The 57,671-nt window shown below is 67.8% G+C and carries 1 protein-coding gene (running past one end of the window); it reads right to left on the bottom strand.

Translation table 11 applies throughout. The annotated features are described in order from the left end of the window. On the bottom strand, window positions 1-56,753 hold the 5' portion of the coding sequence (locus D1643_RS00675) for an SdrD B-like domain-containing protein (protein WP_160707647.1). The gene continues 10,393 nt to the left of window position 1, outside the view; 56,753 of the gene's 67,146 nt are visible here — the first part of the coding sequence; its start codon is at window positions 56,751-56,753; the stop codon falls past the left edge of the window. Window positions 56,754-57,671 lie beyond the last annotated feature (918 nt).

The following is a 57,671-nucleotide window of genomic DNA, read 5'->3' as shown; positions in this document are numbered from 1 at the left end:
AACCACACGGTGCCGCCCACGGTGGAGGTGCCGAAGTAGCCGTAGCCGGCCGAGAGCAGCTCCTCGTCGCGGCCCGTGGCCATGTCGAAGCCCACCGTCGTGGTGGTGCCGTCGCCGTTGGCGCGGGTCTGGATGACGCGGTAGTTGTCGTCCTGGGTGTAGGCGGTGGTGTTGCCCGCCAGCACGATCATGCCGTCCAGGGTGGAGTTGGAGGTGTTGGCCACGTTGGTCGCGGCGGCGTTCACCGGGTTGGCCGGATCACCGTCGCCCGCGTTGTAGGTATCCTCCATGAACGCCTGGCCGGTCAGGTTGCCCCAGAACAGCGGGTAGTCGGTGTTGGCGTAGGCGTTGTCGGCCACCGCGCCCGCAGCCGGGCGGTAGGCCACGTCGGTCGTGCCCACCAGCTGGGTGCCGATGACGTGCGCCGTCGAGTTCTGGCCCGCCTGGGTCTCCTCCGCCTTGGTGACGGGGAAGTTGAGGGCCGTCGCCTCCGTGCCGCCCTGCACCTCCACGGTGTAGCCGGCCAGGTACTCGGTGCCGTCCACGGCCACGTACACCGGCAGACGGTCGAACAGGTAGTAGCCGTCCATCGTGGAGCCGTCGGCCGCAGCCGCCTGGGTGAGCGTCGAGCACTCCACCGCCGCATCGCGGGCCGCCGGCGTGCCGGAGGCCTTGGCGATGGCCGAGAGCGTCGCCAGCGAGACGGAGCGGCCCACGCTGGCCTGGGCGGCGTCGCGGTTGGTGAAGTTCTCCACCTGGATCCACTCGCCCTTGGTGTGGGTGGCATCGCCCGCGGCAGGCTTGAAGTACCACTGCTTGAGGATGACCTTCTTGCCCACCAGGCCGCGCTCCTCGTAGGGCTTGCCGTCCACGGTGAACTTGTTGTTATTAGTAGTGTCGTACACGCCGTCGTAGTTGGTGTCGGCCCACACGTAGCCGCTGATGAAGTGGGTCGGGATCTCCATGATGCCCAGGTCGTTGCGGCTGCGGTCGGCGCCCTTGGCGCGGTCGTAGGCCAGCAGGGCGCTCGCGCCGTCGTGGCCGGCGTCCTCCGCGGTGAAGCGGTCCATGCCCGTGGGAGCGGGCAGGCGGCCGTAGCGGTCGGCCTCGTCCTGGTTCGGGTTGAACGAGTTGCCGGCGCTCACCACGTTGCTCGGCTGCGAGACCACCGACACCTTGGTCGGGTCGGCGTTCTCGTCGCTCGTCAGGTACGCGTCGTCGTCAGCCACGTTGAGCAGGACGGCGTACTCGTCGTCGGCCATGGCGTAGCCGGTGGTGTACACCAGGTCGGAGTCGTTGGTGTAGTCGGGAACGGTGCCGTCCACGCCCGGGTCGTCCACCTTGAGGTTGGCGGCCAGCAGGTTGCGGCTGCGGAACTTCTCGTCGGTCAGGCGCACCTTGTAGCCGTAGATGACCACGGCCTCGCGCGAGCCGGCGGGCCACTCCCCTGCCTCGTTGGGCGCCACCAGGTTGCCGGCGGCGTCCACGCGGCGCACATCGGAGCTCTTGAGCGTGTCGAAGGAGAAGCGGCCGTCGGCGTCGGTGAGCACGTTGGCGTAGCCGTAGCCGTCCAGGTCGTACACGTGGTGGCCGTCGGCGTCGAGCGCGAAGCCCTCGCCATCGACGTTCGCGCCGCCCTTCTCCCAGGCGCCCACGCCCGGAACCATGTCGTTGCGGGCAGACGCGTACTGGTCGCGGAACTGCGTCGGGGCCTCATCCGCCCACTGCGTGTCCCACTTCCAGTCGGCGCCGCCGTCGGCCACGTAGTAGTAGCGCTCAAGCGACACCTGCACGCCGGCGATACCGGGCTCATCAGCCGTCACGCCGGCCACGTCGTCGCGGTAGGTGTTCTGGACGCCGTCGTTGGACTTGTCCAGCCACACGGTGCCGGAGATGGTCTGGTACGGCGGGAGCACCTCGCCGATGTCGCCGCCATGGTACAGGCCGGACCCGTCGGGCACCTCCTTCATCCAGTCGTAGATCACATCATCGGAGGACATGTTGTTGGAGTCGTTCACGTCCTCGGTGGTGTTGCCCTTCTCGTCAGTCGTCTGAGACAGGATGATCTGGCCGTTGAGTTTGCGGTCGGTCGTGTCGCCCTGCTTCTGCGAGTTCTGCTGGCACACGATGTAGCCGCCGGCCACGCCGATGTTGCCGGCGCTCAGGTCGGCCACGTCGGAGTCGGTGGACACGAGCGCGTTGCCCGCGGCGTCGAGCGCGCGATGGCGGGTGAGCAGCCACGTGTCGGCGGCGCTGCCGGCCACGCCGTCCTCGGCCGGGTTGGCGCCGTCGGCGGCCTTCGGCCCGTCGAGGGCCGTGGTCTGGTTCATGGCCGGGATCTCCACGCGGTAGGCCGCCAGGTAGAACTCGTCGGCCTCGCCGGTGGTGGACTGCACCACGCACACGGTGGGCAGCTTGTCGAAGAGGTAGACGCCCTGCTCCTGGCCGCCGTTGGCCACGTTGGAGCCGTCGGAGGTCCACACCTTCACGATGCCGTTGCCGTGGTACTCAGAATCGGTCACGTAGGGATGGTGCACGCCGTCCGCATCGGTGAAGGCCGTGTAGCGGTCCTTGCCGAACAGGAGGTTGCGCAGCCACACGCCCTGCTTGAGCGTGCCGTGCGGATGGTCGGCGTCAACCGAGCCGGGCACGAGCGCGGCGTCCACCACGTCCTGCGAGCCGGTCACCAGGTCGGCGTGATCCGCGGCGAACTGCGCCCACTTCTCGGGCGAGACGTAGATCCACTGGGTCAGGCGCATCTCGTTGCCGGCGATGCCAGGCTCGGCGTCGTTGTCGGTGACCACCTTGCCGTCCACCGTCTTGGTGGCCTGGATGCCGTCGTAGTTGCGGTCGTCCCACACGCGGCCGGCGATGTTGGCCTTGAGCAGCTCCACCAGGCCGGCGTCGCCGCCCGCCATGACCTCGGTCGTGGGCCGCGGCAGGTCGTAGCGCTTGCCGTTGTAGAACGCCTCGGTGTTCTCCGACGAGCAGGCCTTGTTCATCTGGTACTGGCCGCGGGCGTCATCCGTGACGTCGTCGCCCAGCTCGGTGGCCACGATGACATAGCCGTCGACGCGCGGGCCGGCGGAGCCGTCGGCCTTGGTCTCGCCGTCGACCTCCTCGACGAGGTTGATGATGTTGCCCGTCTTGCGCACGGCGTCAGAATCGGTGGTGATGTCCTGGCCGGGCTTCTGGTCGGGCAGCAGGCCCTGATGCGGGAAGGTGATGGCGTAGTCGGGCTCGACCTCGTCCAGGATGACGCGGTAGGCCGCCATATAGAGCTTGTCGGAGGTCACCTGGGCCGCGCGGGTGCGCAGCGGGTCGGCCTCGCCGTCGATGGCGTCCACGGTCACGCCCTCGCCGATCACCGGCTCCGCGGGTTGCTCAGGCTCGCCGGGCTGCTCGCCCTCGTCGGCTGCGGTCGCGCCGCCGATCACCACGTCGCCCACGGGCAGGTTCACATGGGTGCGGCCCGCGAAGTACGGCTGGATGTCGCGCAGCTGGGACGTGGCGGCGTCGCCCTCGCCCTCGGCCAGCGTATCCACATACACATAGGGGGTCAGCTCGTCGAAGCCGTAGATGCCGTCGGCGTCGGTCACCGCGCCCTCGAAGTAGCCGGCGGCGTCCACCTTGACGCGGCTGTCGAGCGCCACGGTGTTGCCCGCGCCGTCGACGGTCACGCCCGCCGGCAGCTCGGATACGTTGGTGCGGTAGCTGAACGTCTTGGAGCGCACCCACACGCCGTCGGCGCTCGTGGTGCGGTCGATGTCGTTGGTGGCGGCATCGGCCGTCTCCTGGTAGCCGGCGGCCTTGAGGGCCTCCACCATATCGCGGCCGTCGGCGGCCTTCGTGCCCGCGGGCACGAAGAACCACTGGGCAATCTGGAGCGTCTCGCCGGCCACCGGCTTGTCGCCCGTCTTCTTCTCGCCCTCGGCCAGGGCGTCGTCGTCGGTGTAGAAGCCGTCGACGTTCTTGTCCTGGAACACGAAGCCGCTCACCTGGGCGGTGCCGTAGAAGCCGAAGCCGCCGTTGAGGTTGACCTCGTCGCGACCGAGCGTCCAGTCGAAGCTCAGGCCGCCGGAGGTCACCGTGGTGGAGGCCTGGCTGTTGTCCTCGGCCTTGCCGGCCAGCACGATCATGCCGTCCATCGTGTACTTGGTGTACGTGACGGCGTCGTCGCCCGTGCCCGCGGCGTAGGTGTCCTGGGCGGTGAGCTCGTGCCACTGCAGCGGGTAGTTGTTCGCGGTGTAGGGCGTGGTCGCGCCGCCGGCCAGCGCGCCGGCGCTCACCACGTCACGCCCGTTGTAGGCCTGGGAGTTCAGCACGTCGGCCGCCACGTCGGCAGGCGTGGCATCGTCAGCCGGCTGCTGGTAGAGCGTGGCCGGGATGCCCTGCAGGGCGTCCTCGGCGTTGCCGCCCCACAGCTCCACCGTGTAGCCGGCCAGGTACTCGGCGCCGGGCTTGGTGCCCTGGTGCGGCTCGGCGTAGCGGGTGGGCAGGTTGGCGAAGGTGTAGCGGCCGGCCTCGGCATCGGCGGAGCCATCGGCCGTGAGCACCCAGACGCCCCGGTGGGTGGCGTCCAGCGTGGAGCCGGGGATCACCTTCATGGCCGCGGCGCCGTCGGTCGGCGTGTCCACGCCGTTCTTCACGGCGGCGTCGGTGTAGGCGTCGTTGCCGAAGTTCACGTTCTGGTGCCACGTGCCGGAGGCGCCGTCGGCGCTCGGCACGTAGTACCACTGCTTGAGGATGACGCGCTTGCCGGCCAGGCCGGGCTCGTCCTCGTCGCGCAGGCCGTTGTAGTCGGTGCCGTCGAGCTGCGTCATGGCGCCGTCGGCATCCTGCCACAGAAGGCCGCTGATGGACTGCAGCTGCGGCTTGCGCAGGCCGCCGTCGTTGCCGTCGCGGTCGATGCCCCACGCCAGGTCGTAGGTGCGGGTGTCGCTCGTCACGTCGGCCACGCCGCCCGCGGCCTCGTCCTTGCGGTTGTTCGGGTTCTTGGAGTTCAGGCCGGTGAAGCCGTTGGACTTGGGCGAGCACTTGCCGTCAGAGAGCTGCAGCAGCACGTCGTACTCATCGGCGCCCATGAGGTAGCCGTCGGCGTACACCAGGTCGGAGTCGGCGTCGCGGTCGGTGCCCTCCTTGAGCTTGGCGGTGCCGTAGTAGCGGTTCCACCAATCCAGGTCGGTCACGCGCGCCTTGTAGGCGTACACCACCAGCTTGCGGTCGGCGCCCGAGCCCACCCACTCCTGGCTCATCAGGTTGGGGAAGGTGTAGGTGCCGTCGGCGTCGGTGGCCACGGTGCGCGGCACGTCCGCGTCCGCGGCGCTCGCCGAGCCGGCCGGGTTGTCATCGCCCAGCCCCACGGCCGGGTCCTTGTCGTAGGCCTCCCACTGCGCGGCGCTCGCCCACGTGGACTTGGCGCCGTCGGCGGCGTTCCACTCGTCGTCGCGCAGCCACTGCACGTCGGCCGGCAGCGTGAAGGTGCCGTCCGCGTTCAGCGTGGCCAGCGTGTAGTAGCGCTCGAGCGTCACGTCCAGGCCCGCGGCCAGGTCCTCGGACGCGTCGCGGATGCCGTCGTTGGAGTCGTCGAACCACAGCTGGCCGGTGATCTTCTGGATGGGGGCCTGGGTCTCGCCCACGTCACCGCCGCGCACGGTGGCCACGTCGGCGTTGCCGAACACGTCGGTGCCGCGCGCTGCCTTCGTCCAGTCGTAGACGCGGCCGCCCAGGGTGTCCATGGCCTGGCCGGCGGGCAGGCTCACGCAGCCGTCGGCGTTGGTGATGGCGCCGGCGGGCAGCACGCGCTCCTGAGCCAGGATGACCTGGCCGTCGTTGGCCCGCGTCTGGATGCCGCCCTCCTCGAAGCTGCCGCCGATGACCATGCCGCCGGCGATGCCCTTGGCCGTCACGTCGGCCGCGTCGGAGTCGAGCTCGCGGTCGGCGGTCTCATCGGTGTGGTAGCGGGTGAGCAGCCACTGGTTGTCGCTGCCGTCGGTGTTCTCCTTATGCTCCACGTCGGCCAGCTCCAGGCGGTAGGCCGCCAGATAGTGCTGGTCATCCTCGGACACGTAGGCCGTCGGCAGGTTGTCGAAGTAGTAGGTGCCGTCCTCGGCGGTGACCAGGGCCAGCACGCCGTCGACGCGCGTGGCGCCGGCGGTGGCCGCCGTGTGCAGCGTGCCCTTGGCGTCCACGACGTTGCCCTTGGCATCAGCGTAGACGTAGGCCAGCACAGTGCCCGTGGCGTTGCCCGCCGCGGCGTCCTTGGTGTTGCCGTCGTAGAGGACGGGCTCCACCGGGTCGCTCGCGACGCGGTTCACGTCGTCGCGGTTGGAGGTGTAGCGGTCAAGGCCGAACTGGGTGTTCTGCACCCACGTGCCGTCCTTCCAGTACCACTGGGTGATGAGGACGGCCTCGCCGGCGATGCCGGGCTCCTCCTCCACCGTAGTGGTGCCGTCGGGCGCCGCCACGGTCTGAGAGTCGCGGATGCCGTTGTAGGTGCGCGCATCAGCGCTGCCGAAGAACGCGTCGTTCCACAGCACGCCGGTGATGGAGCTGCGCGGCACGCGGAACAGGCCCACGTCGCCGCCGCGCTGGACGCCCATCGGGTCGGGCACGTCGTAGGTCACGGTGCCGGACGCGCCGGAGCCGTAGGCCAGCTCGTACTGGTGGCCGTCGCCCGCCTGGGCGTGGTCGGCGGTCAGCACGTAGCCGTCGGTGCGCCACTGGCTCTGGACGCCGTCGAAGAACTCCTCGCGGATCTCGATGGTGCCGTCCGGGTTGCGGATGGCGTCGGAGTCCAGGTCCTCGCGGCCCAGGGTGCCGTCGGTCACGGGGTTGCCCGCGCCGTCGGTGCCGTCGGGCTTGCTCGGTGCCGTCGCCGGCTTCTCGGTGCGGTTGACGGTCACGGTGCCATCGGCCGCCGGGGCCGACGCGGAGGCGGTCTCCACCTTGATGCCCACGGAGGGGCGCGTCAGCGAGAAGTCTGGCGCGATCTCGGTCAGCACCAGGCGGTAGGACGTGATATAGAGCTTGTCGGCAGTCACCTCGTGCTCGTTCTCGAGCGGGTCGGTGCCGGCCTTGGCGCCCGGCTGGCGGACGACGTTCTTGCCGCCCTCGGCCTCCACGTACACGAAGCTCGTCAGGCCGTCGAAGCCGTAGTGGCCCAGGTTGCCGTCGGCGCCGGAGGTGGCGCTGCGCACGAAGCCGGGCACCTGGATCCAGGCGCCGACCACCTTGCCGTCTGCCTCCACCTCGCGCAGCGGCGCACCGGCCACCACGCGCTCGCCAGAGGCAGGCTCGAAGGTGTCGTTCTCCTTGTCGGCGTCCTCCACGTAGTACCACTGCGTGAGCGTGACGATCTTGCCGTCGACGAGCGGCTCGCCGGCGATGGTGTTGCCGGAGCCGTCCACGGTGGCGCCGTCGAAGATGCCGTTGAAGTTGTCGTCCTGCCAGATGCGGCCGGAGACGCTCGTCGTGCCGAACAGGCCGAAGCCGGCGTTCATGGCCAGCTGGTCGAAGCCGACGGAGAAGTCGAAGTCCACGTCCACCGTGGCGTCGGCGTCGTCCGCCTTGGCCTTGCCGGTGGCCTGCACGCGGTACTGGTCCTGCGTGGCGCCGAAGCCGGTCATGGCGCCCTCGGCGGCGTTGGCCGTGGTGGGCACGGCCAGCACGATCTTGCCCTCCAGGCTGGCCTTGGCGAAGGCGTCGGTGGCGCCGGCGGCCGTGGCCTCAGCCTGGGTGGTGTGCTCGTTCCAGCGCACGGGGTAGTTGCCGGCCACGTAGGAGGCGTCGGCGTTCTGCGCGGCGCTGGCCACGTTGGAGTTGACGGGGTCGGTGGCCGGGTCGATGCTCCAGCTCTCCTCGCCGGCGGAGTTCACCTGCATGCGGGTGGCGGGCAGGCCGTTCATGGACTGCTCGGCGGTGGCGTCGTTGCCGAGCACCTCCACCGTGTAGCCGGCCAGGCGCTCCGTGGCGGCGCCGGTCACGCCGTCCGTGGTGGCGCGCGGCGTCACGTGGCGCGCCGGCAGGCCGGCGAACTCGTAGCGGCCGTCGGCGTCCGTCAGCAGCCACACGCCGCCCAGGGCCGCGTCGTAGGTGGCGCCGGGGATGACCGTGGCGTCGGCGTTGGCGCTCTTGTTGGCGCCCGCCTGGGTGTAGTAGTCGTTGCCGAAGCTCGTGTTCTGCTCCCACGCGCTGGTCTCGGCGTTCCACAGCCACTGCTTGAGGATGACCTTCTTGCCGGCGTAGCCGGGCTCGTCCTCGGTAGTGGTGACGATGGTGCCGGTGCCGTCGTCGGCGGTCACCTCGCGCTGGGTGGTGCCGTCGTAGTCGGTGTCGTTGAACACCACGCCGGCGATGGCGTTGCTCACCGGCTCGCGCAGGCCGGCGTCGTTGAAGGCGCGATCGACGCCGAGCGCCAGGTCGTAGACGAGGGTGCGCGTAGACGTGGTGCCGTCCGCGGCCACGTTGTGCCAGTCGAGGAAGCCCTCGTCCGTCACCTCGTTGGCGGTGGAGGCGTCGTTGCGCGTCACGCCCGAGGCCGGCGTGTAGGCGCCGGCGGCCGGGGCAGCCGCGTCAGGGCTGGCCGCCAGGGCGTAGCGGTCGGCGGTGTTCTGGTTGTAGTTGTTCGAGCTGGGCGCCTCCACGCGGTTGGTGGCCGGCGCGTTGTCCGCCTTCACCACGTTGAGCAGCACGTCGTACTCGCCCGGCGCCATGAGGTAGCCGTCGGCGTAGACGAGGTCGGAGTCCACCTGGTAGTTGGCGTCCTTCGCGCCCTGGCGGTACTTGGCCACGCCGAGGTTGCGCTCCCAGAACGTGGGGTCGATGACGCGCAGGCGATAGCCGTACAGGGTGATGGTGGCCGGGTCGCGCTCGATGCGGGTCACCGTCTCGACCTGGCCGTCCTCGCCCTCGATGGTCTCGGTCACCTCGCGCTCGGCGCCCGGCGTGTACTTCTGGCTCGGCAGGTCGCCGAAGCTGAAAGTGCCGTCGGCGCCGGTCTGGGCGGTGCGGCTCAGCGGGCCCTTCCTCAGGCCCGCGGTCGGGTCGGCGTCGTAGGCCGCCCAGTTGTCGGCCCAGTCGGCGTCGCGCTCCCACGTGGCGTCGGGAGCCACGGCGAAGCTGCCGTCGGCCTGCTGCTCGGCGGTGATGACGTAGCGCTCCAGCGCCACGGCCAGGCCCTCCACGGGCGTCTCGGCCGTGCCGCTCACGGTGCCGTCGTCGTAGAGGCCGTCGTTGCCGTTGCCGGCGTTGTCGCCGTCCATCCACATAAAGCCGCTGATGGCCTGGCGCGGCGCCTGGACCTGGCCCACGTCGCCGGCCTGGACGGGCACGGCTACCGCGGTGCCGTCCACGTCCACCGTGTCGGGGTCCATGATCCAGTCGTAGGTCTCGGCCTGCGGCCCCATGCCCTCGCCCGCAGGCAGGGTGATGTGGGCGTTCACGTTCTTGTCAGCCTGGGCGGCCTGGGCCAGGATGACCTGGCCGTCATGGCTGCGGGTGGTACGGTTGGCATCGGTGGCCGGGTCGGCCCCGGTGCCGTCGGAGGCGGCGCCCGCCGTGGTGTCGGCCACGCGGCTGGCGATGACCATGCCGCCGGCCGTGCCCGCGGTGCCGTCGGTCTTGACGGCGGCGGCCACGTCGGAGTCGGCGTCCACGGAATTCGAGCCGTTCACCACGGCGTTCACGGCCGGATGGCCCGCCGCGGCGCCGGTGTCATGGTAACGCGTGAGCGACCAGTCGTTGTCGGTGCCGTCCACGGCGTTGGAGCCGGGCTCGCGGTACAGGTCGGCCAGCTCGGTACGGTACGCGGCCAGGTAGTACTCGTCGTTCTCGGTCACGTACACGGTGGGCAGGCCGTCCACGGTCCACCGGCCGTCGGCATCGGTGGTCACCTTGAGGATGCCGGCCGACGCATCGGTGCCGTCCGGGTTGACGGACTGGTACGCGAGCGGCAGGCCCGTGGCGCGGTCGGTGGCGTAGGGCGCCACGGCCTCGCCGTCGGCCTTGCGGCGCAGGTTGGACGTGTAGGTGTCGCTGCCGAACTGCTCGTTGCGCACCCACTCGCCCTCACCGGACTGGGCGCCGGTGCTCTTCTGGTCGGGCACCCAGTACCACTGCGTCAGGTAGACGGTCTGGCCGGGGATGCCGGACTCGCCGTCGTCCTTGACGCCGTTGTAGCCGGTGGCGTAGTCGTAGGCGAAGGCGTCGGTGAAGCCGGTCTTGGCCGGGTCGTCCCACACGCGGCTGCCCGTGTCGTCCCACACGCTGCCGGTCAGGCTGCTCCGCGGGATCTTGATAAGGCCCACGTCGCCGCCGTGCTGCGCGAGCATCGGGCGCGGCACGTCGTAGCGCACGCCGTTGTACACCTGCTCGTACTGGTAGGTGCGGTAGTCGGTGGTCACGGCGTCGTCGCCCTCGCCCACCGTGTCGGAGTTGTGCATGGAGCCCTTGGCCGACACGATGACGTAGCCGTCGGTGCGCCACTTGCTCGGCTTGCCGGCGGCGTCCTCGCCCTTCTGGTTGCGGTCGTCGTTCTGGTAGGCGTCGTCGGTGTTCTTGTCGTACTCGTCGAAGGTGTGCTCGGCGTTCCACGAGTTGTCGAAGTACTCGGGGATCACCTGGATCACGCGGTCGCCGTCCTGGCGCACGCCGTCGGAGTCCGAGCCCTCGAGCGTCGAGCGGGGCACGACGATGCTGCTCAGGTTGCCGAGGTTCTTGTCGCCCACGTTGATGCCCACGTGCGCGGTGGTGAGCGAGTAGTCCGGCGCGGTGTCGGCCAGCGTCAGGCGGTAGGCCGCCATGAACAGCTGGTCGATGGAGGCGTCATCGGCCTCGTTGGCGTTGGCGGCCCCCTCGACGCCCGTCGTGTCATTGGGCTGGAGCACCTGGAAGCTGTTGGTGATGGCCGCGTCGGCATCATCCGGGTCGGCCGCGGTGGCCGCGCCCTTCACGTAGATGAAGCTCGGCAGCTGCTTGAAGGCGTAGGCGCCGGCGGCATCGGTGGTCACGTCCTTGCGGGCGAAGGTGGTGCGCTCGTCAAGGGCGCGCACCCACACGCCATGGGCCGGGTCGGTCTTCTCGTCCAGCACGAAGTGCGGGTCGGCGCTGGCCGCGTCGGCGCGCAGCGCGGCCAGAAGGTCGCTGCCGTTGTCGAGCAGCGTGCCGTTGGGCACGAAGAACCACTGGGTGATGGAGAGCGTCCCCTGCGGGATGAGCTCCTCGCCCTGGTTGAGGATGCCGTCGAAGTTCTGATCCTGCCACAGCTTGCCGGACACGGTGGTGTAGCCGTACTCGCCGAAGCCCGCGTTCATGCGGGTGTCGGACTGGGCGCGGCTGAAGTCGTACACCACGGTCTGGTCGCCATGGGCGGCCACCTCGGCGCCGGCGGCTTGGCCGGCCACAGCGGCGGCGCGGGTCTCGCGCACGTAGTACTGGGCCTGGGTGCCGCGGCTCGCGGCCAGGGACGCGTCGTTGCGCGTGCCGGAGGCGGCGTCGCGCGTGGCCTCGGCGCCCGCGGGGGCATCGGCGGCCAGCGGCTGGGCCAGGGCCTGGGCGGCCAGGATCAGCTTGCCGTCAAGGGTAGCCTTCTCGGTGTCCTCGCCGTCGGTCACCTGGACGGTCATCTCGTTCCAGCGAATCGGGTAGTTGCCGTCCTCGTAGTCGGAGAAGTTGAGCTTGTCGGCCTTGGCCTCAAGGGCGCTGATGGCCTTGGAGTTGTCGGCGTCGGCCGCGCCCTGCTGGAGCAGGGTGGCGGGCAGGCCGGCGATGGCCTCCGCATCGGCGCTCTCGGCCCCGCCGAGCACCTCCAGCGTGTAGCCGGCCAGGTACTCGGTGGCGGGATGCGCCACGTCCGCGCCCTCGGCGCGGCGGTCGAGCACGTAGCGGGCGGGCAGGCTGCCGAAGGCGTAACGGCCCGCCGTCGCGCCGGCAGCGTCTCCCTCGGTGAGCGTCCAGACGGCGCCGAGGGCGTCATCATGGGTAGCCTGGGGGATAGCGCTCGTCAGCGCGTGGGGCAGCGTGGCGTCGCCCACGGCCGTCGAGCCGATGGCCTGGGTGTAGTTGTCGGCGCCGAAGTCCTCGTTCAGCACCCACTGCCACTTATAGGTATCCGGGTCGGCCGCAGCCAGCTCGGCGGCGGTCAGCACGTGCGGCTTCTTCTCCGCATCCGCGCCCTCATCGTCGGCGTCGTCGGCCACGCGGCCCGTGCGGGTCGCCGGCACCTCGGGCACCTCCGGCTCCGCGGGCTCCACGGCCACGGGGGCCCAGAACCACTGCTTGAGGATGACGCGCTTGCCGGCCAGGCCCTGCTCGGCCGGGACGGGGTCGGCATCACCCGAGCCGTCGCCGTCGGCGTCGTCGGCAGCCGTGGCCGTGCCCGCGTCGGGCTCGTACAGGCCGTCGTAGTCGGCGTCGTTCCAGACGATGCCCTCCACAGACTCGAAGGCAGGCTCGCGGAAGCCGGCGTCGTTGCCGGCGCGGTCGGCGCCGCGGGCCAGGTCGTAGGTGGTCGTGGCCTCGAAGGCCGCGCCCGCCGCCGCGGCGGCGTTGGTGGTCAGCACGGCGGGCACCGCAGAGCCCGCGCCCGGGCGGGCGGTCGTGCCGTAGCGGCCGTCATCGCCGTAGCGGTCGCCGGTGTTCATGTTGGCGTTGTTGGCGTTGGCCACCACCGCGTCGTTGACCGTCGGGGATGATCCGGTGGCCACGTCGAGCAGCACCGTCACCTCCTCCGGCGTGCCGTCCTCGGCGCGGGCCATCAGGTAGCCGTCCTCGTGGATCAGGTCGGAGTCGGCCGCCCAGTCCTCAGACGCCAGCGCGTAGCTGTCACCCTGCAGGTACTTGGCCGTGCCCCAGTAGCGGTTCCACCAGTCGGAATCGGTCACGCGCACCTTGTAGCCGAAGACCACGCGCTTGCGCTCGGTGGCGGCGGGCTCGTCGGCCTTGGCAGCCGGGCCCTCGCCCTCCGCGTCGGGAGCAGCGGCCACGGGCACGTCCAGCCAGCCCTGGGTCTTCAGGTTGTCGAAGCGATAGGCACCGTTCTCGTCGGTCACCGTGTTGTGGGTGGCCGCCGCGGGCTGCTCGGGCTCGTCGCCCGCGTCGCCCTCGCCCTCGCCCTCACGGGTGGCCGGCGCATCCGGGTCGTCCGCGTCGTCAGGCGCGGGCGCCGGCGCCGGGGTGGCGCCGTAGTGGTTGTCGCCCAGCAGGCCCACGGTCGGGTCGGCCTGGTAGGCGCCGTCGTTCACCGCCCACGTCGGGTCGTAGGTCCACGTGGCCTGCGGGTCGCCGACCACCTGGTAGTAGCGCTCGAGCGTCAGCTGGACGCCGGGCAGCAGCTCCTCGCCCTCGGCCAGGCCGGTCCAGGCGCCGTCGGCGCCCTTGGTGCCGCGCATGCCGTCGTTGTCGGCGTCGTTCCACACCACGCCGGTGATGGACTGCGTGGGCGGCTTGACCTCGCCGGCGTCACCGCCGTGGATCACCTGGAGCGGCTCGCCGTCCTCATCCAGCACCACGTCGCCGTTCTCGTCGACGGTCTGGCGGTAGGTGAGCCAGTCGTAGGTCACGTACTCCTCGCGGCTCACCAGCAGGTCGGCGTCGGCGCCCTGGGCGGGAGCCGCCACGTTCAGCACGTCGGAGACGGGGATGGTCACCTTGGAGGCCTGCAGGTCGATGGCGGTGGTGCTCGGATCCACGTTGGAGCAGCTCGTGTCGTTGCTCGCGCCGGCCACGATGATGTGGCCGCTGTGGGCGCGCACGCCGTCCTTCTCGGCACCGGCCAGGGTGGTTACCGTGTCCTGCGCGGTGAAGGCCACGCCGCCGCCCGCGCCGGGCTTGACGGCGCTGGCGTCAGCGCCGCCGTTGGCGTCGGAGTCGGCATCGGCGCTCTCGCCCTCGTGGTAGCGGGTGAGCAGCCACTGCTCGTCGTCGGAGGCGCTGGCCGCGTCGCCGCGCGTGTCCTCCTGGTTGAACTCGCCCAGCTCCACGCGGTAGGACGCCAGGTAGTGCACGCCGCCCGCAGACGTATAGGCAGCCGGCAGCTCGTCGAAGGCGTAGGTGCCCACGGTGCTGTCGTCGTAGGTGACGTCGATGATGGGGTTGCCCTCGTTGTCGAGCACCGGGTTGCCGTTGGCGTCCACGCGCGGGGTCTCAATGGTCTTCACGCCGTCGGACTTGACGGCGATGACGCCGTCCTTGCCCTCCACCTGCCACGAGCCGGTGGAACGCGGGCCCATCAGGGTCTCCTGGCGCATGGTGTCCTGGGTGCCGTCGTCCTTGAAGATGGGGTTGCCCATCTCGTCCACGGCAGGCACCATCTCGCGCTTCCAGGCGCCGGTGGCCTTGTCGGTGCCGAAGGTGAGGCTGCGCACCCACAGGCCGGAGCCGTCGGTCGCCAGCTCCCAGTCGGCGGTAGTGTGCTTGTCGGTCACGCCCGCGGCGGCCAGGGCGGCCGCCTGCTCGTCGGCGGTCATCGCGTTCCAGTCACGGGTGGTGAAGTGGAAGTCGTCGCCGTCGGCGAAGGGCACGTAGTACCACTGGGTCAGGTAGAGCACCTGGTCGGCCAGGCCGGGCTCGGCCTCAGCCACGACGGTGGTGCCATCGTCGGCCAGGACGGCCTCGTCACGCACGCCGTTGTAGGCGCGCTCGCGCAGGGCCGCGTCGTCGACCCCGTCCACGGCACCGTGGTAGGAGTCGTCCCAGATGAAGCCGTTGATGGTGGAGCGCGGCACCTCGGTCAGGCCGGCATCCCAGTTGTAGAGGCGCGCGGCGTCGCCCAGGTTGTAGATGGTGGCGCCGGCCGCGTTGTCGGACACGGGCAGGCCGTTGAGCATCTTGCCGGAGCCGTAGTCCTCCTCGGCCTCGTACTCGGCCTTCTCGGCCAGGTAGAAGCGCCAGCGCGCCTTGTAGTCGGTGTACTCGTTGTTGAGCGCGGTGTACAGGTCGTTGGCCACGTCGTAGTCGGCCTTGGCCTTCAGGTAGCGAACGCGCATCTCCTTGTAGATGTCCTCGTAGCCCACGAAGTCGGGGGTCTCCAGCTCCATGGTGATGCCGCCGCCGGTCACGAAGAACTTGTAGCCGGCCGGACGCTCATCGGCAGAGGCGTAGGCCATCTGGTAGATCTCCCACGCGTCCTTGGTCACGCTCTTGGCGTCCTTGCCGAGCACGATGTTGTACTCACGGCACGGCTGGCCGTACTGGCCCGCCGCCGCGTCGGCAGAGGCGTTGGTGGACGGCGTGGGCGAGACGAGCTTGCCGTCGGCGTCGTAGTAGCTGAAGCCGAGCACCTCGTACCACTCGCTCAGGAACTTCTGCCAGTCGGCGTTCCAGCCCGCAAGGGCGTCAGCCTCGGCCTGGGCCTTCTGCTCGGCCGTGGCCGTCGAGGTGGTCACGCCTTCGGGCAGGAACTTGTCCCACGTGTAGCCGGCCGGGTCGAGCGACTCGGGCGTGGGCGGATCTTTCGGATCGGGGTTGGCGTTGAGGACGGTCTGGTAGTCGCGCACGTCGGCGTACAGATCGTCGAGCGCCTTCTCCACCGCCGCGGTGTCGGCGTAGCGCTCCGTCGGGTAGGCCGCGTTCGACCCGCTCGGATCGTAGATGGTCAGGTTGATCGGCGCGCCCGCGTACTTGAGGGAGCCGGCGGCGGGCTGCTGCGCCACCACCGAGCCCACGGCGGCGCTTGCCACGCCGTCGGGCAGCGTCGTGCGCACGGTGATGCGGCCGACGTGCAGGCCGAGATCCTCCAGGGCGGCCTTGGCGGCGGCGTAGCTCTTCCCCGTCACGCCCGGCGTGGGGATGTCCGGACGCTTGGTCTCCACGAGGGCGCCGGTGTTCTCGTCATACACCTTGATCTCGCGGTCGTCACGCGACGATCCCATGAGCTCGGGCAGCGAGGGCTTGAGCGCCTCGATGTCGCGCTTGACCTTGTGGCTCACGGCGTTGGTCTCCACCTCGGCGTCGCCGACGCCGCTGATGCGGACGGTGTGCGTGATGGTCTTGACCACCGTCAGCTCGTAGGTGATCTGCACCGTTACCGACTCGCCCGGGTTCAGGTGGATGCCCGACCACTGGGCCGTCAGGTTGCCCTCGGCGTCGGGCACGCTCGGGTTGAACGTGGCGCCGGCGTAGTCGCACGACGGCGTGCCGGCCACCACGGTCACGTCATCGCCCGTCGGGTACGGGTCGATCATCGTGATGTCCTGGGCCGTATCGGTCTCGTTGACGTAGGTGGTCTTGTAGGTGACGCGCTGGCCCGTGGCGCCCTCGGTCATCTCGGTGAAGGGCGTCGGGTCGGACGTCTGCTGGCCGATGCTCGACAGCACGATGAACTGGTTGCCGTCGGCGTCGGCGAACGTGCCGGCCTCAGCCTGCGAGCCGCGCTCGTTCAGGTAGTAGGTGAGCACGGTCTCGCCCGCGGCGTTGGTGCCGTCCTCGGCCTGGTCGTCGCCGGCCTGGCGCAGCACGGCGGTCTCCACCGGCTTGGTCATGAGGTCGGAATCCGAGTCGATGGCGTTGCCCAGGGCGATGCCGTTCTCGTCCTTGATGAGGGCGTCACGCACGGTGACGGCGTAGTCCTCGTCCAGGCTCATCAGGTCGTCCTGGTCGATGCGCAGGCGGTAGCCCGCCAGGCGCTTGGTCTTGTAGTCCTCCTCCAAGTCGCGGGTGTCACGCGGGTCGACCACGAACGTGCTCACGTCGCGGAACAGGTAGGTGCCAGCCGCGGCCGCGTCGCCCGTCCACGCCTCGCGCAGATCGTCGCCGGGCAGCAGGAACCACTCGTACTCGTCGCTGGCCGTGACCTTGTCCTCCATGACGGGGATCTTGCCGTAGTACGGCGGGTCGTCCTTGGTGGCCGGGTCGAGCTTGATGTTACCCTCTTCGTCCTTCTCCCAGACAGGCTGGCCCTTCTCGTCCACCTTCTGGACAGACTCGACCGTGAACTCCTTGGGCGCGTAGTACCACGTCTCCATCTTCACGCGCACGCCGCCGTTCTTCGGGCCCTGGCCGATGCCCTCCTCGTGGGGCTGCTGGATGCCGTCGTAGTTCTCGTCGTTCCACACGTTGTCGCCCAGGTAGCCCTTGGTGCCGTCGACGTAGCCCAGGGCCAGCTTGCTCTGGCGCTGGTAGCCCATCCACTGGTTGAGGTAGTCCTCGTAGATGGCCACGCCGTTCTCGTCGAGCGGGATCTCCGCCTCGATGGGATAGGTGCGGGCCGAGCCGGACACGTAGCGCAGGTCGTTGTCGCCCACGAGCGCCGCGGTGCCGTCGTAGTAGACGCCCTTCTGCGGGTACTCGAGCGGGTCATGGCTCCACGTGTTGAGCGTGGGCTTGATGAGGCGGTTCTGCACCGTGTCGGAGGTCTTGATGACGTACTGCGTGCCGGCCTTCAGGCGGAACCGGAAGAAGCCGGTCTCGTCGGTGACGATGGAGGCCAGGTTGCCGTCGGCGTCCGTGGCGATGCGCGAGTCGATGGTGCCCGTGTCCTGATGGTACTCGTACACGTTGACGCGGATGCCCTCGAGGCGCTTCTCCTCCACGGCCGTGGCGCCCTGCATCTGGGCAAGGCCCTCGCCGTCGCCGGTGTTGACGGAGTCGAGCAGCGAGTTGATCTCAGTCACGTCCTCCAAGTCGCCCGTAGCCAGGATGTCGTCGCGGAAGGTGACGCCCTCGAAGGTGATGCCCTGGGCCACGCCCAGCTTCATCGAGGTCATGGCCTGGTCGTAGGCGCGGTGGATGGACTCGTCGTAGTTCGGGGAGCCGTAGTGCTCCTTGTCGTACTCGACTGCGTTCACGCGCACGCTGCCCGTGGTGATGATGAGCGCCGCGTCGATGCCCTTGGCGGCGTCCTTCTCCACGCGCTCGATGGTGAGCTCCGTGTCGTTGGCGTTGACGTACACCGACTGGTCGCCGATGGTCTTGGCCGTGGGCGAGAAGTTGTAGAACTCCTCCGGGAACGTGTAGCGCAGGCGGTAGTTGCCCGGCTCCAGGTTGGAGAAGATGAAGTGGCCGGTGTTGCCGTAGTAGTCGGTCTGGGTGTAGGCCACGCACGGCGCGCCGGAGTCGGCGTTGATGTAGTTGCCCCACGCGTCGCGCTGCGGCTCGCCGGAGCGGGCGTCGCAGACAACCCAGCGGTTCTGGTAGTTGGTGCCCTGGTTGTTGACGAGCTTGACCACCTCGCCGTCGCGGTTGACCGGGTGGCCGTACTCGTTGAGCAGCTCCACCTTCACGCCGTTGATGCCGGGATCCTCCACCTGGCCGTCGTAGTCCAGATCGGTGAAGCGCGTGACCTCCTTGCCGTCCTTGACGGTGACGGAGTTGTCGAAGGGCGTGCTCGTCACGTTGCCGGCGTCGTCCATGACGCGGGTCTCGCCGCGGATGAGGCGGCGGCCGTTGGCGCTCTCCTGGTAGGCGCTGCCCACCACGTGGCCGTCGGCGTCGAGGACGGGCTTTCCGTCCTTGTCGGTCTGGAAGCCGGCCACGTCGTCCTCGGGCGTCTGCGACCAGTCGGCGTCGAGCCACACGTAGTCGCCGATGTAGCCGCGGCCGTCAGGCGCGTCGACGAAGGCGCCCGCCTCGGGGCTCTCCTCCTTGTACACCGACTCCTTGCTCACGATGTCGGTCTGGTTGACGCGCGGCACGAAGGTGTTGGTCTGCTGCACGGCCAGCATCTCCATGGCGCGGCGCTTGGCGTCCTCGGTGGCCTCCTTGTCGGAGAGGATGTCGTTGGGCTTCTTCTCCTTGTCGCCCAGGTACTTGGGCAGGTTGAGCGGGGCGGTCAGGTCCACCATCAGGCGCACGTAGCCGCGCGGCGGCACGATGACGCTCTGGACGGCCTGCACCCACACGGCGCGCAGCCCGTAGGTGAGCTCCGTCTCGCGCTCGGGATGGCTGTCCACGTACTCCTTGAGCTCGGAGAGCGGGATGAGGCCGCAGGCGCGCTTCTTCTCATCGGCGCTCATGATCTCCTGGTACTGGCCGTCCACGATGCCGGACTCGCCCAGGCGCATGGCCTCGATGGTCTCGTAGACCGTGTCCTCGCGCTTCTCGAAGTCGGTCATATCCCACTTGGGAGTGCCGTCGGGCAGCGTCGCGTTCAGGTCGAAGCCGGGCTTCATCTGCTCCTCGGGCGTGGGGAACTTAGGCCCGTAGGTGTACTTCTCGGTCTTGTCGTAGAGCCACATGAGGTCGTCGGGCACGCCCGCCTGGAGCACGCCGTTCTCGTCCTCGGTGTAGGGGCCCACCCAGATCTCGATCTGGTTGCCGTCCTCGAGCACCTGGCCGTCGGCCGGCAGGCCGTAGGCGGTGCTGGCGGAGAAGCGCTTCACCTGGATGGAGTCGAGGTCGGTCACCACGCCGTTCCACTTGGAGCCGCGCGAGGACGCGTCGCCGCCGTTGGAGGCGAGGATCTTGTTGTCGCCCGCGTAGGGCAGGATGTCGTAGAAGACGATGTCCTTGAAGTTCTGGGCCTTCTTCTCGTCGCCGTCGTTGTTGAGGATGTTGGCGTGATAGGTGTAGCTGGAGCCCTCGGGCACGGCCGCCAGGTCGGTGAGGGCCTCGATGGCGCTCGTCACCGTCTTGGTGATGTTGAGCGTGCCCTGCGCCTCGAACTCGAGGGCCTTGAGCTGCATCATGATCATCGACTGGCTGCGCTGGCCGTCCATGTTCACGTCGCGGGTGTCGGACACCAGGCCGCGGGTGGAGCCGTCGTTGGAGGACGCGGACGGCGTGAAGGGCATGAAGTTGCCCGGCTTGTAGCCGTAGGCCGAGGTCATGAGCAGGTCCTCGGAGAGCAGGTCGTTGTTGGAGCTGTCGATGGGCATGAGCAGCTCCACCACCAGGCCCTGGCCGGGGCGCAGCACGCCGCGGTCGGTCTCGGTGAAGGTCTCGCCGTTCTCCTCGAAGGTGGTGCGCTGGCCGGTGAACTGCCAGCTCATGAACTTGCGCTCGGGCATGACGGGCTCGCCCGTGTTCGGGTCGAGGCTGCCGGCCTTGTCGCGCATGAGGAAGTCGCCGCCCACCGAGGTGTCGTTCAGGCGCGGCGTGGAGGAGGACTGGCTGGTAACGACCTTCTCCACATCGAGGAAGTCGGTCATGTCGGCCAGGTAGTAGGTCCAGATGGGCGTCTTGTCGTTGATGTTGGTGGCGTTGAGGCTACCGGAGGCCTGGCTCGTGTAATCCCAGTCGAAGTACGCGAACTGGGGCCTGGCGCTGGCCGCGTCCTTCTGCAGGTCCTCGTAGCTCACGTAGGTGAGCGGGCGCCCGGCCAGCTCGGCCTCGGCGTAGCCCTCCACGAAGGGCAGGATCTGCGAGATCTGCGGGTCGCCGCAGTTGTCGGGCTCGTAGCCCTCGAAGCCCAGGGCCGCCATCTGGTCGGCGCTCAGGTTGGACAGCACGATCTTGTAGCGCATCATGCGGGACGTGCGCTTGTCGATGGTGTTGTTGCCGCTGCGCCACTGGTAGAGCTTGCGGTCGCCGGTGAAATAGCCCTGGGTGATGGTCAACGCCAGCACCGGGCTCTCAGGCGTGCGGATGAAGCCGGCGCGGCTGCGCTCGGTCTCCACGTGCTTGGTGTCGTCATAGCGGGGCACGGCGCTCACGAAGTGGTTCGCGTGCACCTCGCTGCTGTCGGCCGGGCGCCCGGTGTCCTCGTCCACCGGATCGCGGCCGCCCAGGCCCACCACCAGCTTGCTCATCACCGAGGACGAGAAGCGGATCAGGGGGGCGCCGTTGGTGATGCCCTCGTGGATGCCCACGGTGGTATCGGGGTAGTAGTTGCCCGCGGCGTCCAGCGTGTCCAGCAGGCCCAGGTTGTTGAGGCGATACGCCCAGCCCGCGTTGAGGCGCAGCGGGTCGAAGTCGTCGGCCTCCTGCTTGCCCGTCGGATCCACCACGTTGCCGGCCGAGTCCTCGAGGGAGTCGTCGGCATCGCCGAGCATGGCGTCCACGTCCAGGCGGAAGCCGTGGGGCACGGCCACCTTGGTGGCCAGGGTGTCATCGCGCACGTTGGCCACGTCGTTGCCCTCGCCGTCCTTGGTCACCGGCACGGCCTTGATGACCCAGCGGATCTGGCGCACCTGGCAGTTGGCGTACTGCTCGAGGAACGAGTCATCGATGGTGACGTTCTCCTTGTCGGCGATGGCGTAGCCGCTGCGGTTGCCGATGGGCACCCACGTCTGGGAGTCCGCCGTGTTGTAGTCCGAGCTGCCGAAGTCGTCGGTGTCGTCCTCGCCGTACCAGTAGTCGCGGTCAGCGTCGCTGCCGGGCAGGGCGAAGTTCTCGTACTCGTTGTAGACCGCGCCGTTCTGCTCCTCGAAGACGTTGCCGTCCTGGCTGCGGTCCATGGTGGCCACGCGGGCGAACATGAACAGGCGCAGCTGGCTCTCGGTCTCCGCCGCCTCGTTGGCCGGCTGGGCCTGCGGGGAGGTGGAGGGCACCGCGGTGCCGTCGGGCTTGCCGTTGGTGGTGTAGAGGGCGCCGGGAACCTCCCAGATGCCCGTGGACACCGACTCGAACAGCGACTGGAAGCGGCCGAGCGCATAGTCCTTGCTCTCGAAGTGGGCGTTGTTCACCGTCATGGCGTTGCCGCCCTGCATGGCGCCGGCGGTGGCCCAGAAGGGCACCTGCCAGTCCACGATGAAGCTGTTCACCGCGCCGCCGGTGTTGATGGCCTGGGTGAGGTAGAAGCTGTTGTCGCCCTTCAGCTGCACGTCCTGGCCGGTGTAGACGTTCATGTCGGAGTTGTACAGCAGGCTGCGCAGCTGCGCGGTATCGGCGCGCACGGACACCGACGGCTTGCGGATGCGGAACCAGCCGGAGGTGTCGGTCACGTACAGGTCGTCGTAGTCGCTGTCGCGGTCGTAGTTGATGTTGTTGCGCAGGTGGTCGGCCGCCTGCTCGCCCGCACGGTAGAAGCGGTTGACCGACTGGCCGTGGAACGAGGTGCCGATGAGGGTCTTGGCCTCCTCGTCGTCAGCCTTCGGCTTGTGCAGGACGTTGCCGCCGTCAGCGGGGCGGTGATCCCAGCCGTCCTTATCGGCCACCCAGTTGAGCTTGGTCTCATGGGCGGTGGCGTACACCTGGGAGTCGTCGCCCTCCCAGCTGCTGATGGTCTCCATCTGCTTCTTGTAGCTGACGAGCTTGCCGTCCTCGTAGAGGCCCTCGTCCATGGCGGAGTCCACATCCCCCAGGTTGTCCAGGCGCGTCTTCACCTTGAGGGTGAGCGAGTCGCCGTAGCCCAGGTAGCCGTCGGCATGGACGCCGCCGTAGAAGCCCTCGAGCAGGCTGTCGTAGTCGTTGAACTCGTCGTCGTCGGCGTCGTCGGGCGCGGCCAGCTCGAAGACGACCACCTCGCGGTCGTGCTCGTTGGGCTTGACGCTCGCGTAGGAGCCCACGCCCTGGTTGGCCTCGGTCGCGCCGGAGAGCGTATCGCTCACCAGGCCGCGGTACTCCACCGTGTCAGACGGGTCGTCGGCGTCGGCCTTGCCGTAGTGCGCGTTGTTCTTGCCGCCGCGGACGGCCGTGGACCCCGACTCCGCGAAGGTGTTGTCGCCGTAGTCGGACTGGTAGGTGATCTTCACCGTCCAGCCACGGTCGAGCAGCTGCTTGGGGGTGAGGCGCTCGGTCTTCATGACGCCCTCGCCCGCATCCACGTCGGCCGTGGTCTTGGGTACCTTGTTGCCGTCGGCGTCCACCTGAGGCGTGCCGTCGGCGTTCACCTCGAACACCTGGTGGCCCTCGGCGTCCACCACGTACTCGCCCTTGGCCAGATCGGCCGTGGTGGCATGGCGGTCGCGGTAGACGCGCTCCACGTAGAAGGCGTAGTCGGCCTCGTCCTCGTCGTAGTCGCCTATCCACTTGTAGGCGTTGTTGCTGTCGGCCAGCTCCTTGTCATCGGTGAGCATGGCGCCGTCGTAGAACGTCACCTGGCTGGGCAGGTGCAGGGCGTACACGAGCTTGGCGTGCTTCAGCGCGCCCTGGGCCTCCACGATGTCGGTGTACTCGCTCGCATCCAGGCGGTCGGCCGAGTTGAGGATGGTGGCCGAGAACCACGGGGTGTCGTTGTACTCCCAGGCGTCGTTCTCGTCGCTCGGCAGGAACAGCGTCTCATGCTCCACCCAGTTGTTGTCCATGCCGAAGCTGTCGAGCATGCCGGTGTCGTAGCCCAGGCTCAGCAGGTCGGGGTTGGCGAAGTTGTACTTGTAGTAGGGGTCGTTCTCCACCACCCACGCCAGGGTGTGGCCGTCCACCACGTAGCCCTTGAACGTGTAGGGGATGTCCTGGCCCGGGTTGTCCGGGTCGGGCATGGTGGCCACGTCGGGGTCGCGCAGCTCGGTCTCGAAGATGACCTTGCGCGTGGTGGTGAAGCGGATGTCTTGGACCGTCTGCTCCACGCGGTACTGGAAGCGCTCATACGGGTCCGGATCGGGCTCGGGCACCTCCTCCTTCACGCGGACGAGGTCGATCATCACGTACTCGTCGGCACCGTTGACGTTGAGCTGGATGTACAGGTCGTTGGCCTCGGGCTCCAGGTAGTCGCCGAGCTTCTCGGTCTTGGCCAGCGGCGTGTAGACGGACTCCTTCTCGTAGACGATGTTGTCGGCTTCGTCCTTCACCACGTTGCCGTTCTCGTCCTTCATCGGCGTGGTGGTGGTCTTCTCGGTGCGCGTGTAGAACTGCGCGCCCACGGCCGTGGTCTGGGCGATGGCATCGATGGTGTAGCTGTACTTGTAGCGCTGGTCGCGGTTGCGGTTGAACAGCGACACCTCTTCGTAGACGTCCTTGTCGTCGGCGTCCTTGCCCGTCTTGACGTAGAGCGTGTCGGCATCCGGGTCCATGAAGCCCTCGATGGTGGTGATGTCCACCGTGGCGGCATGGTAGTGATGCACCGTCTCCATGACGGGGATGTAGTTGCCGTTCTCGTCCACGACGGGCTTGTTGTCCCCGCCCAGCACCCACATCGGGTCGCCGTTCTCGTCCTTCTTCTGCTCCTCGGTCTCGGTGCGGGTGAAGAAGTCCACGCCGATGACGTCGTCATCCTGATTGGAGTTGTCCTTCACGCGGTAGCCGTAGTCGAGCAGCGGGTCGAGGCCCTTGTCGGACAGGCGGGCGCGCAGGTAGGCGTCCTCGCCGTTGATCGGCGTCTTGACGTAGAGGGCCGGAGCACCCGGGGTCGACCAGAACTGGAGGTCGGCCAGGGTGGTGATCTCCTCCTCCTTGTACTCCTTAGTCGCCTCATCCAGCGTGTAGAACGTGGCGCCGGCGGCCTCGTAGGTGCCGGTGGCCTGGGGCTTGTACTCGAAGTAGCTGTAGGGGTCGATGACCTCCTTCTCCTTCTCGGGCAGCTTCTCCAGCGTGGCGGCCACGTAGGCGTCGCCCTGGCCCACGTAGAGCTTCTCGCCCTGGGCGATGGCCTGGGACAGCGCCGACTCGAGCGCCGCCTCCGTGCGCGGGATGGGGGTGAACACCTCCTCGCGGCTGTAGCGGGTCTCGTCCGAGGTGACGTCGAGGGCCTTGGACTCCTCGATGTACTCGTACTCCACGGGATCCGTACCGGCAATCGGGCGCTTCACGTAGCGCGTGCCCGTGTAGTCCACGGTGGCGGGGTCGTAGCGGTAGCTGCGGGTGTAGAACGTGGTGCCCACGGCGGAGGTGCCACCGCCGTTGATGTAGAACGTCACGCCCACCACCGGCTTGGTCACGCCGTCGAGGGTGTACTCGAGCGAGCCGTCCGTCTTGTTGCGCGACAGGACGACCTTCGTGTAGGGGTCGGAGGGAGTCGGGCGCACGTAGACGGAGGTGCGCAGGTTGTCGGGCACCGTGCTGTCGTAGACGTAGTGGCCCAGATCAGCGCTGGGAACCGGCTCGTAGGTGGCGGGCATCGTGCCGTAGACGATGCGGCGCGTGCGGCGGTACGTCTCGGTGATGAGATGCTTGTCGCCCTTGGTCTCGTCGGCGCGGTCGCAGTCGCCCAGCCACAGCTTGGCGTTGGTCTGATCCACCTCGCCGGTGAGCTGCGAGAGGGTGAAGGTCTTCTGCAGCGACCACTTCACCTCGTTGTTCTCGTACTCCTTGAGCGTGAGGGACACGGTGGAGCCGTCGCCGGCGGTCACGCGCTTGGCGGTGCGCAGCGTGTTGCCCGCCGAGTCCTTCTCGATCATGGTCACGATGGTGGTGCCGTCCGGGCCCACCACGCGCTGCACGTGGATGAGCTCGTTGCCGTCGGTATCCTTCATCACGCGGTCGGTGACGGTGCTGTCGCCCACCTCGGTGCTGACGGGCGCCGAGATGACCGAGCCGTCGGTCTTCAGGATGGAGTCCTTGCCGGCGCCGTTGCCCGTGGCGTTGGTGCCGGGCTTGTTGCCCACGTTGCCGCTGGCGCCCGCGATGTCGCTCGGGCGGTCCTTCGGGTTGGCCTCCACCTCGTAGTCCACGTTGAGCGTGGGCACCTTGGTGCGCAGCTTCACCGTGGAGTAGACGCCCTCGTCCTCGTGCGTGGCGGCCACGCCGTCAGGGTTGTCTCCGTCGATGGTCAGGCGGCTCACGAAGGCCTCGTCGTGGCTCGTGGCGTCATCGCCCGCGCGGTTGAGCGCGGCCGTGGTGGCCGAGCTCAGGCCGTAGTTGTTGTTGTCGTACTCATAGTCGCCCACCAGCAGGCCCTTGCCGTTTGACACCTGCGCGTCCGCGGCGATGGGCTCGCCGTCCGGTCCCACGGTGACGTTGCCTCCGTAGAGCGGGCGCGCGGCCGGGCCGGAGGCACCCAGGGCGTTGGGAATGCGCGTGGTGCCCGTGCCCTCCACGTAGGTGCCGTTGAAGCCGGCCAGGTAGTTGTTGGGCACACGCTCGTTGGTGCGCACGCCGCAGTTGATGTACTTGGCCGGGATGAAGCCGGTCGGATGCGGCGTGGCCTCGTACTTGCTGCCATCAGCGCTCTGGGCCACGTAGGTGTAGTAGGTAGACTCCGTGGCGTCCAGGCGCTTGTCCTCCTCGTACCAGCCGGTGGTGCGGTAGAGGTTGGTGTAGGTGGTGGAGTTGATGGTGGTCCAGTTGCTGTGGTCGGCGCGGTACTTGAGCCACTTCAGCTTCTGGTCACGGTGCAGCTGGGCCTCGGCGCCCACGGTGAACGGGTTGAAGGCCGTGCTGCTCACCAGCGACGTGGTTCCGCCGCCGTTTTGGGCCTGGATGACGCGGTCGGCCGTGGTGCCGTTGACCACGGTGATGTCCTCGTCGGTGAGGAACTGGAAGCCGTCCACCTTGGACGTGACGAAGGCGCGGATGTTCTCGTAGCCCTTCGCGGTGACGGAGGGCTCCATGCCCATCTTCGGCTCGTCGTAGGTCATGACGTTGATCTTGAAGGTGTCCAGGCCGCCGGAGACGATCTGGGTCACCAGGTCGCGGTCGGAGTTGTAGCCGTCAGCCGTGGGCTCGAAGCGGATGACGTAGCGGTACTCGGTGGCACCGGTGTCGGTGGTCACCGGCTCGTAGCTGTAGCTGGCGTTCCAGTTGGCCTTCTTGTAGGCGGCGTCGAAGTTGTCGTTGACGCTGGCCAGGGTCTGGTAGCCCGTCGGGTCGGACGGGTCGGCCGCCTGGGCGGTGAGGTTGTCGTAGTTCGTGGCGTCGGCGCCCGTCACGGAGGACAGGTCCCAGTCCTCCACGCGCAGGTCCTTGCAGCCCTGCGGGCGGTCGGCCGAGGCCTCCTTGTCGCCCTCGGGCAGGTAGGGCAGCCCCGTGGCCTTGGAATAGGGGGCCACGCCGTAGGGCAGCACGATGGTCACCACGGGCAGGGTGAACGCGCCCTTCTGGCCGCCGTCGACAGCGTAGTTGTTGCGGTAGCGCGAATCGAACACGGTGCCGTTATAGGCGTAGGGATAGGTGTTGTTCACGCGCTCCCACTGGTAGGGCTGCTCGTTGAGCCAGTAGCGGTTCTCCACGTGCACGTTCACCTGGCGGCGATCCGCCTCGGTGTCCACGTAGTAGGCCTCGTTGACGGCCGCGACGGCGTCGGAGGTCTGGCCCACCTGCTCCTCGTAGGGGCTCACGGTGCTCCACACGCGCACCATCGGCTTGCGCATGACGGCGTGCGTGCCCGTCTGGGCATACAGGGTGACGGGGTCGCCCAGCGTGCCGTCGGCGTTCTTGGCGCGCTTGAGGCCGTCGTCGTAGTTGACCTGGTCGCTGCTGGTGACGCGCAGGCCCATCTTGGCCAGGGCCGCCTTCTGCGCGTTGTCGCCCGCCACCGTCGCATCGGTGATGGCGGCGTTGTTGAGCACGGTGAAGCCGTTCACGGCCGGCATGGTGGGCGAGCCGTAGAACTGCGCGTAGAGCGGCGCATGCGCGCCGGCCAGGCTGCCGTGCATGAGCGTCCAGGTGTAGTCCATGCCGAAGGGCTGGACGTTCTGGTTGCGGGTGCGCACCGCCGCACCGCCCTCGTAGGCGTCCACGTCGTAGACCTGGTAGTAGGCGGAGCTGTTGAAGGGCTCCTTGTCGGGCGTGGTGGCATCACCCGTGGTGGCGGCGTCCACGCCGCCCGTGTTGGCCTCATCGTCCCACGGGGCGGTGAGCAGGCGGTCGTACCACGCCTCGGCCTCGTTGTTGCCGAAGATGTGGCTGCGCAGGTTCACGCGCAGCTTGTAGCCGCCCTCCACGTAGCAGTCGGTCAGGGACGAGGGATCGGGGTCGGCGGCGTTGGCGGCGGTGCCGTCCACGCTGCGGCCGAACCACTTGCCCAGGTCCTGCTTCACGGTGATCTTGAGCACCCAGGGCTGCGAGCTCTGGGTGTAGGCAGCGCCCGTCATCTGCGCGGGGTCGGCCACGATCTTGCCGTCGACCTTCTTGTCACCCGCGCTGCCGGCGGCCGCGCCGCTCACGGAGGTGTAGGTAGAGCGGTCGATGGCGTCGGACAGGTCGGTCTCGGCCGTCATCACGTTGCCCGTGCGGTACTCCGCCGGGTCCTGGATGGCGCTCGGGGCGTCATAGCCCTGGTAGTCCCCGTAGGGGGTCTGGACGATCTCCACGTCCACCAGGTCGGCGGGGATGGCCTCGTAGGTCTCGTTCACGTAGGGCGCGCCGTCGTTGACGGCGTCGCCGCGGCCGTTGGACACGCCGTTGACCTTCTTGAGCAGCTCGGCGTCCAGCACCACGTGGCCGTCGGCGTCGAGCACCGGCTCCACGCCGCGCGGCATGATGTAGGTGAACTCCACGCCGTCGAGGTTGCGGTCGCCGTAGTTGTAGGCGGTCAGCTGGCTCGTGAACTCCTGGCCCAGCTCAAGGGCATCCTCGTACTGGCCGAACTCGATCTCGCGGTTGTCGTACTGATTCTTCATCAGGTTGTTCTGACCGTTGCCGCGGATCATCTTGTGGTAGTCGTTGAAGTTGGGGTCGGCGCCGGGCAGCGTGGCGGAGACGCCCGCGTTGGCCCCGGTGTAGAGCGTGGCCTCCTCGCTGTACTTGCGGGCCGCCTGGTAGTCATCGTCGGCGTTGGCGGTGCCCACGCCGTCGTCGTAGTCGCTCACCATCTCGCTCGTGGTGGCCAGCCACGCCTTCTGCATATGCAGGCGCGTCTGCGACCAGATGAGCGGCGTGGCGGAAAGCGCCTGGGCACCGCTCACGTCATGGGCGGCCTCGCCCTCGCCTGCCGTCACCGTGCCGGTGGCAGCCGTGACCACGTTGAGGTCCTGGGTGGCCGTGGCGTTGCCGCCGTTGGAGAGCGTGGAGAGCGCGTCCGCGATGCGGCTCGCCGTGACGTAGCGGAAGTAGTCGCGGGTGTAGCCTGTGGAGGACTGCCCCGTCGTGACGTAGGTGTACTGGTTGGGCAGGCCGTTCACGGCATCGTTCACCGTGCCGGTGGTGGGCGTGCCGGTCAGGACGTAGCTGATCTTCTGGCGGTTGCTGGCCGTCAGCGCGTCGGCGTCCATGAAGATGTTGTTGTTGCCGCGGGTGCGGCTGTTGTAGTCGTCGCCCGTGGAGTTGTTGGCGCTGCCGGGGATGAACGAGTAAGACTTGGCGAACATCTCGTAGGTATCCACGTGCTTGGGCTTGTCGGCGGTGAAGGCCGACTCGTGGAGCAGCGCGTCCATGTCCATGAGCACGTTCTGCGTCTGGACGCGGTTGGCCGAGGCGTTGGACAGGTTGCCGGACAGCCCGAAGTTGGCGTTGCCCGCGCCGGGGAACATCTGGAAGTTGCCGGCGCCGTAGGTGGTGTTGTCGCAGTTGTGGTAGGCGGTGTAGTAGTACTCGCCCATACGCGGCAGGTACGCCGGCTCCAGGCCCTGGGTGTTGGGCGTGCCGTCGGCGTTGGTGGCCGTGGTGGTGGACTCGTCCAGGTTCTTATACACCTGGGGCAGGCCGGTCTCGGCCGCCCGCACGGGGAACGCCACGGAGAGCACGTCGCCCACCTCGAGCACGGTGGAGTCGTAGTCGGGGCGGTCCACCGGACGCAGGGCGCGGTTAGCGTCATCCAGCTTCGAGCCGGTGCTCATCTCGTTCTCGTCCACGAAGCGGCCGTTCTTGACGTCTCCGGAGAGGCGCTCGTCGGGGTCGGTGATGACCGCGCCGCCGTCGGCCCAGTCCGGGTCGGCCTCCCACTCGATCTTGAACAGCCCGAAGGTGGTGGTGTTGGACACGCCCTCGGCCCGCGGGTTGATGTCGTTGTACGTCTTGCCGGCGGTGGTGCGGTAGCCGGCGGTGCACTGGTCGGTGACGGAGGTGGGGCACGGGCCCGTCTCGTTGGAGACGTAGTTCATCGACCCGCCGTAGTCGGCGGCCTCGGTGGTGGTGCCCACCAGCGTGACCTTGGCGCGCAGGCCGCGCGTGCGCTCGGCCGTCACGTTCTTGCCGTAGCGGTCAGACCACGTGATGTTGCGGAAGGTGCCGTCGGCGTAACGGCTGTTGAGCACGCTCTCCAGGTAGGCCGCGTCGATGTCGCTGCCCTCGCCCACGCGGCCGGTCAGGCCGTAGGACTCGGGCGCGGCCTGCTTGAGGTAGTCGAGCGGGATGCGCTCGTAGAACACCGGGTTGTAGATCTCGCCCTCGCCGGCGCCGTCCTCCTGGGTGGTGGGGATCATCATCGTCTCGGGCTCGTCGTTGCCGATGTTGGTGCCGCCCTGGATGGTATCCAGGCCGTTGACGATGCTGATGTTGCGCACGCGCGCCTCGTCGGGGTGGTGGCTGACGGAGCCGTCCTTGCGGTAGCGGAAGCAGATGTTGTAGTTGCCCGGATCGAGCGTCAGGCTGAAGTTGGCCCAGTTGCCGTAGTGGCCGCCGTAATTGCCGTACTCGCCGATGTTCGCGCCGTTCTTGTACACGTAGAAGCGCAGCCAGTCGTAGCTCGCGCTCTCACTGTACACCCAATACTGCCACGAGATGGTGGTGCGCGTGTACACGGTGAAGTCCATGCGCATCTGCGCCCAGCTGCCATCGCCGTGATTGGTGCTGTGGAAGTAGCTGTCATTGCTGCCAGCCCAGGCGTTGCCGCAGTTGCCGTTGTCGTACATCGTGTACTTGATGCTGCTCGCCGACACCGCCAGCTTGGCGCTTGTCACGGAGTCCTTGTACCAGAACGTCTCGCCGGGGACGTAGCCTGTCTTCTGGGCGGCGTCCTCGTTATAGGTGGCCATGGCCTGGTCATGCGTCTGGAACACCTGGTTCTGGAACTGCGCGTTGGGGCTGCGACGGTACACGCGAATGGTGTCGGTGGTGTTCCACTCGTTCTGCTTGGTGCGCCACAGGCCGTGCTCCACCGCCGTCGTGTTGCCGGTGAAGTCGAGGGTGGTGTTCTCGTTGTGGAAGTGGTTGTACGCCACGTCCACGGTCACCTTGCCCTCGTACCAGTTGGCGATGTCCTTGAAGGAGGTCAGCAGGCTGCGCGTGTCGTTGAAGCGGCCCACGCCCTCCAGCACCACGTCGTCCAGCGTGAACGGCGCCACGCCGTCAGCGGTGGCGGGCACGTCGAAGTACGTCCAGCGCATGGCCGTGGCCTCGCGGAACAGGTTGATGTCGAAGGTGCCCTCGGTGCCGGCCACCTGGTGGGTGCGCCCGCGCATGAAGGCCTCAAGCGCCGCGTTGTCCTGATCCTCGGCGAACCAGGCGCCGAGCGTCTTGGTGGTGGTCACGGCGTCTTCGCCCTCGCCGGTGGTCACGTCCTTGGTGGCCAAGGTCACGCCGGCGGGGTACTCGTTCTGGGCGCGCTCCAGGTCGGCCTGGTCGGCGGCGGTCAGCGGCACGTAGTACTCCACGCGCACGTTGCGACGGCCCTCGGCCTTGCCCGGGCCCTTCACGGCCGGGTCGCCCTCCTTGACGGTGGGGTCGCCCGCGCCCGTGGCGCCAGCGGTGCTGGTGGTGTTGGCCAGGATGCCGTCCGGGTAGTCGATGTTGTGGCCGTACACCTCGAAGATGCGGCGGCCGTCAGGCGCCTGGGCCTCGGTGTCGTAGCTGTTGGTGAAGTTGACCGTCACCGTCACGTCGTTGGTGTGGAACGTCGGGTTCTTGAGGCCCGTCACCGTCAGCGTGCCAGGGTTGCCGTCCTGGTTGGCGATGGAGCGGCGGGTCTTGGACTCCTCGGTCCACGCGAAGTCGATGTCCACGTCCTGCAGGTGGTTGGCGGTCGGGGCGGCGTTCACGCGCTTGGCCGCGGTGCCCACGAGCTGGCCCTCGTCATCACGGTTGGCCGCAGTGGAGGCCACCAGGCCGCTCGCCGCGTCCACCGCAGCCGAGGCCAGCACGCCATGGGCGTCGGCGGCGTGGCTGTAGAAGCCCACCACCGAGTCCACGCGGGCGCCGTACTGCGGACGCTCCTCCAGGTTGGCCTGGATGTCGTTCTCGTGATAGTAGTCGACGCCGTCGATGCCCTCGTCGTGGAGGGTCTTGTACAGCGCGGCCTCCGTGCCGATGAGGCCGCCGCCCGGCGTCTTGTCGGCGACGGGGTTCTTGGTCTCCTCGCCCACGCGGTACTGCGCGTAGCCGTGCAGCGGCTGGGCCGTGGCCTCGAAGGTGGCGCGCACCTGCGCGGCGCTGTAGGACGGGCGGTCGGCGTCGTTGGTGAACGCGTCATTGCCCGTGGCGTTGTACTCGTCGGCGGCAGGGTCAGCCTGCAGCTCGTCGGTCATCTGGGTGATGACGCGCAGGTACACGCCCTCGCCCTTCTCCACCTGCTGGGCCTTGCTGCCCAGGGAGAACACGAGCGCGCGGTTCTCGTCGTAGTGCTCGGTGCCCTCGGGCGTGTCCACCACGTCGTAGGCCGCGTCATCGGCGGCCGTGGCGGCAGCGCGGGCAGCCGGCTCCTCGCCGCCGTCGCCCGCGTCGGGGTCGACGGGATCGGGCTCGGGCTCCGGCTCGGGCGCCACGGGCACGTGCTGCTTGTGCGATACCTTGGTCACATCAGTGCTCGGGGCCACGTCCTCCAGGGTCACCAGGCCGTTGCCGTCGAGCATCTTGGCGGTCACGCGGGCAGACTGCTCCCCCGGCGTGAACCACTCGCTGCCGTCAGCGGCGGTGTTGCCGTCGTCGTCCACGACGCCCTTGCTCACGGCGTCGGCCGGATCGCTCGTGAACGTGGTGCCCACGGTGTTGAGCACCTTGCCGTTCTCGTTCACCACTTCCCAGCCCACGATGCGCTGGCCGGGCTCCACGGTGAAGCGCGCGTCCACATGGCGCAGCGGCAGCTGCGAGAGGTCGTCGGCGCCCACGTACAGGGTGTACTCCAGGTAGTCGCCGGCGTACAGCGCGCCGTCGGGGATGTCGCTCACGGCGTTGGGCTTCTCGAAGCTGAACTCGTTCGTCACCGACGTGGTGTCCTGGGTGATGGCCGAGGACGTGGCCGGCACGGTGACGTCCGCCGTGCTGGCGTCGTAGGCGAACACGGTGTCCTTCTTCGCGCCGTCGCCGTAGGCGATGGGCACCACCTTGCGGCCGCGCACGTAGGACGTCTCCATGGTGCCCACCTTATGGGCCACGCGGTAGGCGGCGGTGTCGTCCACGTAGGCCGACATGCCCTCGGTGTTGGGATCCTTCGACTTGACGGTCACCGACAGGCGATGGCGCGCGTCAGTGCCCTGGTAGCCGTTGGCCATCTTGCCGAACGTCGGGGTGGACTCGTAGTCCCAGTTGCCGGCGTTCTCCTCCTTGTCGGCGCCCGTGAGCACGTTCTCGTTGTCGAGCGTGGTGCTGGCGGCCGTGGCGCTGGTGAACTCATCGGCCGGGCGGTCGACGAAGGTGCCGTCGTACTTGAAGGCGTAGTTGGTGTTGGTGGCGTCGTAGCCGTAGGAGGGGTGGTTCCAGTTGATGGCGTTGTCCGGCTTGACGTTGACCTCGCTGGCGCGCGTGAGCCACTGGCCCGAGTCGAGCATGGTGTTGGGGAAGCGGCGGTTGGCGTTCATGGCGGCGTAGTCCACCTTGAGCGAGGTCACCACGGCCCGCGCGTAGTCCTGGTTCTCCGGCGTGTCCAGCCCGTCGAAGCCGGCGATGGTGTTGGTCTCGGCGGCGTCGGAGGCCTTGAACAGCGGGAAGCTGATGGGCTCGCCCGCGTCGTTGGCCACGGCGCGGTTCTCATAGCGCGTCGCGTCCTTGCCGCTCACGGAGACGAGCTCGCCGTCGGCATCCACGGCCTCGGCGTCGCGGAAGTAGCTCTCGAAGTCGATGACGTAGTCGCCGTCGGCGGCGTTCACCGTGTAGGTGCCCTCGGAATCGGTCACCGAGTAGTCGCCGTCGGCCTCGGTCACGGGCGTGCCGTCGGCCTTGTAGACGATGTCGCCCCGCTTGTCCACGGCGTACGGCCCGCTCACCCGGCCCTCGGCCAGCAGCTCCTGCCAGGTGGTGGTCTTGGTCTGCTCCGTACCGTTCGCATCCATGTAGGTGAAGGTGAACTGGGTGGCGTTGAACCACTGGCCGTCGCAGGCCAGGCAGTTCACCTGGCAGCCGGCGGCCGCGTGGGAGTCCACGCCAGGATCATAGTCGACCGTGGCCGCGTCAGCGTTGGTGCAGGCCAGGGCCTCGATGTAGGCGTTGTCGCTGGAGGTGTAGGCCGAGCCGGCCACCGTCAGGTAGATCTGGCGGCCATCGGCGGCCTTCTGCTTGCCGTCGGTGCCCAGGTGGCGCTTGCCCGTGTACTTCTCATAGGCGCCCGTGGCCGCGTTCTTCACGTAGGGCGTGTACTGGTAGCCGATGCACACCTGGTCGGCATGGTCGGCGCAGTTGTGTCCGTCGTTGCCCACCAGGTAGGCCGGCACGTAGACGTTCTGCAGGCGGAAGGCCTTGCGCGCCTTCTGCGCGTCGGCGGTGCCCAGGTTCTCGTCGAAGGTGCTCGTGAGCGAGATGGTGCTCAGGTGCGCGGCGCGGCGCTTGTCGGTGGTGTTGCCCTCGTCGGCGCGGTTCTGGAAGCGCACCTCGTAGACGGCGCGGGTGGGCGCCAGGTTGGCGTCGGTGGTGTTGTCCGCGGCGCCGTCGCCGTAGTCGTAGACGTACTTCACGTCCGTGTTGAACGACTGGTAGTTGTTGTGGTCATCCGGGTTGTAGCCCCAGCTGCTCTGGTCGTTGAGCCACTCGTTGCGGTACAGCTCGTTCGTGCCCTTGAACCAGTTGTCGCCGGCCCCCGGTGTGGCGGCGCCGTTGTTCTCGGTCTGGATGCCGGCGCTGTAGCCGTAGGCCACCTTGTACCCCACCATCCAGGCGGTGTCGGATGACGTCTCGCGCGGCACCCACGTGTAGGAGGCGCTACCCAGGTTGTTGAACTCCAGGCGGCCGCTGGACGCCTGGCCCCAGTTGGCGATCTCGCCATGGGACAGGCCGCCGTTGGTGATGCGGTAGGAGTTGTTGTAGTAGGTGGACTTGTTAGGCGAGGCCACCTGCTTGGCCGGATCGTAGAAGTGGCTGTTGGTCACCGTGGCGCGGGTGAGCGCGTTGTCGATGTAGTTGGTGTAGCCGATGTTCTTGCTCTGGAGCTTGTTGGCCTGGCCCTTGTAGATGTAGGGACGGCCGAGCACCGCGTAGTCGGACACGTAGTTGCTGCCGTCAGCGGTCTTCGCCGCGCCGGCATCGCCGTCGTAGGCGCGCGCCGTCTCGGCCGTGGCATCGGCGTCGCCGCCGTAGGGCCCCAGGTCGAGCGTGTAGCTGGTCACGAACTCGCCGTTGGGCAGGTTGATGGTGAGCGGCGCATGGTCAGTGTTGCCCGAGGCCTCGGTGAGCGTGTTGGTGTCCTGGTCGAAGGCCGTGTACTCCGGGCAGCTGGCCCAGTTGACCGCGTCCATGAAGTCTGGCGTGTAGTCGTAGGGACGGTGGAAGTAGATCACCGCGTCGCCGTCCTTGTTGAGGCCCTTTGAGAACAGGTAGGCCAGGCCCGGGCTCTGGGCCGGGTCGCTCGTGGGGTTGAGGTTCTGGTCGACCATGGTCTCGGTGCCGTTGGCGTTCACCAAGTACAGGCCGTTCTGGCGGATGCGGATGGTACGGCTCTCGCCGTCCTTCTTCTCCCAGCCGTTGGGCCAGGCGGCGGTGTCCGTCGTCTCGGCCCACTTGGTGGTGCGCAGGGTGATGTACACCTTATCCAGGTTGCCCGTGCGCTCCTGGCCCGCCTGGTTGGTGACGGGGTTGAGGTGCGCCCAGACGCTCGAGTTGCTCTGGCTCGTGGAGCCCTTGAAGAACTTGAGCCCCGTGCCCACGAAGCCGAAGTACTCGATGTCGGTATCGGGGTACACGATGGGCAGCTCGTCGGTGATGCGGATGTTGTCGGAGGCCGAGTAGTAGTTGGCCCACGGACGGTAGTCGTGATCGGAGTAGCTCGTGGAGTTCCAGCCCGCCGGGTAGCGGTACAGCGAGAGGAAGTAGCCCTCGTCGCTGGCGAACACGCGTTGGTCGGAGTTGTTGCTCGTCACGTTGGTGTTGCCCTGCACGCCGAGCGAGCCGCTGTTGCGCGTGACGGACTTGCGCAGGTAGTTGCGGCTCTCGTAGGTGAGGAAGCGCACCGACGTGCGCAGGTGGCGCATCTTGCCCTCGTCGAAGCTGTAGAAGTGGGTGTGGTGGCCGTGCCAGCCGCAGCCCTGGTGGTACCAGCTCGTGTTGTGGCAGGCACCGTTGCGGTGGTAGTTGGCGTAGGACCACGTGCCGCGGCCGTACTCGTTGGAGCTCGTGTTGTTGGCGTCGGCGCCGTTGTAGCGCTTGTTGGGCGAGTCGTAGCGCTGCGCCGCCTGGTGGGCGTAGGCCGTGCCGGAGTACTCGCCGCCGATGGTCATGTCCATGTCGGTGACGGCGGTCACGGTGGCCGGGGCGTAGCTGCCGTCGGCGTTGTAGCTGCCGGCCTTGATGAAGCGACCCGTCACCTCGAAGGACATGGCGTTGGCCCAGGCCTTCGGGTCGGTCAGGCGGTCGGCGAACCACTGGCCGTAGTCGGGCCGTACGGCGTTGCCCGCCGCGTCGGTGGTGCCCTGGTTGATGGTGATGTCGTAGACGATGGAGGTCACCTGGTAGATGTCCATGCCCTCCGTGTAGTCGTTGAACGTGTCGCGGTAGGCGTCATCGGAGTTGATGCCGAAGGATGCCACGGGGTTGCCGCTCGCGTCGCGCTTGAGCAGGTTCAGGCGGAAGTAGTAGTTGCCGTCGCTGTCGCGCTGGACGGAGGTGCCCTTGGACCCGGCGCGGGTCAGCTCGTCGTAGTACGCCTGGCGAATCTGGGTGCCCGACACCTCCAGGGCCTTGCCCTTGTTGAAGTTGACGGTCACCTTGTCCAGGTAGGGCAGGGCCTGGCGCTTGATCTTCACGTAGTACGCGTCGAAGCCGTCGCCCTGGAGCTTCTGGGTCATGGTGAGGTGCGCGCCGGTGTTGTAGGTGTAGGAACCCACCGAGTCGTAGTGCGGGTTGCCGCTCTTGGCGCTGTTGTTGTACGTGGACGTGGAGCTGTTGTCGTCGTACTCGGTGCAGCTGTGGTACTGGTTGTAGTAGCCGTAGTTGTAGTGGTAGATGCGGCGCATGTTGCCCGTCGCATCGTCGTTGAGGCTGCCGTACATCCAGTGGTAGGTGCGGTCGTGGTACGCCCAGTTGTTGCACGTGGTGCAGATGTTGGTGAAGTAGCCCGAGTTGCCCTGCTGCATGTAGCTCGTGCCCTCCGGCCAGTTGCCGGTGGTGTTGCCCAGGCCGCGGCCGGCGGCGTTGGGCTCGGTATCCACCTGGCGGAAGTCCACGAGGAACGAGCCTTGGGCCTTGTAGCCGATGGCCAGGTCGCCCGAGCCCTCGTCGGCCGAGCTGCCCCAGCAGCTCGAGTGGCCCTGATGGTGATGGTGGCCGTCATTCGAGCCGGAGTTGTAGTTGGTGAAGCGGTTGGCCTCCGGGTCGCCCTTGAGCAGGCTGCCGTCGGTGACGTCCGGGCCGTCGAACGCATGCGACGGGCCGCCCACCACGGTGCCGGAGACGTTGCCGCCGCTGCCGTCGCCGGCAGAGGGGCCGCTCGACAGCACGATCTTGACCGACTTCAGGCCCAGGGGCGCGTCGTTGCCGGTCACCTCGTTGCCGTCGGCGTCCAGCAGGTGGATGCACACCACGTGCCCCGCCGCGATGCCGGGGGTGGTCACGCTGCCGTCCACCACGTCGTCGCTCGCCTCGTAGCTCACGTCCTTGGACACGGTGTAGCCGGCATCCGTCAGGATGGCCGTGGCCGCGTCCTGGGTAAGCCCCACGCAGCTCTCGAACAGCAGCTCGCGCTCCTTGGCGGGCGTGTAGCCGCTCGACACCACCACCGAGAGCGCGCCGCGGTTGCCCGCGTCGTCGCTGAAGGCGTCCTTGCGCGCGATGCTGATGACCATGCCCAGGCCGTAGTCGTCGCTCTGCTCCTCGGTGATGTCAGCCTCGTCGATGGTGTAGTTGAGGTCGCGCAGCGCCTGGAGCACGGTGTCCTTGTCCTGGCCCGCGTACGACTCGAAGAGCTTCTTCTCGGCCGTCTGCGGGGTGAGGCCGCTCGACACCACCAGGTGCACCTGGGCGGGATGGTGAACGGTGGAGGTGGAGCCGTCGTCCGGGTTGGTGACCGTCTCGTCCCAGGCCTCCTTGTCCTTCACGATGCGGATGATCTCGCCCTGCTTGATGTCGTCGTTGGCTTCCTCCTCGGTGGCGAGCACCTCGTAGCCATCGTCCGCGAGGGCCTTCTTGGCGGCCTCGGGCGTCATCTTCAGGTAGTCCTCGAACTCGCCCTTCACGTACGCGCCGAGCGAGACGGTCAGCTGCATGATGTTCACGAGGATGGTGCCGCCGTTGCCGTCGGAGACCGTCTTGGTCAGCGGGGCGTAGGTGGGGTTGCCCTCCGCGTCCAGCACGGGGTTGCCATTGTCGTCGAGGATGGGCTTGGTCAGGTCGGGCGCGGGAGTGATGGCGATGACGGTGCCGGCGGCCTGGTCGCTGTACTCGTACTTGACCTCGGACTGAGCCTCGTAGTCGTTCATCGCGGCAATCTGGTCGCGCACGTACTGCTCGGTCTTGCCCACGAGGTCGGCCATGGGGTTGCCGGCCTCGCCCTCGGCCTCCTCGGTGGTGCCGCGGCTCACGACCACCGTCACCACGGCGCGCTTGCCGTCGGCCGCCGGCTTCGTCTCCGTGGCGCTGATGACATGGCCCTTCGGCACGGCGGGAACCTCGTTGCCGTTCTCGTCGGTATGCGGGTCGCTGATGGCGTACTCCACCACGATGTCGTAGTTGGCGTTGCGCAGGATCCACTTGGCCGTGGCCTTCTCATCGGCCGGGGCGCCGCTGAGCGCCTCGCCCATCAGCCAGTAGGTGATGTCGAAGGAGCCGTCGTCCTCCTCCTCGCCCTTCACGAGCACGGCCTCCTTGTAGGAGCCGCCCTCGTTCACGAAGACGCTCTTGCCGTTGGTGAGGTAGTCCTTCACCGAGCCGGCGGGGATGGCCGTGTAGCCATCGTGGATGGCGCCGACGTCGTAGGTGTAGAAGCCCACGCCCTTGGCCGGCAGCGTGAGAGCCCCCACGGTATAGGTGTAGGTGGGGTTGCCGTCTGCATCCGGCGCGCCCAGGCCCAGCGTGGCCTCCACGTAGGTACCGGGCTTGGTCGGATCGGCGTTCTCCTGGTACACGTAGACGGTGGTCTTGGACGCCTCGGGGGTGTCCTCGCCGTAGACGTAGCTGCCCAGGTTGGCCTCGGGGATGGTCAGGTAGCCGTCGCACACGTCCTTCTCGTCGAACGAGTACAGCGTGGTGTCGAAGGCGCTCTTGTCGGCCGCCAGCTCGAACTTCTTGCCCACCGCCTGCTCAAGCGGGCTCTTGTTGGCGTCGGCCTCGTTCTTGTCCTCCACGGCCTCGCCGCTCATCACATCAGCGTAGGCCGCGCGGCTCACGGCATCGTAGTACATCTTCGACACGAAGTAGAGCGAGCTGTCGGTGTAGGACACGATGTAGTTGTCGGCCACGGTGTTGGCGTTGCCGTACACGCTGCCGGCCACGAGGGGCTGGCCCGCCGTGAACAGCGGCAGGTCGAGCGGCGCCTCGCGGAAGCTGTCCAGGTGGTTCTCGGTGGTCACGCGGATGGTGCGCTGCTTCTCGAAGTAGGTGTCGGTGTAGCCCTGGATCACGATGTTCTGGTTGGCGTAGTCCACCGCGTCCTCGGCCATGTTCTTCCACGACCACAGCTGGAAGGTCTTGGTGATCTCGATGCCCAGGTTGTAGATGTCCTTCTCCTCGAGCACCAGATCGCCGTTGGCCGCCAGCGGGAACTTCGTCTTGGCCGCCGCGTTCTTCTCCGGCGCGTCCTCCACCTCGAAGCCAGCCAGAGCGTCGCCCTCGTAGTACGGGCGCAGGACGATCTTCTTGAGCGGCACGTTGGTAGGCGCCGCAGCCAGGCTCCGGACGCTTGCCACCTGCGAGCGCGTGTAGCCGTAGATGCGGATCTTGCCCACCGTCTCGCCGGGGAAGCACTCGATGAACTCGCTCTTGATGGTAGTCAGCGTGGGGTGGAAGCCCGTCCACGTACTCATCTTGTTGTTGGTGGTACCCGGCCCCGTGACGATGTTCGCCTCGAAGTCGAGCGGGTAGGTGACGGTCACGTCGGCGTCGTCGAGCTTGGAATACGCGCTCGCGCCCGAGCGCGGCTCGTTGCGCAGCTGCGCCTGGAAGGTGAAGTTCTTGGCGTAGGGCACCGTCACCTCGGTGCGGTTGGCGTCGGTATTGCTGCTGTCCGCGCGCACCTGCTCGGTGTAGTCGGCCTGGCCGTACTGCACGAAGCTGTGCACCTCCATGCGGGGGCGCGGCACGCTGATGCCGGCGCACTTCTCCACCAGGGCGCGCGTGTCGTAGGCGCCCGTCTGGGTGAGGAACAGCGAGCTGTGCAGCGTGTTGTCGTGCGGGTAGTAGTTGGTGTAGCGCAGCACGCCGCCGCTGGTGTAGGTGGTGAAGTACTGAGACTGGCAGCGGTTCTGCGCGGCGCCGTTGTGGGTGTGCTGGTTGGTGTCCACGTTGCCCGCGGCGTTGTACCAGTCGGTCTCGCCCGTGGCGCGCACGTCCAGCAGGCCCTGGGCGTCGGCGGCGGCATCGGCCGTCTCCAGGTGGTTCGTCGGGCGCCAGCTGGGCTCGAGCGAGCCGTACTGCAGGTCGATCTGGTACAAGTAGCAGTCGTCGATGGTGTACTGCTGCTTGGGCACGTTGTAGTTGGTGATGTCCGCGGCGGCATAGCGGCTGCCGGCCAGGTCGGGGCTGGCCACCAGGTCGCGCACGAGGGTCGTGCCCCAGACAGCGGCGAAGTCAATCGTGTAGCCGTTGGCCGCGTTTCGGTACTTGGCCAGTTCATCCGGGCTCAGGCGCAGGATGAAGCGCACGCCGTTGGGCTGCAGGAACGTCAGGTCGGCGTACTGGAACTGGCCCATGGCCGTGGTGGCCGAGCTCAGGTCGAGCGTCTCGGTCTTGAAGCCGCGCACCACGCCGCGGTTGGTGTAGAAGCCGTCGCTCTGGAGGTTGCCGTTCTCGTCGTAGTAGTGCGTGAAGTCCAGGTCGTCGGCAGGATCGGCATTGGACGTGAGCATCTGGCGCGCCTTCATCGACACGGAGTCGATGCGCATGGTGATGGCGGCCGCGTCGGAGCGGGCGCGGGTGGAGTTGCGGTAGGTGAAGTGGTAGCCCGCGTCGTCGGCCTTGTTAGCCACTTCCACCACGGCGCGGTTGCCGTTGGCCAGGCTCGTGTTGTTGCGGATGTAGGGGTAGCTGCTGCTGTCCACGGCCGCGAGCGGCTGGCGCGTGCCGCCGTCGGTGGTGGACTTCTGCACGTCCTCCACCGTGGCGTTCTTCGTCGCCGTGCCCGCATTCGGGCGCGCCGAGGCCGGCTTGAAGGCCTCGGACGTGGTGGTGGCGTAGTAGCTGGTGACGTTGACCTTGCACTCCGTGGTGCGGTTGATGTTGCCGTAGTAGGACGACAGCGGGAAGTACGCCGTCTTGGACGACATGAGATTGCTGTAGCTGTTCGCGTCGGTCACGCTCGTCTGGGTGCCGTGGGTGCGCACGTCACCGTAGAGGCGCGCGGTAAACGACGTGTCCTGGGACTCGTCGGCATTCCACACCAGATTAGAGGCCATGGACTGGTATATCAGGCGCACGGTGCCGATGGGACGGAAGTCCTCCCCTGCCGTCAGGTACGGCGTCAGGGTAGCCTCATCCAGGGGCAGGATGAGCGTGCCCTGCTCGCCCTTGACCGTGCTGCCCAGGTACGTCTCCAGGAAGGCGTCGTCCAGGGGGATCTTGGCCATGGGCGTGGCCTCAGGCGTCGCGTGGTCGCCGTTGTCGTGGTAGACCGTCTGGTCATAGCCGTAGATCCACAGCTCGCCGATGGTGCCGGCGCGGTTGCCCCACTCGTAGGCAACGTCGGGATTCGCGGCGAAGTCATCCGGGGTCAGCACGGGATGGCGGCCGGTGGTGGCATAGCGCTGCCAGCCGTCCACCTGCAGCTCCTTCAGAATGAAGCCGCGAGCATCGCCGTTGGGATTGGAGACCTCGTTGATAACCAGGTCGTAGTAGCCGTTCTCGGCCGTGGAGCGCGTGTTGTTCTCCAGGACGTACTCGTACCACGCCCACTCGGTAGGTCCGGTCGGATCGTTCTTGTCCACCGTCGGGCCCTCGCCCCAGCGGTAGGGCACGTAGCTGTTGGCATTGAAGATGGTCCGGTCGATGTCCTTGCCATCGGCGTCGGTGTAGCCGTCCTCCACCAGGGTGACGTTGCGGTGATCCTCGCTGGAGGTGCCGCCCGTCCAGTTGAAGGTGGTGCGGATGGAGGGCTCCGCCGTCAGCGGCAGCATGGTGGAGTAGTCGCTATCGGTGGTGCGGGTGGCGGTGTTCTGGTTCCAGCTCTCGGTCTTGTACTCGGTGCTGAAGGTGGCGTCCAGACGCATGGTCACCGCGCGGCTCGGCGCGCCGAACACGTCCAGGTACACGCCGTTGCCCGCAGGCTTGCCCGCGGAGTCGGTGGTGAAGCCGGGCACATTGGAGGCGAAGCCGGGCAGGTGGTAGACGGCCTTGAGCAGGTAGTTGCCCGCATGGGCCTCGGTGCCGGCATCGGGATCGGCATCCTCGGCGTCGCTCTTCCAGGCCTCCTTGGGAATGTCGATGACGATGCGCTTCTTGCCGGTCACGTCGTCGGAGGCGCCGTCGTAGATGTCCTCTTCCACCACGTAATCGGCCAGGTTCAGCGTGACCGAGGGCGTGGAGGGGACGGCGGCGGCGAAGCTGCCGTTGGCGTTGGCCGTGGTGCCCACGGCGGTGGCGTCCTCGCGGCCCACGGTGTAGAGGTCCACCGTATAGCCCTCCAGCATGGCCTTCACGTCGTCCACGGTCAGGGCGTCGTAGGCAGCCTGGTTGTAAGCGGGCACGTCATAGGATCCGATGGTCTCGTACTGATCCTTGAAGTCAGCGTTGTTCTTCTCGGCGATCTTGCCGGCCAGGATGGCGGCCATGGCCTGGTCGCTCAGGTACAGGTGCGTCACGTCGAAGCCGCGCCACACGCCGTCCACCAGCTCGGAGTACACCGGGCCCACGTTCAAGCGCGCGTGGTCGAGGGCGTAGTCGGACGTGTTGGTCAGGCTCAGGCGCCAGCCGGAGCTCTCGGAGCCCATGAGGGTCTCCAGCTCCTTGTCGTCGAAGTACTTGCCCGGATCCTCCGGCTTCTCGCTGCCGTCCCACGTAAGGGCCGCGCGGTCGGTGCCGGGGCGCGGGGCACCCAGCAGCGTCTCGCCGATCACGTCAGGCTTGATGGGATCGATCTGGGCCACCAGGGTAGCACGATCCTCCAGATCCATGCCGTTAGAGCGGTTGAGCAGGCTCGGGCGGTCGATGATGGTGCTGTTCTGGCGGATGGTGATGCCCAGGGTCTTGATGGGCAGCGCCTGGTTGCCGTTGGTGTCCGTGGTCAGCGCGGGGTTCACGTGGTTGAAGAGCGTGTCCACGCTGTCGCCCTCGGTGCCCGATACGCTCGTGCCGTTGATGGCGTTGCCCCAGCGGCCGTAGCGGTCGTCGCGGTGATCCCAGCCCTCGCCGGGGGTCAGCGCGCCCGAGAGCGAGGTGTTCTCGCCATAGCAGGTGTTGAACGTGGCGGCCAGCGTCACGTTCTTCTGCGACACGTCGGTGCGGCCCAGCACGTCCACGGCGGCGTTGTCGGCCTCGCGCACGTTGGCGTTGAAGTGCGCGAAATCCACGCGCGCCTTCAGGAAGTACTCGCCCTCCCACACCTCAGACGGGATGACCAGGTTGCCATCGGCGTCCAGGGTGGCGCCAGCAGCCTGGATGGTGTCGAGCGCGAAGGTGCGCGTGACCGTCACCGTGCCGTCAAGCGCGGTGTGCGTGACCACTGTGGTGCCGTCGGCGCGGGTGATCGTTACCTGCGTGCTGCCGTCGGCCAGGGTCTCGGTCTCGGCCGTCTCCCCCGGAGCCGGGTCGGGATCGCCCCCGTCCCCGTCGCCGCTTCCGTCGCCGGAGCCGTCGCCGTCGGCGGCAGGCTTCGGGTGCGTGGTGATGGCGATGGTCTTGACCGCGTTGCCGCGGGCGGTGCCCAGCTTGTCCCACGTGGCCGCCTGGAGCAGGCCCGCGGACAGGCTGATGGTCTTGGCATCGAAGGTGCGCCACGCGTTCTCGTAGTCATCGCGCTCGTCGGCGGTGCCGCTCACGCTGCCGTCGGGCACGGCCTCCTTGGGCATGACGCCCACCTCGACGTAGCTGTCGAACATCTCATAGGCGCCGTCGTAGACGTTGGAGTCCGGATCCCACGTGCTGTGGCCGCCCGGCAGGCTGGCCACGTTGTTGTTGGCCATGACTACCGTGGGGTTGGCGTAGTTGGTCAGCGCGAAGCGCCAGCCCGCGCCGTAGTAGCGGAAGTAGGCAGCCTCGGTGTCTTTCAGGACGCCGGCTGCCAGCGCGCCCATGGGCGTGGCGCCGTCCACGAAGTACGCCTTGGCCGTCACGTTCTGGCTGGAGGCGGGCATGTGGGCGAACAGCTCGCCCCAGTCGCGCGTGTTGGTCAGCTCGTCGTAGTTGTTGGGGCTGTAGCTGTTGTAGCCGTTGGGCTTCTTGCCCGCGCCGTAGTCAGACCCCGCGTACAGGTAGTTCCACTCCGCCACGTCGTAGGTGGTGCGGAACTCAGAGGGCAGCTGCACCACCGTGTAGTACCAATCCCAGAACTGGGTGACCGTGTTGCCGTCGTCGGCCTCCCAGCCGTCGTTGATGCACCAGGTGTCGGTGATGGCGCGGCGCTTGTCCACATCGGGCGAGTCGATGGTGTAGCCGAAGAAGTCGACGTAGGCGTCGGTGCCGGTCAGCCCCTTCTGGAAGTAGTCGTACTCGATAGTCACGCCGGCCAGGTCGCCGTCGAGCCACTTCTCGCTCGTCAGCACCACGTCGTCGCCGGCGGCGTCGTCGAACCACTGCTTCACCTGGTCGGCGTCGTAGGTAGTGGTGTGCAGCTCGCTGCCCAGCTTGCCGGTGCGGGTGGTGACGGTGCTCTTCACGCCGCCCGTGCCGTGCACGTCGCCCTGCCAGGTGGTGGTGTTCCACTGGGAGTTGGCCTTGGCGTCCTTCGCGTACCAGCTGAAGGTGACGGACTTGATGCGGCTCACGTCGGCCGTGGTGCCGTCGTCCTGCTTCACGTCATGCTCGACGCCCGCGTCGAACAGCGCGCGCGAGAGCGTGAGCTGGGTGGTGCGGAAGCCCGCGTTCTGCAGCAGCGCCGGCGCGGCCTCGTCAGACACCGGCAGGATGGGGCCGATGTTGATCTGCGCGCCATGCGGCATGGCGTAGAGCGAGTCGTTGGTCACCACGGCGCGGTAGCCCACGTGCTCGTCCTGCCAGTAGGCGCGGGGCTCGGTGCCCCAGTCGACGGAGCGGCGCGGCGTGAGCGTGGGCGTGCGCGGAATGTCACGCGCCGTCTCGGCGCTGCCAGCGGTGGCGTACTTGTCGGTGAGCAGGCTGTGCTCGGTGTTGGCCGCGGCCGCGTTCTTGTAGCCCCACATCTCCACCTTGGGGCGCACCGGCGGCAGCGCCACGTTCAGGCGCGCGCCCACGGTGGACGTATAAGGCGCGTTGCCGCTCAGGCTCGCCGGCTTGGCGGGAGCCGCGGTGTTGCCCTTCTGCGTGCTGTAGGGGTTGTAGTCGTAGCTGGCGGTGCCGTAGGTGTAGGCGTGCGCCCGCGCGTTGGCGATCCAGGCGGGGGTGAACACGTTGTTGCGCGCGTTGTTCACCACCAGGGTGCCGTAGCTGCTGTTCGCGGCGTACTGGTCGTTCTTGTTGTTGGTGTTCCACCACTGGGTGATCCAGTCGGTGCGGAAGGTGCCGTACATGGTCTTGTCGAGCCAGCGGTAGGAGCCGGTGCCCCAGAACTCGAACCAGACGTCGTCGGCGTTGGTGGTGCGGGCGGCGAAGTCGCGCATATGCGCCTCGACGTTGAGGAAGTAGTGGCCGCCCCACAGCGCCTTGTTGATGACCACGTTGCCGTCGGCGTCGCGCTGCATCGTCACGGCGCCGTCGGCGTCGAACGCGGTGAGCAAGCCGTCGGCCATCCGAATGTCAGCAAACCAATCGGCGGTGCCCACCAGGGCCGCCACGTCCGCGTCCGTCGCGTCGGTGGCGTTGGCGAAGGTCTGCAGGTCGTCGCCGGAGAGGGTTACGTCACCCGGCGTGACGGCGTCGGCAGCGGCGTCGTAGGCTGCGTAGAAGAGCTTGAGGTCGCGCAAGTTAGTTTGGGTAAACATACCGGCGCCTACCACCACGGCCTCCGTGGTGAAGTTGACCAGGTTGCCCTCGTACTTGTTGTAGGGCAGCGCCTCGGTGGCGAAGTACGCCTTGCGCATACGGTAGTCGGTGTCGTTGGCCAGGGTGAAACGGAAGCCCGATCCGGACTCCTCCCAGTACGCGGTGGTGGTGGTGTTACGCTTGAGGTTGCCGTTGGTCTGATCCGCGGCGCCGTTGTAGGGCGCGGTGTCGCCATAGCCGCTGTCGGAGGCGGGGCCGTCGGAGCGCATGAACGTCTGGGCGGTCACCACCTCGTTCACCTCGTAGGGACGGCCGTACACCCACGCGGTGGCCGCACCGGCCTGCCACACATTGGCGCCGCGCCAGTACTTCTCCCACTGGGCGATGAGGCGCTTGAACTGCGGTGCGCGAGTGGCGTCGTAGGCGTTCTCGGGCTTGGTGACATCAGACACCGTGCCGCCATCCGAACCATACCTCACGAAGTCGCCGATGCGCGTATAGCCGTTGCCCCAGCCGTTGGGCCACGTGGCGCCCTGGGCCCAGCTGTTCGGCCAGCCGGCCTTCCAGCGGTTGGACGTGGCGTAGGCGTAGGCGCCCTCGCTCGTGCCGTCCCACTTGTATTTGGCGTAGCCCTTGACGTTGGCGCCGTAGGGCTGCTTGGGCTCATCCAGGCGGTAGTGCCAGCCGTCCTGCTTGTAGGTGCAGCCGAACCAGGCCGACAGCGGCATGTCCAGCACGCTGTTGGCCTCGCCCCACACGTCTACGTAGCAGTCGTCGGTGTTGAGGCCGGCGCCCACGCCCACGGACGTGAAGCGCACCACGGCGTTGGTCATGAAGCCCTGGCCCCACTCGTCCCACGGGATGACGAGGTTGCCGTCGCCGTTGACGTAGCCGGCAGCCAGCAGGTCGGCGTAGGCCAGCACCTTCGTCTGCTTGGCGGGCGCAGGCGCGCCGTCCGCCACCTGCGGGTAGTAGGTGACCTCCACCTCCTTGATCTCGGAGTTGGCCATGAGGCCCTTCGAGATCATGATCGCCTTGGACTGGTAGCCGCGCTTGGCGTTCTCGTAGTCCTCCACGTCGTCGCGACCGGGGATGTCCTCGTTGGCTATCTCGGTGCTGTAGGGGCTCTCCTCGGGCTTGGTGGTGGTAGCGCCCGTCTCGGGGTCGGTGTAGAGCTTCTGGGAGTCGGTGCCAATCTGCAGCTCGGACTCGAACATCTTGCGGCCGGGCAGGACGTTGCCCTTACCATCGTCGCCGCCGTTGTACACGTGGAAGCGGTAGCCCGCGCCGTCCTCGCCCCAGAACGCCTTGGCGCCGGTGCCGTAGTTATCCGGCGTGGCCGCGCCGCCGATGCCCGACGCCGCCATGGCCTCGTCGGCCGTCTTGGCGTTGTCGAAGTAGGCGTTGGCCGTCACGTTCGTGCGCGGCATGCCGGCGATGGCGTAGAGGTTGGCCTGGTCGTCCGAGAACGTGAGCTCGCCCGCGGCGGTGGTGTGGCCGGCCTTGCCCAGCAGGTCCCAATCCTTGTTGGGGTAGGTGGCCTTCAGGCGGCTGTCCGCCTGGATGGTCACGTAGTAGTTGCCCACGTAGGCGTTGTAGCCGATGTAGCGCAGCTGCACGTTCCAGCCACCGCCCGTGCAGCCCCAGCCGTGGGTGGCGCCGGCATGGAGGATGTCGTACTGGTTGGCGTACGCGTTGGGGTCATCCGACTCCGCGTGGTACGGGTCGGTGGCCAGCGACACGTTGGCCGAGTCGATGGCATAGCCGAACAGGTCGGCCCACGCCTTGTCGGCCTCGGTGACGTTGGCGTCGATGCGCTTGAAGTGCACCTCGAAGTAGTAGGCCTCGCCCTTGTTCCACTCATCGTGTGGGATGGACACGTTGCCGGCATCCAGCGTACCGTCGCCGTCGGCGTCCCAGTACTGCTTGAGGTCGTTCCACTTCAGGTCCACGCTCAGGCCGCCGGGAATCTGCGCCTGGTTGCCGCCCACCTGGGTAGACGTGTTGGTCGACGTGTTGGGCAGGCCGGTGAGCAGGCCCGAGCCGCTGCCCGAGCGCATCTTGGTGCCCGCGGGCACGTAGCGTACGGTGATGCGGTCGATCTCGGAATGGGCGAGCAGGCCCTCGGAGAGCGTGAGGTCGGTGGTGTGGTAGCCGAGCGTCTCGTCGAGCGCCTTGCCGTAGCTGTCCCAGCGCGGCACGAGGTTGCCGATGGTGAGCTTGGCACCCAGGTACATGGGGAAGTCCGACTTGTTGGTGACGATGGCGCGGTAGCCCGAGTTGCGCTCCTCGCGGTAGGCAATGGGCTTGTCCATCTTGATTTCCTGCGCCACCACCGGGTACTGGTTATAGTAGTTCTGCGCGAACTGCTGCTTCTCGCGCACGGTGCCCAGGGCGTAGAGCGTGTCCTGGTTGATGTGCATGGTGGTCAGGTCCTCGGTGCCGGGGTTGAGGATCTGGCCGTCCACGGCCTGTGCGTGGTTGGCGTTGGTCTCGGAGCCGTAGGCGCCGATGGCGGAGTTCGGGCGGATGGGCGGCAGCACCGAGTCCAGGGCCACCGAGCTCGTCCACGAACGTGTCCAGTCGTCGATGGCCTGCTTCGTCTTGAACTTGGCATCCAGGCGGAACTCACCGCGGTTCGTGGTGGTGCCGCGCAGCTCCACGAAGGCGTCCGTGGCCTTGTTCACCCAGCCGTTGAACTTGCTGTAGTCCAGCACCAGGCCAGACAGGTAGCCGTTGCCCCAGGCCTGCCAGTCGATGACGATGTCGCCGTCGGCGTTGACCGACACCACGTCTGTGGCGGTGGGGTTGCCTTCCTCGTCGAGCACCTTGGCCGTGGCCCAGCCCGGCAGCGCGGTGACGGCGGTGCCGTCGTCCTTGCCCTCGGCGTCGATGCCGTGGCCGTAGACCCACTCTACGACCTCCTTGAGCGGCAGGGTCTTGAGCTGCGGGTTGGCCGTGTCGGTCATGTCGTAGTACTCGATGTAGGCGTCCATCATGTCGCCGGCGTAGGCGGCCTGCTTGTCGCCGGCCGTCACGCCGCCCTGCGGGTTCACCTGGAACAGCTCGCGCGAGAGCACCACCTGACGCGTCTCGTAGTCCACGAACTCCTCCGGGGCGTTCTCGACGCGGGCGTCGGCGAGCGTGGACTTGGGCAGCGGACCCACGGTGAGCGTGCCGCCCAGGCTCATGGCGTACTTGGTGTCGTTGGCCACGGTCACCTTGTAGCCCGAGTCATAGTCGTAGTAGGCCTTCTGCTTGGCCAGCTGGAAGCCGGCCACGTCCTCCTCCACCGTGCCGGTGGCGAACTTGGAGCGGCTGCCCTCGGTGATGTGGATGTCGTCGCTCTTGCCGTCGGCGGCCAGGTTGGCGATGGCCTCGATGAGCGGCGTGCCGTCGGCCGGGTAGGGCATGCCCTCGAACTTGCCCTTGGAGTCGGTGGCCGTGTTCCAGGTGGCCTTGGCGTAGTTGGTGCTGAAGATGCCGCCCAGCTCCATGGTGTCCTGGTTGACGATGGTGCCGTTCAGGTCGATGTAGCCGCCGTCGTCCGGGGTGAGGCCGGAGCCGAAGTCGGTGAAGAACTGCTCGAAGCCGCGCAGGTAATGGGCGTCCGTCCAGGCCACGTTGTCCTCGAGCGACACCACCACGAAGCCGTCAGCCGTCACGGTGATGCCCGCGTCGGCGATGCGCTGGGCCGACACGTCCAGCGTGCCGGCGGTGATGGCCGCCTGGTCCTCGGCCGTGAGCGTGCCGGTGGCCGCGCGCAGCAGCGCGCCGTCGATGATGAAGTCGCTCTTCTCGGTGGGCGCCGTCTCGTTGGCGTCGCCCTCCAGGCAGTAGGTCAGGCGCAGGTCGGAGAGCACGCCGCCCAGGAGCCGGTCCTCGGTGTGATCCGCCGCGGCTGAGCCGTCGGGCACGCGGTTGCCGTTCGCGTCCACCGAGACGGTCATCGGCTTCCACAGCGCCGGGCTGATGACGATCTTCTGCGAGTCGTAGTCGGTGCGGCCGTTGGTCTTGAAGGGCACCTTGAGCGGGTCCTCGTCGGTCTTGGAGACCGGCTTGCCCTGGCCCTGGGACTCCTTGAGCACCCAGCCGCCCTTCACCACGGCGTTGCCGATGGAGTAGTTCGAGTCGTTGGACACGGTGATGCGCCAGCCGGTGCCCGGGTCGCCGATGTAGCCCTCGAACACCTTGTCGCGGCCGGCGTCGTCCTTCTCGATGACCGGCTTGCCGTTCTCCATCACGATGCTGCCGTCGTCGTTGCGCTTGTACTCCCAGTTGCCCAGCAGCGCGCTCGGGTCGCCGGGCACCTTGCTCTCGCGCATGCCCTCCACCTTCACCTTCAGGTTGTAGGGGGCCTTGCGCGACGTGAACGAAGCGGTGGCGCTCGCCGCCACGTTGCGGTTGCTCAGGTTGGGGGCAATCTGCTCGTAGGCGGTGGAGAAGCGGCCCGTGAGCGACATGGTGTCCAGCTCCTCAGGCGAGCCCTGCACCTCCACGCACAGCTTCTCGCCCGCGGCGATGCCCTGACGGCCGTTGAACGAGTCGAAGCCGATCTCCAGCGACACGAAGTAGCCCTGCTGGCCCGGCAGCGTGCCGGCCCACAGCTCAGGCGTGAGCACGATGCCGTTGTCCTTGGTGGAGCCGTCGGGGTTGGTGATGACCTCCTTGTGGCTCGCCATGAGCGCCTTGAGCTCCTCGCCCTCGATGACGCGCGTCTGCGTGGTGAGCGCGCCGCCGCCCGCGCCGGGCGCGGTGCGGTAGCGCAGGGTGAGCTTGGTGATCTCGGACGAGTCGAGGATGCCCTGGCTGATGCCGATCTTCTCCACGTTGAAGCCCGCGCCCTGGGTAGAGCCGTACATGTCGCCCACGGTGAAGGTGGCCGGCTCCATCTTGGAGTAGTTGGTGTTGTTGAGCGTGAAGCGCCAGCCCGCGCCGTCGCGGCTGAGGATGGGCTGCCGCGTGCCGTCGTTGGAGCTGATGGCGGCCTTGTCGTCGTAGAGCGTGGCGGCCGACGAGATGGCCGTCGCCTGCACGGTGGGCACCGGCGCCTTCGCCTGGAGGAAGCCGCCCATGGCGCGCTCGGAGGTCTCCAGGTTGGTGGAGTACTTCTGCGACGGGAAGTTCCACGTGCGCTTGCCGTAGCTCACCGACATGGTGTTGCGGTAGTCGCTCTGCGGGATGGGCATGACGCCGTTCACCTTGAGGGTGACGGGCACCTTGATGTTGGCCTCCACCGGCGTGGACATGACGATGCGCATCTCGCCGGTGAACTTGAGGTTGTCGGAATCCGGGTCGTCCTCGTTGGTCGCAGGCGCCACGCCGGGCAGCGGCGCGATGCCGCGGGCCTCCAGCTTGGCAGCCAGGCTCGTGGCCTTGGTGGTGCCGCCCAGGCGGTAGACGTGGGTGTAGGTGGTCTCGCCGTCGGCGTTGGTCTTCTCGCGAGTCTCCACGTACTCAGGCTTGCCCAGGTTGACCCACTCGTAGTCCTCCGCGTCCGGGTTGTCCGGGTCGTTGGCCGGGCTCGACACCTGGAACTGCGCCACGGCGCTGCCATCCGGGTTGCCCAGCGCTACCTGGTCGATGAAGTCGTTGGGGAAGACGTCGAAGTACTTCGCCAGGGCATGGTCGGGCTTGCTCGGGTCGTGAGGGTAGTCCGTCTCTATCTCGAACTCCAGGTTGTACAGGCGGAAGTAGTCCGGCAGGCTGTCGGAGATCTCCGGACCGGCCGTCGTGCTCTCGGCGTCCTCGCCGTAGAGCGGCATGTTGCCCTTGGTGCTGAAGTCGTAGATCTGGTAGCTCACCGGATAGCCCAGGTAGCTCTGGGTGGTGGTCATGACCGGCTCGGGATCCTTCTCCTGGATGGCGCCCGACGCCAGGGTGCGGTAGGTCTCCAGCGCGCTCTTGGTGGCGGTCATGGTAGCCTCGGGCAGGCCGAACGGCGCGGCGAACTTACGCTCGCTGTCCGACCAGGAGTAGTCCTTGCCCTCGCCCAGCTTACCGAAGTAGATGGTGGTCAGCGGATCGAGGTCCACGTAGTAGCCCAAGCCCTGGCTGCCCACCGACTGCTGGATGTTAGTAGTGTAGGGAACCGCCATGAGGAACGTGAAGTGCCCGTCGCCGCCCGCTGGTAGGTTCTCGATGGGATACAGGTGACCGCCCTCGCTGCCGGTCACGGTGAAGACGACGCGACCCGAGGCGTTGTTGGTGCGGTACGGGATGGGCTTGGTCTTGATGATGGGGTTGCCCTGATCGTCCTTCTCCGCGTCCACGATGGGATACTGGTCGTCCTTGCTGTCATCGTAGACGAGCGTGCTCTTCACCACGTTGCCCTTGTCGTCCCGCTCTTCCACGTACTTGCGCGGGCGATTGTTGGCACGCTCCATGATGGAGTCGATGTTGGCGAAGGTGCGCATGTCCAGGTCGTCGTAGTCCTGCTGCAGCCAGTTGGTGGTGTCGTAGAGCAACACGCCGCCGTAGTTGGGGTTGCCCAGGTACTTGGCGTCCTTGATCTCCTCCTCAGGCAGCGGGTCGCCGCCGAACTTCGGGTTCTTGACCATCTGGCCCGAGCCGATGGGATACTCGATCCACTGCATGAGGTCTTGCTCGGTGATGCCCTGGTTGTTGTTCATCTGCGTGTTATGCACGCGGAAGAAGTACTCCAGGTAGTCGATCTCGGCCGAGCCGGTGGAGGTGTTCTCGGTGTTCACCTTGTACACCATATAGTTGTAGCGGTCGTAGAGCACGTTGTCCGAGATGGCCTCGTAGGTGGTCTTCCACGTGAGGTTGGTCTTGAGCAGCGTGACCGTGCGGATGGAGTTGGCCGTGCCCGTGCCGATGGCCGCGTGGTACTTGTTGCCGGGGATGCCATCCGGGTAGTACAGGAACTCCGAGGGGCCGACGAGGTTGGAGAACACGAAGGCGTCGCCGCCGTAGGTGATGGAGCCGCCCGCGTTCTCGGGGATGTCACCGAGCATCTTCACCTCGACGGCTGGGGCGCACGTCATGTGGCCGGCCACGTTCATCTTCTGGGTGTACTGGGTGGGGCTGTTGTTGTCCTGATCGCCGTGCCAGACGAACTTGAGCGTGCCCGTGAAGCCCTTGGTGAAGTCAAGGCCGTCCATGGCCGGGTTCTTCTCCACGATCTTGTCCATGACGGCCTGGCCGTCTTTGCTGTTGGCGCCGTAGAGGATGTAATCGTCCAGCTTGACCAGGTTGTGGAAGGGATCGTTCTCGTCCACCTGCACGCCGGGGATCTCCAAGTACACGCTCCAGTAGGCCATGATGTTGGCCTGACTGTTGCCGAAGACGATGGTGAACAGCTGCGCCTTGGTGGGATTGGCCGGATCGCCGTCCTCGGCGTAGCCGCCGCCCTGCTGCACCCATTCCGGGTAGCTGTAGGTCGATGCGGTGCCGCCCTCGGCGTTGGTATAGAGGTAGGGCACGTTCAACTCAAGCGAGACGGCCATCTCGTTGTAGCCGCGCACGACCTTGCTGCGGTTGTAGTCCGCGAGCAGCCAGTGCTCCTTCTCCGAGCCGGTGGCCGTGTTGATGGCGTCGGCATAGTACGAGATGACCAAGCCGTCCTTCACCGCCTGATCGATGGCCTCCTGCGCGGTGGCGAACGCCGTGGACTTGGGGTCGCTGCCCGGGGTGTAGGCGCCCGTGTCCAGGTCAACCGTGCCGTAGAAGTCGTCGGTGTACTTGCTGTAGCCGCCGAAGTAGCCGCCCGTGGCGTTCTGGAAGCGAATGCCCAGCTGGAGCGTAGGGCTGTCCTGGTCGTTGACCAGGTAGGTGCCCGTGCCCAGGCTGGTGGACATGCCGCCGGGAATGAGGTTGGGGTCGAAGAGGTTCTCGTCGAGCTTGCCGCCGATGGGCGTGCTGGGGTAGATGGCACGCGGGCTGATGCCGGCGCGGGCGGCCGTGAAGGCCATGACGGCGAGCGAGGTGCTCACGGGATCCTGGCCGTTCAGGGTATTCATGGGGTCGATCACGTCGTCGAGCGAGGTGACGCCCGCGTTGGTCATGGTGTTGACGCTCTGATCGGCCAGGAAGGAGTCCAGATCGTCCACGACGTTGGGGCGCGTGGGCACGTTGGGGGTCCAGGGCTCGGCGGGCTCCTCGGGCTCCGGGGTGTCGGCGGGCTCGTCCGCAGGCTCCTGGGGCTCCGGCTCGGTCGCGGGCTCGTCAGCCGGGTCGTCGGCGGACTCGCTGGGCTCGGCCGGCTCGGCGGGGGCCTCGGGCTCCTCGGGCGCCGGGGGCAGCGGGAACGCGAGGGTCTGGGCGCCCAGGGCCACCGTCTGGGTGGCCTCCTCGTCGGCCAGCACGGCCTCCGCGTCGGCCTGGTGGGTGGCGTCGATCTTCTCTTCCTGGACGAGCTTGGCCTTGAGGTTGGCGGTCAGGGCCATAGTCAGGTCGGTGGGCTGGAAGGCCGTGCCGTCCTCCGCCGGGACGAGGGCGTCCGCGTCATAGGCCACGGCCACGAAGAAGACGCGCTCGGTGTCCTGGGCGGTCTTGGAGCTCTTGGCATCCTGGCGCGGGCCCTCCTGGGCGTCCTTCGGGCGCAGGTCGAACGTGATGTCGGCCCCGCGCTCGCCCACGGCCACGCCGTGGGGCATCTTCACGTCCTGATCCTCGGCCAGCTTGGCCAGGGCCTCCTCATCGGCAGGATCGAGCGCGGCGCGCTGCTCGTCGGTGAGGTCGGTCATGTCAAACGCGAAGCTGCGCGCGGCGTTGAGCGTGCCCTTGCCGTCGATGTCCGGCAGGTCGGTCAGGCGCAGGACGGCGCCGTTGAGCGCGTAGTCGCCCTTGGCGGCGCGCACAGTGACGGCGAAGGTGGCCCACCCCTCGGCCTCGCCCATGGTCGGGGCGGCCAGCGGGGCCACCTCGGCGGCCACGCCCACCTGGGGCGCGACGTTGGTCAGCGTGAACTTCGCCGCCTCCGGCTCGGAGAGCGGGATCACCACAGTGTCGGCCTTGGGCTCCTGCTTGCCGTCGGCGGTTTCTTCCAGCGCGGCGGTGTAGCTGCTCACGGCGTAGCCGGCGGTCACGTCCAGGCGCTGGTCGGCCGGGATGTCGCCGGCGATGCGGGCGGTGAGCTGGGGCATCGGCGCGTCGGCAGCCAGCTGGCCGCGCGTCTCGGGCACGGTGATGCCGTTGTTGTCCTGCACGCCCTCGTAGCGGAAGACGATGGTGCCAGAGAGGCCCGCCTTCAGGTCGGCCGCGGTGCGCTTGAGGTAGCGGCCGCGGTGCTCGGTCCACACCGACCAGCCCGCGGGCAGCTCGTCGGCGCTCAGGACGACGCGCATGCCGAGCGTCTCGCCGCCGTAGGCCTTCCACTCCTCCTGGGAGAGGGTCTGGGTGACCGTGGGCGCATCCGAGCCGGTGGCGCCGGCGGCGGCTGCCAGCTGCGCGGCCGTGGCGGGCGTGCCGTCGGCGTTGAGCGCATAGACGAAGGGAGCGGTGAACGTGAGGGCCACCACGTCGGTGTCCTCCACGGCGCCCAGGTAGCCGCCGTCCAGCAGCACGTCGAGGTTGCCCAGGTCAGCGGCCAGGTTGAGCGTGGTGCCCGCCAGCGGGTAGGCGCCATCGGAGGCCTGGAGCGCGCCGGAGGCGGCCACGTCGAAGCCGAAGCGCCCCTGGAGGGCGCGCTTCACGTCGTCGGCCTTGGCGCTGGCGGTGGTCATGAGGTGGTCGCGCTTGGTCTGCTGCAGCTTGTCGGAGACCGAGGGGATCACCTTGTCGGCGTCCACCAGGCCCTGCGGCAGGAAGCTGTCGAGGTCGGGCTCGTTCGCGGCGGGGGCGTCGTCACCCGCGGCGTCGGCGTCGGAGGGGGTGTCCTTGTCGCCGGCGGCGGTAGCGGCGTCGGCATCGGTGTCGGCGGCGTCGGCAGAGGCGTCGGCGTCTTTGTCGGCGTCGGTCGCGGCGGCGTCTTCCGCGTCCTTCGCGTTCTGGTCGGCGTCGGCAGCGCCGTTCTTCGCGTCATCGGTCGCGGCGACGTTGGCGGCGTCGCCCAGCACGCGGGTGCGGGCCTCGGCGATGGAGGCGTCCGTCCACATGGTGGACACGAGCAGCACCGAGAGCGTCACCGCCAGCACGCGGCGAGGCAGCGACATGACCCGCGGAGCCGTAGTGGCCACCACGCCGCCCATGACCGCAGAGCCGGTCGGGGCCGCATCAGGCGCGGGGGCCGCCGCGCCGTGGGAGGCACCACGAGCAGAGGCGGTCGCGGGGGTTGCGGAGCCGCGAGAGGCGGTCGCGCCCGAGGCCGCCGCGCAAGCGGCGACGCGAGCCGCGCCGGAGCCTGCGGCGCCAGAGCCTGCCGGGCCCACCGCATCTGCGCCCTCCGCGCCATCGGCCGTGCCGCAAGTCGCGTCGCCGGCCGCCTTCTGCGGCACGCCGGCTGCCTCGGCAACCGCCTCCTGCGGCGCGACAGCAGCCTCGGCAACCGCGCCATCGCACGCCTCATGCGCGCCCGCGCGTACGCGAGAGCCCGAGGACGCGGCATCGTCGCAGGTCACGGGCGTTTCAGCCGCGATGTCGCCGGCGAGGGCCTCCACCTCGGAAACCACGCCGACGCGCTTCGCGCATGCGTTCGCGCTTGCGCCCGCGCGTACGCGGAGATCCGCAGCTGCAGCGTCATCGCAGGCCATCAGCGCCTTATCGGGCTGATGTGCAACGCAGTCGCCAGCGTCCGACACGTCTGCCGCAACGTCATCAAGACACGCGGCGACGCGCCCTTCGACGGCATCAGCAGCCGCAGGCGCGACGGCGTCGCTCCTGCGCGCCCGTGCGCGCGTTATAGCCTGAGTCAGCATTTCTCTGAACTGTTGTCCCATCGCTTCAATCCTTACGCCTATGAGGGCCTTTGCCTCGCGCCGCCCCCTTGGCGGCGCCGACCCTCTCCTGCCGACCGATTGCCGTTCGGCCGACCTTGGTTCTCGAGTCATCGCGACGAGCCACAGAGCACCCCCCCCATGCCACCCTGGAGCCCTTGTTTTGCCAGGCTCTTAGGCGATGGAAGGAGACGCGCGGAACGCCCCGATTTCCACTTTTGGGCATAACTATCCCAAAGGTTGCTTCATTGTAACCTTTCCGTTACACGAAGCCAAGACTTTTTGACATGAAATAAGGTGACTGGAAAGCGTACAAATTCCGCGATCCACCTTGCAAAACGATAAGCGCCCCAATCCCAGATGCCCCTAAATCGGGCCAGACAGCCCCGCACGCAATCGCACCGCGAAAGCAACGGTCTTTCAACCACGAATCACCCGACTTTCCACAATCGTCACACTCCCTCCACATCCCCTGCCCCTCCCCCTACGCCGGGCACCCGCCCCCCAGCGCACCCCGCACCACCCGCAGCGCGCCCGCGCCTCCCACCGTGGCGCCGCGCTCCCACATCCCCGCACAGCCCACAGTACGCCTCGCGCCGGAAACTCACCCCCCCCCCGGCGCACCCCACACAACCCACCACGCCCTCCGCGGTC

The organism is Enterorhabdus sp. P55 (assembly GCF_009911695.1).
Classification (GTDB): Bacteria; Actinomycetota; Coriobacteriia; order Coriobacteriales; family Eggerthellaceae; genus Enterorhabdus.
This window is presented reverse-complemented; position numbering and strand designations above follow the sequence as displayed.